Origin of the sequence: Variovorax raffinosi, from assembly GCF_051216615.1 — a bacterium.
In the GTDB taxonomy this organism is placed as follows: domain Bacteria; phylum Pseudomonadota; class Gammaproteobacteria; order Burkholderiales; family Burkholderiaceae_C; genus Variovorax.
Genome location: NZ_JBPJZR010000001.1, coordinates 225,358 through 278,766 on the forward strand (window position 1 = coordinate 225,358; position 53,409 = coordinate 278,766).

Here is a 53,409-nt window from a genome sequence, read left to right on the forward strand (position 1 = left end):
TTGCGCTTGGCGCCGTCGTCCATTTCGGCCTGTACCGTGGCGCCATCGGCGTCGAATGCCACGTCGCGCACCTTGCAGCCTTCGATGGCCTGCGCGCCGCGCGTGGCGGCATTGCGGAACAGCATCTCGTCGAGTTCGGAACGGCGCACCTGCCAGGCGGAGTCGAGCGACTTGTCCCAGCCTTCGGCAAATTCCACATAGCTGCGGTGCTCGTGCTCGGGCGAGACGAACTCGATGCCGAACTTGGGCATGCCGATCTTCTCGACCTGGTCGCGCACGCCGAGCTTTTCAAACAACTCGACGTTCGCGGGCAGCAGTGATTCGCCGATGTGAAAGCGCGGGTGGTGCGCCTTTTCGAGCAAGACCACGCTACGGCCCTGTTGCGCCAGCAGCGCCGCCACCGTGGAGCCGGCGGGGCCGCCACCGATCACGAGCACATCGCAGGATGCATCGGCACTGGCGGGAACGGGGGAATCTTCGATCGGGGGCATTCGTGTGAGGCTCGTGATGGACGGTGCCGCACAGCATAACGCGGCAAGAAAAGCGCTCTGGCGCCGCCGCGGCACACCGGCCAGACCGGTGCATTTGCGCAAAGTCTGCTAAGTACGCGGCGGCCCGGATCGGCACACTGCCCGCCATGACAGCCCGTGCCGTTGCGGCCGGCAGACGCGCCACGCCCGCCACGCGATCCGGCCTTTGCTTCGATCCTCTCTTGCCAGGACCCGCCATGCCCCTTCTTCGCCTGCTCTTGCTCACGCTCTGCTGCCTCGCGGCGCCCTTCGCCCAGGCCGCCGGCTTCACCACCATCGAAGTGCCCGCCGATGCACAAGGCCCGGCGCTGCGCGGCGCCGTGTGGACGCCCTGCGCCACGCCCGACACCAAGGACTGCCCGGTGGCCGGTGCGCAATTGCCGTTGGTCGTGGTGTCGCACGGCTACGGCGGCTCCTTCCGCGGCCACCAGGACACGGCGCAAGCCCTGGCCGATGCGGGCTTCGTGGTCGCGGCCATCAGCCATTCGAGCGACAACTTCCAGATTCGCGGTGGTCCGAACGACAGGATTTCAGCGCTCGCGACGCGCACCACCGACATCAAGCGGCTGATCGACTACATGCTGCAGCAGTGGCCGTCGCGCAGCGCGCTGGCGGCCGACCGGATCGGCTTCTTCGGTTTTTCCAGGGGCGGCTACACCGGCCTCGTGCTCGGCGGCGCCGTGCCCGATTTCGAACGGCTCCCGCTCCCGCCTTCGGCCAACTGCGCATCGGCACCCGCGAGCCCGCTGTGCACGCTGATGCAGGAGCGCTTCAAAGAGCTCCTGGCCACGCCGTTGACGCATGACGCGCGCATCAAGGCGGCGGTGATCGCTGACCCGTTCAGCCCCGTCTTCGACGCCCAGGGCCTGAAGAACGTGACCCTTCCGATCCAGCTTTGGGCCTCCGCCTACGGCGGTGACGGCGTCACGCCGGAGAGCGTGGCCGCGGTTCGCCGCAACCTGCCCGCACCGCCCGAATGGCATGTGGCGGACAAGGCCGCGCACTTCGGCTTTCTGCCGCCCTGCTCCGCCACGCAGCTCGCGGCCAAACTGGAAATCTGCAACGACGAACCGGGCTTCGACCGCGCGGCCTTTCATGCCACCTTCAACGCCAAGGTGGTGGAATTCCTCAAGCGGCATCTTCTGCACGCGGCCAACTCCTGAGGCCTGAGCACCGCAGGCAGGCGCGGCCCTGGCGCCATTGCGCAAGAACGGCTAAGTACGCCGCGCCTGAAAGCGGCACACTCGCCCTCATGAGAACCCCGCGCGCCGAAGAGAACTACCGGGCCCGCGTGGCCCGTGTGGTCGCGGCCATCGTGGCAGACCCGATGGCGGAGCACCGCCTCGAAGACTTGGCGCGGCTGGCGCATTTTTCGCCATTTCACTTCCACCGCGTCTACAGCAGCATCGCCGGCGAAACGGTGGCCGCCACGGTGCGTCGCGTGCGGCTGGCGCGCGCGACGCAGTTGCTCGAAGAAGGCCACCAGAGCGTCACGCAGGTGGCCATGGAGGTCGGCTACGACAGCCCGCAGGCCTTCTCGCGGGCCTTCGGCCATTTCACCGGACAGTCGCCGCGCGAATTCCAGCAGCACATGCAGCGCATGGCGCCCGAGGCCGGTGCCGCCCAGGCCCTGGTGCGGATCGTCGAGCGGCCCGCGCAGCAGGTGCAGGCCCTGCGCCACCAGGGGCCGCTGTCGACCATTCCGCACACGCATCGCCGGCTGCGCGCCTACGCCGGCGACCGGGTCATGTCGGCCTGGCTGGGTGTTTCCTGCGGCGAGGGGGCCGATCCCGGCGATTACCGGTACTACGCCGCGGCGGCATCGCCCGAGCCCTGGCCCGCCCATGTGAAGCTCGAAACGCTGGACTTGCCGGGTGGCCGCTACGCGCTGCATTGCCTGGCCGGCCCCTATGCCCGCATCAACGCCGCCATCAACGCGCTATATGCCCGCTGGCTGCCGGGCAGCGGCTATGAGCCGGACGACCGACCCATGCTGGAGCACTACCTGAACTCACCCCGGCAGGTGTCGCAGGCCGAGCTGCGCACGGACCTGCTCATTCCCATTCGCTCTGCCGGCGTGCCTTGAGTTGGCGCGGCCCGACGCGGATCGGCGACGGGCCTTTGACAGCTATCGGAGGCGGACGGGTCGCCCCTAACCCGCGCGGCGCTGGCCAGCCAGCCGGCGCACCACGGCCACGAGCCGGTCGATTTCGTCGAAGGTGTTGTAGAACGCCAGCGACGGCCGCACCGTGGTCTCGACACCGAAACGCCGCAGGATCGGCTGCGCGCAGTGGTGCCCCGTGCGCACCGCGATGCCTTCTTCGTTCAGCGCCTGGCCCACCTCTTCGGTGCTGTAGCCATCGAGCACGAAGGACATCACGCTGGCCTTGTCTGCTGCCGTGCCGATCAGGCGCACGCCCGGAATCGTGCCGAGCTGCTGCATGCCGTACACCAGCAGTTCATGCTCGTAGCGCGCGATGTTCTCGATGCCGACCTTGTTGACGTAGTCGATGGCGGCACCCAGGCCCACGGCGTCGGCGATGTTGCCGGTGCCGGCCTCGAACTTGTTCGGGATCGGCTGGAACACCGTCTTCTCGAAGGTCACGTCGGCAATCATGTTGCCGCCGCCCTGCCAGGGTGGCATGTCTTCCAGCACCTCGCGCTTGCCCCAGACCACACCGATGCCCGTCGGGCCGAACACCTTGTGGCCGGAGAACACGAAGAAGTCCGCGCCGATGTCCTGCACGTCGACCCGCATGTGCGAGACCGATTGCGCACCGTCGACCAGCGCCTTCGCGCCCGCGCGATGCGCCAACTCGACGATCTCCTTCACCGGCACCACCGTGCCCAGCGCATTCGAGACCTGCGTGACAGCCACAATCTTCGTGCGGTCGTTGAGCAGCTTGCGGTATTCGTCGAGCAGCACCTGCCCCGAATCGTCCACCGGAATCACGCGCAGCTTTGCGCCCTTGGCGGCAGCGAGCTGCTGCCACGGCACGATGTTGGCGTGATGTTCGAGGTTGGAAACGATGATCTCGTCGCCCTCGCCCACGTGTTGGCCGCCCCAGCTCTTGGCCACGAGGTTGATGGCCTCGGTGGTGCCGCGAACGAAGATCACTTCTTCGACTTCAGGCGCGTTGATGAACTTGCGCACGCGTTCCCGCGCACCTTCGTAGGCGTCGGTGGCGCGTGCCGCGAGTTCATGCGCGGCGCGGTGGATGTTCGAGTTTTCGTGTGCGTAGAAGTACGCGATGCGGTCGATCACCGATTGCGGCTTGTGCGTGGTGGCCGCGTTGTCGAACCACACGAGCTGCTTGCCGTTGACGCGTTCCTGCAGGATCGGAAAGTCGCGCCGCACGGCATTGACGTCGAACGGCGGATGCTGGCCGTTGCCGGCCAGCGGCACCGCTTCCGGGCCACGCGGATCCGGCTTGGCCGGCGTGACGAAACCATTGGGCAAACGCACTGCATCGACAAAGTAGAACTGCGCGTCGCGACCGGCTGGCGCCGAAGGCGGGCTCGGCGGCAATGCCGGCTGGGCCACAGGTGCGGCAAGGCCGGCGAACGGGTCATGAATCGCAACGCCATGACTGGCACTCGCCGACGGATGACCGTAGCTGTTGTTCAAGAAGTAGAACGGCGACGCGGCTGCTTGCGGTGCAGCAGGTGCATTGACCTGCTGCGGCACACCCAGCACCGTGCCACCCAGGCGCGGCTCGAAAGCCGGCGCCACGGACAGCACGTTGTCCGGCACGCCATTGCCCGCCACCGCATGCGGCAGCAAGGCGGGCGCACGGTTCGCGAGCGATGGCAACTGCGTCGGCGACGCGGGCAGCACATTCGCGCCCGGAATCTGCCCTTGCGGGATCGGCGTGCCCGGCACGCTCGGCCCGAAGCCGGCCGGGCTCACCAGTGGCGAGCCCGGCGGCGCGATGTTGGCGGGGAACTGCGCGCCCGGCACCAGCCCGCTCGCCACACCCGGCAGTGATGCCGGCGGCGTGCCCGGCAGCGCGGAGAACATGGCACTGGCCATGCGCGCGAGGATGGCCGGATCGAACGGCGCCTCGCCCGGAATCGAAGGGGTACTCACCGCGGCTTACTTGTAGGTGTCGGGATAGTCGTGGTACTTGCCGATCTCGACATCGTCGAGCACCGCCAGCGCGTCGGTGGTCAGCACCGCGAGCGAGCAGTACAGCGAGATCAGGTACGACGCGATCGCGTGGTTGTTGATGCCCATGAAGCGCACCGACAGGCCCGGGCTCTGCTCGCCCGACAGGCCCGGCTGGAACAGGCCCACCACGCCCTGGCGCTTGTCGCCCACGCGCAGCAGCAGGATCTTGCTCTTGCCGTCGGCCACCGGCACCTTGTTCGACGGAATCAGCGGAATGCCGCGCCAGGTGATGAACTGCGAGCCGAACAGGCTCACGGTCGGCGGCGGCGTGCCGCGGCGCGTGGCTTCACGGCCGAAGGCGGCAATGGCCAGCGGGTGCGTGAGGAAGAAGGCGGGCTCTTTCCAGACCTTGGTCAGCAGCTCGTCGAGGTCGTCGGGCGTGGGCGCGCCAGTCAGCGGGAAGATGCGCTGCTCGTCGGTCACCTGGGCCAGCAGGCCGTAGTCGGGGTTGTTGATGAGCTCGCTCTCCTGGTTCTCCTTGATCGTTTCGATCGTCAGGCGCAGCTGCTCCTTGATCTGGTCGTGCGGGCTGCTGTACAGGTCGGAGATGCGGGTGTGCACGTCGAGCACGGTGCTCACGGCATTGAGGTAGTGCTCGCGCGGGTTTTCTTCGTAGTCGACGAAGGTGCGCGGCAGCTGGTTTTCTTCTTCGCGCGAGGTGCAGGTGACCTTGATCGATTCGGGGTTCTTGACCTTGTTGACGCGGTAGATACCCGCTTCCACCGGCACCCATTGCAGCAAGTGCGTCAGCCAGCGCGGGCTGATCGTCTCAAGCTGGGGAACTGTCTTGGTGGCATTGGCTAGCTGGCGTGCGGCGTTGTCGCCAAGGGCGGTGGTACCACCGACTGTTGCGCTCATGGATCAAGGCTCCTGTTGGAAAGAAAGTGGCCGCCAGTGTCTGGCGACCACGGGTTTCCCCTCAACAGGCTATAGCCGCCAAGTTGATCCTTCGCGCAAGGCGCGATTGCTCCAGTTGCTCGCAACGCATGAGCAGGCCCACCATGTTGATGCCCAGCGCCGTGGCGAGCTTCTGTGCAGTGACGATCGAGGGAATCACGCGGCCGCGCTCCACCTCGCCCACGTAGGAGCGGTTGAGATCGGAACGCTCCGCCAGCTCTTCCTGCGACCAGCCCTTGCCTTCGCGCAACTGGCGCACCGTCACGCCGAAGTCTTCGACGAATGCTTTCATGCGCCACCTGCCTTCGGTGCGTTCTGCAGGCTGGCCTGCGTGACGCTCGCGCCCGGCGGCACGTCGTCGGTGATCCACACATTGCCGCCGATGACCGCGCCCTTGCCCAGCGTCACGCGGCCGAGGATGGTGGCGCCGGCGTAGATCACCACATCGTCTTCCACCACCGGATGCCGCGGCAGGCCCTTCTGCAGGTTGCCTTCGGTGTCGGTCGGAAAGCGCTTGGCACCGAGTGTGACCGCCTGGTAGAGCCGCACGCGCTTGCCGATGACCGCCGTCTCGCCGATCACGACGCCCGTGCCGTGGTCGATGAAAAAACCCGCATCGATCTGCGCGCCGGGGTGGATGTCGATGCCGGTCTGCCCGTGCGCCAGCTCGGCCACGATGCGTGCCAGCAGCGGCAGATCGAGCTCGTACAGCCGGTGCGCCAGCCGGTGATGAATCATCGCGAGCACGCCGGGGTAGCACAGCAGCACTTCGTCCACGCTGCGCGCGGCCGGGTCGCCCTGGTAGGCCGCGAGCACATCGCTGTCGAGCAGGCGGCGCAGGGCCGGCAACGCGTTCGCGAACTGCCGCACCGCCTCGGTGGCGGCCTCGTCGATCTCGCTGGCCGAGCGTGGCTGATGGCGGGCGTTGAAGTTCAGCTCCAACCGCGCCTGACCCAGCAGCCCTTGCAGCGCGGCATCAAGCGTGTGGCCGACGTAGAAGTCTTCGCTCTCGTGGCGCAGATCGGGCGGCCCGAGCCGCATGGGAAAGAGCGCGCCCTTCAGCGACTCCACGATCTGCGCGAGCGCATCGCGCGACGGAAACTCGCGCGCACCGGGTTCACGCGAGCGGCGCTGCGAATCGCGCCACTCGTCGCGCACGCCGTGCAGCGCGCGCACGATGTCGTTCACCTCGAAATGGGCCATGTGTTTTTTTCTCCCTGGAAATTCGATTTGTCGTGCTCAGTCCTGCACCCACGGCAGCGCATGAAAGCGCCAGCCATCGGCGCCGCCGCGGTGCTGCTGCTCGTCGATCTCGCCCTCGAAACCTTCGAGCACGTTGAAGACGTTGGTGAAGCCCGCCTTGGCAGCGGCCTCCGCAGCCAGCGCGGAACGCTTGCCACTGCGGCACAGCAGCAGCGCCACCGCGTCCTTGCCGCCCTCTTTCGCGAGCTTGGCTTCGAGTTCGCGCACAAAGCGCGGGTTGCGCGTGAGCGCGGTGCCGGTGGCCCAGGCCACATGCAGGCTGTCAGGCACATGGCCGACGAACTTGCGCTCCTCGCCCGAGCGCACATCGATCAACACGGCCTGGCCCTTGCGGACGAGATCCCAGGCCACCGGTGGCGTCACGCCACCGGCATAGGGCCAGTTGTTTTCGGCGGCCTTGGCGCGCGCCTGTTCCAGTGCTTCGGGCAAGACGAGGTCTTCAACTTCCACTGACATGCTGTGCGGCTCCTGTTGTGCGTTGGAATTCGCCTTGATGGCGATAACCACCACTGTAGGAGTGCTGTCGCAAAGCTCCAACGACTGAAAAGTCGATTCTTAACAACCAGACGTTGTATAGCAGCGCCTCAGGCGGCAGCCACTTCTGCCGCCTCAGCCGCGCGCACCGCAGGCGCCGTGCGGTCCACGCTCCTGGCGCCATCCACGCCATACGGCACGTCGCCCGCGATCGTGACCCGCCGCACCACCCGGTGCTGATCGCCGTAGTCGTTGATCGCGTAGTGCTGCGTGGCCCGGTTGTCCCAGATGGCCACGTCGCCCTGCGTCCAACGCCAGCGCACCGTGTTCTCCAGGCGGTGCACGTGGCTCTGCAGCACGCTCAGCAGATGGCCGGAGTCATGCGTCGAATGGCCGGCGAGCCGCTTCACGAAATGGCCCAGCACCAGGCTGCGCTCACCGGTCTCGGGGTGCACGCGCACCACCGGGTGTTCGGCTTCGAGCAGGCGGCGCGTGAACACCTCCTTGTAGCGCTTGGCGCCCTCGTCATTCAGGTCGGCGGGCAGACGGGCCGCCGCGTAGTCGTAGTCGTTGCCATGCACCGCGCGCAGCCGGTCGGCTAGCGCCTTCAGGTCTTCGGGCAGGCTTTCGTAGGCGGCCACCGTGTTGGCCCAGACGGTGTCGCCGCCATAGGCCGGGATCACGACGGCACGCAGGATCGACACCTGCGGATAGGCGACCTCGAAAGTCACATCGGTGTGCCACGAATTGGCGCGACCGCCGTGGCGCGAGTCGAGTTCCAGCAACCTGGTGCCATCCTTCGAGGGCACGGTCGGGTGCGGCACCAGCTCGCCCCACAGGCGGCCGAAGGCCTCCTGCTGTGCATCGTCCAGATGCTGCTGGCCGCGGAAGAACAGCACCTTGTGCTTCAGCAGCGCAGCCTTGATGGCCCCGAACACCTCCGGCTGCAGCGCGCCGGAGAGCCGCAGGCCGCGCACCTCGGCGCCGATGTGGCCGGCCTGCCGGACGATGTCGAGTTCGTTGTCCTGTGCGGCGACGGGAGAAGAAAGAATGGCGCTCATCGAAGGTCCTCTTTGGGGTTGGTGGGGAGAAGAACGAAAGGCTCAGTAGGCAAAGCGAAGTCCGGCGGGCAACCCGCCTGTCGTGTCCGGCGGCAATTGCAAAGGTGCTTCATCAAGCGCAGGCGCTCCCGCGAACTCGCGCAGCACCTCTTCCTTGACCTGGGTGAAGGCCAGGTCCACCCGGTTGCGCGGATGCGCGAGCGCCACCGGCACGATGCGGCGGATGCGCCCCGGGCGCGGCTCCATCACCACCACCTTGTCGCCGAGGAACACGGCCTCTTCGACGTCGTGGGTAACCAGGATCATCGTGATCCCCTCAGCCTGCCAGATGCGGTGCAGCTCCTGCTGCAGATGCGCGCGTGTCATCGCGTCGAGCGCGCCGAAAGGCTCGTCGAGCAACAAGATCTCGGGCCTGTTGACCAGCGCCCGCGCGATCGCCACGCGCTGCGACATGCCACCCGACAACTGGTGCGGGTACGCGCTCTCGAAGCCCTTGAGCCCGACCAGCTCGATGTGCGCCTGCACCTCGCTGCGCTTTTGCGCCGCACCGAGCCCGGCATTCAGCAGCCCGAGCGCAATGTTCTGCTGCACCGTGAGCCACGGAAAAAGCCGATGCTCCTGGAACACGATGCCGCGGTCCAGGCTGGTGCCGACGATGCGGTTGCCGTCGATCAGCACCTCGCCGCGGTAGTCGGCCTCCAGGCCCACGATCAGCCGCAGCAGCGTCGACTTGCCGCAACCGCTGGAGCCCACGATGCTCACGAACTCGCCGGGCGTGATGGTCAGACTGATGTCGTCGAGCACCTTCAGCGGTGCGCCCTCGACCTCGTACTGCTTGCTCAGTTGTCGTATTTCGAGTGTGGCTGCGTGTGCCATGTCTTTGTTCTTTCTTCAGAAGCCGGCCACGGAACGCCCGCGCCAGGCCAGCAGGCGGTTCTCGATGCGCGTGGCAATCCAGTTGAGCGTGAAGCCCACAAGCCCGACCACGATCACGCCGAAGATCACGAGGTCCATCCAGAAGTGGTCGCGCCCGTCGATCATGGTGTTGCCGATGCCCTTGCCCGAGACCAGCAGGTACTCCGCGCCCAGCGTGGCCAGCCACGCATAGATCAGCGCCAGGTGCACGCCCGCGAAGATCGAAGGCGATGCGCTCGGCAGCACCACGCGCGTGAAAAGCTGCCAGCGGCTGAAGCGCAGCACGCGCGCCACCTCGACCAGATCGCCCGGCACGCTGCGGATGCCCTCGAAGGTGTTGAGCACCACAGGGAAAAAAGCCGCGAGCGACAAAAACGCCACCTTGGCCGCATCGCCCAGTCCGAACCACACGGACAGCAGCGGAATCCACGCGAACAGCGAGATCTGCTTGAGCGTGTGAAAGCTCGGGCCCACGAGGTTCTCGAACAGGCGGGACAAACCAAGCGCCGCGCCGAACAGCAGCCCGGCACTCGCGCCGATGGCAAAGCCCGCCAGGTCGCGCCACAGGCTGGCCGAGAGTCCGTCCCACAGCGCACCGCTGGTGGCCTGCTCCACCGCCCGCTGCCAGACGCTGCCGATCGACACCAGAAACGGCGAACTCGACCAGCCGAAGCGGACCGCTGCCCACCAGAGCACGACCAGCAACACAGGCAACACCCAGCCGCGCAAGGGCTTGGGCACGCGGCGAAAGAGATTCCGGTCCACGGAAGTGTTGCCGCTCATCAGAACCCCGCACGCCGCCAGCGCAGCAACCGTGTCTCGATCAGCGCGAGCAGCTTGTCGAGCACGAAGCCGACCGCGCCCACCATCACCACCGCCGCCAGCACCACGTCGAGCTGGAACAGTTGCCGCCCGAACACGATCATGTAGCCCAGCCCTTCGCTGGACGCCAGCAGCTCGACCACCACCAGCGCGAGCCAGGCGTGCGTGAAGCCGTAGCGCACGCCGTTCCAGATGGGCGCAAGCGCCGCGGGAAACACCACCTTCGACAGCAACTGCCAGCGGCTGAACCGGAACACCCGCGCCACCTCGATGTAGCGCGTCGGCACGTTCTGGATGCCCTTGTAGGTGTTCAGCGCAATGGGCACCAGCGAGGCCTTGGCGATCAGGATGATCTTGAGCGCCTCGTCGATGCCCACCAGCAGCATCAGCAACGGCAGCCAGCCCAGCACGGGCACCTGCGCGAAAGCCTTGAACAGCGGATAGGTGTAGTCCTTGAAGGTCGGCGACAACCCCATCGCCACGCCAAGCAGCAAGCCCCCCACCAGCCCGACACCGAAGCCCGCGAACACGCGCCACAGGCTGATGCGCAGGTTCTCAAGAAGCTCACCGCTTTGCAGCGCATCGACGAAAGTGGCGGCCACCGTCTCGGGCGAAGGCAGCACCTGCGGCGCGATCCATTCGTTGCGCGCGGCAATGTGCCACAGCAGCAGCACCGCCAGCGGCACCGGCCAGGCAAGCAGCAACCGCCCGATGCCCGACAGCCGGGCGCGCCAGTTGCGCAAAACGGCAGGCGGCGACGAGCGCCCGGCCGCAGGGAGTGGCAATGACTCCGGGGGCAATACCGCACTCATGCGGCGACCTCGAATGCGCCTGCCGGCAGATGGCGACTCATCGCGCCACCGCCACCTGCTTGCCGCTGACTTCGCCATTGGCCTCGTACACCGGCCAGTAGTTCTCCAGCTTGAGTTCGCGCAGGGAAACATCGAGAAAGCTGCGGTCGAACCAGTTGTCGATCTCGGCCTTGCCGCGCACCAGCTTGAGCGCCAATGCCTGCTCGGCGGAATCCTTGTAGCGCTGCACCAGGAACGGGTCGAGCAACGGCGACAGGCGCGTGCGCAGCGGCTGGCCGATGAAGTCCTCGCGCCAGTATTTCTCGGCCACCTCGGCCTTGCCCCATTCCTGGAACACCTCGTCGCGGCGCGACTCGTCCGAATAGCGCCGCGCCACCTTCACCAGCGTGTTCACGATGCGCTGCGTGGCCTTGGGCTGGTTGCGCGCGAAATCGTCCGAGGCCAGCAGCACGGTCTGCCGCGTGTACTTGAACGAGTCTTCCGAGGCCGAATAGATGACCTTCGCCACGCCCTTGTCGCGCAACACGAACAGCTCGACATAGCCGAATGCACCGTCGATGTCCTTGGTGGCCAGCGCCGCCTGCGCGCCGGGCAGATCGAGGTTGATGAGGCGAACGTCGCTTTCCTTCAGCCCATGCGCCGCCAGCGCACGCACCGCCGCCAGATGCAGGTTGGTTCCCTTGTAGAGCGCGATGCGCTTGCCGCGCAGGTCTTCGATGCGCTTGACTGTCGAGTCCGGCGGCACCGCCAGGTACAGGCCGTTGCGCACGCCGGAGCCCGCGATGATGCGGGTCTTGACGCCGCCCGCGCGGTGCACGATGGAAGGCAGGTCACCCTGCCAGGCCAGGTCGAGCTGCTTGTTGACCAGGGCTTCGTTGACGGCCGGGCCCGCGCCCTTGAAGAACACCCATTCGATCTTCGTGCCGTCGGCCTTGAACTCTTCTTCGAGCGCGCCCGTCGAATGCACCAGCGCCGCCGACGAGCCGCCGAAGCGCACCGGGTTGCCCACGCCACCGGTCGCCACGCCGATGCGAATGACCGCAGGCGCATCGCTGCCGGCAGCCAGCAGGCGCGGCGCCACGGCCATCAATGGCCACGCGGCGGCATGGCGGAGAAACGAACGTTTGAGCATGAACGGCAACCTTGGCTTCGATGAATCCAAAAGATTCTGCGAGGCGGCTGCTGGCGCCGGAAGGAAGCTGTTCGCAGTTCCTAATGCCCTGCCCGACTAAGCCATGTTCGATATATGGACCTGCACGAAACGATCCGACGCGGGGCGAAGCACGGGCGTAGAAAAACCCGGCGCCAGAACGGCGCCGGGTTGTTCGCAATCGCCCGAGGGTCCGTCAGAGCTTCGCGATCGAAACTTCCGTCGACTTCACGAGCGCGACCACGTCGGAGCCGATCTTCAGTTGCAGCTCGTCGACCGAGCGCGTGGTGATGACCGAGGTCACGATGCCCCAGGCGGTTTCGACATCGACTTCGGAGACGACGTCGCCGCGGATGATCTCGCGGACCTTGCCCCGGAACTGGTTACGTACGTTGATGGCTTGGATGGACATGATGGTTTCTCTTTCAGTGTGAAGGAATGACTGGGATGGATAGATGGGAATGGCGCAGCGGCGGATCAGACGATCTGCGCCACTTCGTCGAACGCCAGCCGGGGGCCGCGCTCGAAAGTTGCGGCGTGGTCAGCCACGCCGAGGTTGACGAGGAAGTTGGCGCGATAGCGGCCATCGGGGAAGAAGGCCTTGTCGATCAGGTCGGCGTTGAAGCCCGATTGCGGCCCTGCGTCGAGCCCAAGGGAGCGGGCCGCCAGGATCAGGTAGGCGCCCTGCAGGCTGCTGTTGCGAAAGGCCGTGGCCTGCGCTGCCTCGGCGCTCTTCTCGAAGATTGGCTTGGCGTCGTAGGCCGGGAACTGCGCGGGCAGGTGTTCGTAGAAGCGCGTGTCGTGCGCCACGATCACTGTCACGCCGGCCTGCAGCGTCTGCGCGGTGTTGCCCGCCGACACCGCCGGCTTGAGCTTTTCCTTGGCCTCTTCGCTGCGCACGAACACGAAGCGCGCCGGCTGGGCGTTGAAGGCGGTCGGGCCCCACTTCACGAGGTCGTAGAGCTTGTGAATCAGCTCGTCGGTCACGGGCACCGGCTTGAAGGCATGCACGGTGCGCGCCTTGCGAAACAGTTGGTCGAGCGCTGCGTCGGGGATGGTGTTGAGCGTGGTCATGGTTCTTCCTTGCGGCGTTCAGGACGCTGCCGCCAGTGCGACGTCGAGGTCGGCCAGCAGGTCGTCGATGTGTTCGATGCCGACCGACAGGCGCACCGTGTCTTCGGTCACGCCCGCCTTGGCCAGTTCTTCGGGCGACAGTTGCCGGTGCGTGGTCGAGGCTGGGTGCGTGGCGAGCGAGCGCACGTCACCTATGTTCACCAGGCGCGTGAAGAGCTTCAACGCATCGAGGAACTTCGCCCCGCCTTCGCGGCCACTGCCGATGCCGAAGGTCAGCACGCCGCTGGAGCGACCGCCGAAGTACTTCTGCGCCAGCGCGTGGTCGGGGTGGTCTTCGAGCGCGGCGTAGTTGACCCAGTTCACGGCCTTGTGCGTCTTCAGGTGTTGCGCCACCCGCAGCGCATTGCTGCTGATGCGGTCCATGCGCAACGCCAGCGTCTCGATGCCCTGCAGGATCAGGAAGGCGTTGAACGGCGAGATGGCGGCGCCGGTATTGCGCAGCGGCACCACGCGCGCACGCCCGATGTAGGCGGCCGGACCCAGCGCCTCGGTGTAGACCACGCCGTGGTAGCTCACATCGGGTTCGTTCAGGCGCTTGAAGCGCTGCTTGTGCTCGGCCCAGGGGAACTTGCCCGAATCGACGATGGCGCCGCCGATGCTGGTGCCGTGGCCGCCCAGGTACTTGGTGAGCGAGTGCACCACGATGTCGGCGCCATGCTCGATGGGCCGGCTCAGGTAAGGCGAAGGCACGGTGTTGTCGACGATCAGCGGCACGCCGTGGCGGTGTGCAATTTCAGCGATGGCCGCGATGTCGGTCACGTTGCCGGCCGGGTTGCCGAGCGACTCGACGAACACCGCCTTGGTCTTCTCGTCGAACAGCTTCTCGAAGCTGGTTGGATCGCGGTGGTCGGCAAAGCGCGTCGTGATGCCGAACTGCGGCAGCGTGTGCGCGAACAGGTTGTAGGTGCCGCCATACAGCGCGGTGCTGCTGATGATGTTGTCGCCCGCCTCGGCGATGGTCTGGATCGCATAGGTCACTGCCGCTTGCCCCGAGGCCAGCGCCAGCGCCGCGATGCCGCCTTCGAGCGCGGCCACGCGCTGCTCCAGCACGTCCTGCGTCGGGTTGTTGATGCGGGTGTAGATGTTGCCCGGCACCTTCAGGTCGAACAGGTCGGCGCCGTGCTGCGCGCTGTCGAAGGCGTAGGCCACCGTCTGGTAGATCGGCGGCGCCACGGCGCGCGTGGTGGGTTCGGGCGAGTAGCCGGCATGCACCGACAGGGTTTCGAATTTCCAGTTCTGCGACATACAACTGCCTTTCAGGATTGGCGGATGGGAAGAAGAGAAATCTCAGATGGCCCAGCGCAGCGCGTGCGCGGGCGCGCCGAGCCAACCGGTGTTGGCGCTTTCGGGTTCGGGCTCGGACTCGCCGGGCTTTTGCAGCACGCGGTCGAGGATGCGTTTCTCGATGGCCGCAAAGGCCGGATCGCCCTGCGAGCGCGGGCGGGCCAGCGCAATGTTCTCGTCGAGCGCGATGCGGCCGTCCTCAATCAGGATCACGCGGTCGGCCAGCGCCACGGCTTCCTGCACGTCGTGCGTCACCAGCAGCGCGGTGAACCGGTGGCGCTGCCACAAGTTCTCGATGAGGCGGTGCATCTCGATGCGCGTGAGTGCATCGAGCGCACCCAGCGGCTCGTCGAGCAGCAGCAGGCGCGGGTGATGCACAAGAGCCCGTGCCAACGCCACGCGCTGGCGCTGCCCGCCCGACAGGCGCGCCGGCCATTCGTTCTCGCGGTCGGCCAGGCCGACTTGCGCGAGCACTTCCTTGCCGCGCGCCTTGGCGTCGCTGGGCAGGCCCAGCGTCACGTTGTCGAGCACGCGGCGCCAGGGCAACAGGCGCGCCTCCTGGAACATGATGCGCGTGTCGTCGTGCAGGCCGTGCACGGCCCTGCCATCGGTGTAGAGCCCACCGGCGCTTGCTTCTTCAAGCCCCGCGATGAGCCGCAGCAGCGTGCTCTTGCCGCAACCGCTGCGCCCGACGATGGCCAGGAACTGGCCCGGCTCGATGGTGAGCTGCGTGTTGCGCAGCACTTCGCGTGCGCCGTAGCGCTTGTGCAGGCCCCGCGCTTCGAGGCGCACGCCACCGGCGATGGCCTGGGGTTGGATGTCTTTCAGAACGGCACTCATGATTTCAGGCTCCGGGCTTGAACAGCGCCACGTCGAGCGCATTGATTTTTCTGGGCAGCAGCTTCTCGGAGAAGAAGGCATCGGCAATGCGTTGCTGCTCGGTGAGGCCTTCGGCCACCACCGGCCGCACCGCGTAGCTGCGGCGGCTGTTGGCCTGCTCGATGGTCGCGGCGTCCAGACCCCACACGGGCGACAGCAGCGCGGCCGCTTCCTTCGGGTTCTGCTTGACCCACTTGCCGGTCTTTTCCAGCTCGGCATAGACCACGTGCAACACGTCGGGCCGGGCCTTGGCGAACTTGCTGCGGGCCAGGTAGTAGCGCTGGTACGAGGCGATGCCCGCACCGTCGGCCAGCACGCGCACCTTCGACTGGCGCTGCGCGGCGGAAAGGAACGGGTCCCACACCACCCAGGCGTCGATCGCGCCCTTCTCGAAGGCGGCGCGGCCATCGGCGGGCGTGAGGTACGCCGGTTCGATGTCCTTGAACGACAGGCCGGCCTTGTCGAGCGCGGCGATCAGCAGATAGTGCACGCCGGCCGCCTTGGCAAAGCCGATCTTCTTGCCCTTGAGATCGGCCACCGCGCGGATCGGCGAGTCTTCGCGCACCACGATGGCTTGCGCGGCAGGCGACGGCGCCTCTTGCGCAAGAAAGGTCAGGTCGGCGCCGGCGGCCTGTGCGAACACCGGCACGGTATCGGCCACGTCGGCGCTGATGTCGAGGTTGTCGAGATTCAGCGCTTCGAGCAACGGCAGGCCGCTGGTGAACTCGTGCCAGCTCAGCGTGGCGTTCAGCGGCGCGAGTTGCCTTTCGAGCGTGCCCTGTGCCTTGAGCACGGCAATCAGCGTCGAGGACTTCTGGTAGCCGAGCCGCACGGTAACGGGCCGGGTGGCCGTGCCCTGCGCCAGCGTCGCGCCCGAGGCTAATGCAGCAACAGCGCCCAGCGTGGCGATGGCCGTGCGGCGGGAGATCATGGATTTCGTCGTCATGCCCTGCCCTCAGCTCGCCTTCTTCTGGTAGCCGGGGTGCCAGCGCAGCCACCATTGCTCCAGTCCGCGTGCGAACAGATCGGCCAGCTTGCCGAGCAGCGCGTACAGCAGGATGCCCACCAGCACGATGTCGGTCTGCAGGAACTCGCGGGCGTTCATCGTCAGGTAGCCGATGCCGGCCTGCGCTGAAATGGTCTCGGCCACGATCAGGATCACCCACATCAGGCCCAGCGAGAAACGCAGGCCCACCAGGATCGACGACAGCGCGCCCGGCAGGATCACCTCGCGGTAGAGCTGCCAGCGCGACAGGCCATAGGTGCGCCCCATCTCGATGAGCTGCGGATCGACGTTGCGGATGCCGTGGAAGGTGTTCAGGTAGATCGGAAAGAACACCGACACCGAGATCAGGAACAGCTTGGCCGACTCGTCGATGCCGAACCACAGAATCACCAGCGGAATCAGCGCCAGCGCGGGGATGTTGCGCACCATCTGGATGGTCGAGTCGAGCAGCGTTTCGGCGAACTTCACCGAGCCGGTCAGCAGGCCGAGCGCCAGCCCTGCCCCGCCGCCGATGGCCAGGCCCGCGAGCGCACGGCCCGCGCTGACCTTGACGTGCGTCCAGAGCTCGCCCGACGCGGTGAGCGTCCACGCGGCCTTGACCACATCGACCGGTGCCGGCAGCACGCGGGTGGAGATCCAGCCGAGCGATGACGCGATCTGCCAGAACACGATCAGCCCGACGGGCACCAGCCACGGAACGAGCCGCTTCGCGACGTTGACGACGAAGGCCTTCAACACCTTGCCTGTGCCTGCATCGTTGGTGGCCACCGGAAGCTCCTGCACTTGTTCGGTCATGGGAGTCCTTCAGCTTTGGGAGACGAGCCGCGACGGCGCATCGAGGTTGGCGACGACCTCGCCGAACGGTCCGCTGAGCGAGCCGCCCGCCAGACGCGTCTGCGCCTTGCGCGACAGCAGCGGGAACACCAGCTCGGCGAAGCGGTAGGCCTCTTCCAGGTGCGGGTAGCCCGAGAGAATGAATTTGTCGAGGCCGAGTGCCGCGTACTCGTCGATGCGTGCCGCGACGGTCTTTGCATCGCCCACCAATGCAGTGCCGGCACCACCGCGCACGAGGCCCACGCCGGCCCACAGGTTCGGCGAGATTTCCAGTTCGGCGCGCGAACGCTTGGCACCGCCCGCATGCAGTGCGGCCATGCGGCGCTGGCCTTCTGAATCCATGCGGGAAAAGGCGGCCTGGGCGCGGATGACGGTCTCGTCGTCCACGCGGCTGATCAGTTCTTCGGCGGCCTTCCAGGCGGCGTCTTCGGTCTCGCGCACGATCACGTGCAGGCGGATGCCGAACTCGACCTTGCGGCCCTGGCGTTCGGCACGGGCGCGCACGTCGGCGATCTTCTTGGCCACTTCGGCGGGCGGCTCACCCCAGGTGAGGTACGCATCGACCTGCTCGGCCGCGAGGTCATGCGCCGCGGCCGACGAGCCGCCGAACCACACGGGCGGGTATGGCTTTTGCACCGGTGGATACAGCAGCTTGGCGCCCTTCACGCTCAGGTGCTTGCCTTCGAAGTCGAAGGCCTGTCCGTCATGGCTGCGCGCGATGATCTCGCGCCAGATGCGGATGAATTCGGCGGACTGCTCGTAGCGCGACGCATGGTCGAGGTACACGCCATCGCCTTCGAGTTCGGCCTGGTCGCCGCCGGTCACAAGGTTCACCAGCAGACGCCCGCCCGAGAGCCGGTCGAACGTGGCGGCCATGCGCGCGGCCAGGCTGGGCTGGTGCAGGCCGGGCCGCACCGCGACCAGGAACTTGAGCTTCTTCGTCGAGCCGATCAGGCTCGACGCGATGACCCACGGGTCTTCGCACGAACGGCCCGTGGGAATCAACACGCCTTCGTAGCCCAGGTTGTCGGCCGCGCCCGCGATCTGCTGCAGGTAGGCCAGGTCGATGGGGCGCGCGCCTTCGCTCGTGCCGAGGTAGCGGCTGTCGCCGTGCGTGGGGAGAAACCAGAAGATCTGCATCACGCAATCCCTGCGCCGGCGGCTTCGAGCACGTTGATCTTTTTCGGGATCAGCTTCAGCTCGAAGAAGGTGTCGGCAATCTTCTGCTGCTCGGCCAGGATGGCTTTGGTGATCGAGCCGGTGCCGTAGCCCACGCGGCCCACCGTCAGGTCGGCCACCGGCTTGGGCAGGCCCCAGAGCTTGGCCAGTTCGCCCGCGTATTCGCTCTTGTTGGCTTCGCCCCAGACGTCGATCTTGTTGATCTCTTCGACAGCGATGGCGAGCACGTCGGCATTCTTTGCCACGTAGTCGAGCGACGAGAAGTAGTAGGCGCGGTTGTCCACGACGCCGGTGGCGTCGGCCAGCACGCGTGCTTCCAGCGCTTTTTCGGCTGCGGCCAGGAACGGGTCCCAGATCACCCAGGCGTCGACCGAACCTTTCTCGAAGGCGGCGCGCGCATCGGCGGGCGGCAGGTAGACCAGGTTCAGGTCGCTGTAGGAAAGGCCGTGCTTCTCGAACAACTTGACGATGAAGTAATGAACGTTCGAGCCCTTGTTGAGTGCGATCTTCTTGCCCTTCAGTTCGGCCACGGTCTTGATGGCCGAGCCCTTGGGCACCAGCACCGCTTCAGATTGAGGACGCGTCACCGTGGCCGCCACATAGGCCAGCGGCGCACCGGCAGCCTGCGCAAAGATGGGCGGCGCTTCGCCCACATCGCCGAAGTCGATGGAGCCGACGTTGAGGGCTTCGAGCTGCACGGGGCCGGCGGTGAACTCGGTCCACTTGAGCGTCACGCCGAGCGGCGCGAGCCGCTTTTCCAGCGTTCCACGGCCCTTGAGGATGCTGAGCGGCCCCTTCTGGTTGCCGATGCGAAGCTGTCGCCCGGGTGCCTGCGCCAATGCGGCGAACGAGGAAGGAAGCGCGATGGCGGCGGCAACGCCCTGGATCAGGCGGCGGCGGGAAGCGGAAATCAGTGTCATGGCAATCGGTGTTCGTATGTGGAAGCGCCGCGCGGATCAGACGGCGGAAATGAAGCTCACGATCAGCGCGATCGCGCTGACGACGATGGCGCTCACGGCGAGGTCGCCCAGCGCATGCCAGAAGGAGCGCGGCGTCGTGTCGAGCACGGAGTCTTCGGTGGCAACGGGGGTCATGCGTGGATTCCTTGGTGTTGCAAAAACTTCAGGCAAAGGCTGTCCCCGGCCGCGCGCAGGCGGCTTCAAGAATCGGGAACAGGGATGGGTCTGAGTGGGGCTGGTTCGATGAAGAACCCGGCCGTCAGACGCTACATCGCACGCGGGAGAACGGCACCGGCTCGAAGCCGTGGGTTGCCGGCAGCTTCAGGCCTTCGGTAGCGAGCACCTCGACGGCCTCGTTGAGTCGCTCGGCCAGGTCGTTGTGCACCTGATAGGCGTTCTCGGGCGTCAGCGCAATCTGCGAATCGCTGGCGTAGACGCCCGGCAGGATGTGGCGCGCCGACAGCGACTGCAGCACGGGCCGCAGTGCGTAGTCGAGCGCGAGCATGTGATGCGGGCTGCCGCCGGTGGCCAATGGCAGCACCGTCTTGCCCTTGAGCGCGTTCTGCGCGAGCAGGTCCAGAAAGACTTTCAGCACGCCGCTGTAGGCCGCCTTGTAGACCGGCGTGGCCACCACGATCACGCGGGCTGACGCCACCTGGGCGATGGCGCGCTCGATGGCCGGATGGGTCCACTCGGCCAGCAGCAGCGCCTGCGCCGGCAGGTCGCGGATCGAGAGCCGCTCGATGCGGGCATTGCGTTTGGCCAGCCGCTCGCCCACGGCCTCTAGCAAGGCGGTGGATCGGGACGGGGCCGAGGGGCTGCCGGCAATCAGGAGAACGGACACGGGAGGCTTTCGTTTTTCTTCAGGAATTCAGAGCGAAACAATCCATGGCGCCCGTTCGACGGGCGCCATGCACTACCAGTTCGGTAGCGGATTGGGTTACTTCTGCTTGGTCGTGTAGATCTGGTCGAAGGAGCCGCCATCGGCGAAATGCTCCTTGTCGGCCTTCGCCCAGCCGCCGAAGGCCTGGTCGATGGTCACCAGCGTCAGCTTGGGGAACTGCTTGTCGTACTTGGCCTTCGCCTTGTCGGACGTCGGGCGGTAGAAGTTGCGGCCAGCGATGTCCTGGCCTTCGTCCGAGTACAGGTACTTCAGGTATTCCTCGGCCACGGCACGCGTGCCCTTCTTGTCGACGACCTTGTCGACCACCGCCACGCTGGGCTCGGCCAGGATGGAGATGGAAGGCACGACGATCTCGAACTTCTCGGGGCCGAATTCCTTCAGCGCCAGGAAGGCTTCGTTTTCCCAGGCCAGCAGAACGTCGCCCACGCCGCGCTGCACGAAGGTGATGGTCGAGCCGCGCGCGCCGGTGTCGAGCACGGGCACGTTCTTGAACAGGTTGCCGATGTATTCCTTGGCCTTGGCATCGCCGCCGTACTTGCGCTTGGCGAATTCCCATGCGGCCAGGTAGTTCCAGCGGGCGCCGCCCGAGGTCTTGGGGTTGGGGGTGATCACCTGCACGCCGGGCTTGATGAGGTCGTCCCAGTCCTTCAGGCCTTTGGGGTTGCCTTTTTTCACCAGGAACACGATGGTCGAGGTGTAGGGGGCGGAGTTGTGCGGCAGGCGCTTTTGCCAGTCGGCCTTGACGAGGCCGCCGTGCGTGACGAGCGCGTCGACGTCGCCGCCCAGGGCCAGCGTGGCCACGTCGGCGTCGATGCCGTCGATGATCGAGCGGGCCTGCTTGCCCGAGCCGCCGTGCGATTGCTTGACCGTCACGTCCTGGCCGGTCTTGGCCTTCCAGTACTTGGCGAAGGCCTGGTTGTAGTCCACGTACAGCTCGCGCGTCGGGTCGTACGACACGTTCAGCAGCGTCACGGGAGCCGCGCCGCCTTGGGCAAACGTCGGCAATGCCGACAGGGCCAAGGCACCGGCCACGCCGGCGCCCAGGGAAAGCTTGATAAAGTCGCGGCGAAGGCTCATGGTTCTTGCTCTAAAAAGGCATATCAATGAAGCTGCGTATTCTCAATACGACATATAGAAACTGGAACGACCAAGTTTTCAGTTCTAAATAGCAAAATCAACTAAGCAACCGCTTTCCCCCACTTTTCCCGTTCAAAGGCAATAGCAATGGCACGCATGGTTCAGTGCATCAAACTCGGCAAAGAGGCCGAAGGGCTCGATTTCCCGCCCTACCCAGGCGATCTGGGCAAGCGCCTGTGGGAAAACGTCAGCAAGGAAGCCTGGGCCGCCTGGCTCAAGCAGCAAACGATGCTGGTCAATGAAAACCGGCTGAATCTGGCCGATCTGCGCGCCCGCCAATACCTGGCCCGCCAGATGGAAAAGCACTTCTTCGGCGAAGGCGCCGACGTGGCGCAAGGCTACGTCCCTCCCCCGGCCGCCTGAGCGCAGCCACCCCGTCGTGACCGCCGAGCCCGTGGCCTGGCGCGCTGACGGCGTCCCCCGCAGCGAACGCTTCGACGACATCTATCACACCGAAACCGGGGCACTGGCGCAGTCGCGCCATGTGTTCCTGGGCGGCTGCGGCCTGCCCGCGGCCTGGGCCGGACGCCCGCAATGGCGGATTCTCGAAACCGGCTTCGGCCTGGGCCTCAATTTCCTGACAACCTGGCAGGCCTGGCGTGCGGACGCCGAGCGGCCACGGATGCTGCATTTCGTCTCGGTCGAGGCGCACCCGGTCGCGCCTGAAGACCTGCTGCGCGCCGCCGAGGCCTACGCCGAGCTGAAGCCACTGGCCGGGGAACTGGTCGCGCAGTGGCATGGGCTGCTGCCGGGCTTTCATCGGCTGGCCTTCGACGAAGGCCGCGTGCTGCTCACGCTGTGCATCGGCGATGTGCAGGCGATGCTGCGCGCGCAGCGTTTCGAGGCGGACAGCATCTTCCTGGATGGCTTCAGCCCGCAGCAGAACCCTGCCATGTGGTCGCCCGACACGCTGAAGGCGGTGTCGCGCTTCGCCCGCCAGGGCACCGGCCTGGCCACCTGGACCTTTGCGCGGGCGGTGCGTGATGCGCTGTCGCAGAACGGCTTCCAGCTTGAAAGGCGCGAGGGCTTGGCGCCCAAGCGCGACTGCCTGGGTGGCGTGTTCGCGCCTGCCTGGACTGTGCGGCGACGCGGACCCGCGCCTAAACACGTCGAGACACCGGGGCGCTGCGCCGTGATCGGTGCCGGGCTTGCGGGCGCCGCCGTTGCGGCCAGCCTCGCGCGGCGCGGATGGCAGGTCACCGTGCTCGATGCAGCCGACCAACCGGCCTCGGGCGCTTCGGGCCTGCCGGTGGGCATGCTGGCGCCGCATGTCTCGCCGGACGATGCACTGCTGTCGCGGCTGACACGCGCCGGCATCCGCGCGACATGGCAAGAGCTGGAGCGACTGCTGGAAGAAGGTCGCGACTGGCTCGCCAGCGGCGTGCTGGAGCGCCGCCCCGACGGCGATGCGCGCGTACCGGCCGGCTGGAGTGACAACGGCCCCAATGAATCGTGGCCTGCGAACGCAACGCAACTGGCGGCTGTCGATCTGCCAGTCGATGCACCAGCGCTCTGGCACAGGCGCGCTGCATGGGTGAAGCCCCATCGCCTGATCCACGCATGGCTGCGCGAGGCCGGCATCGAATTCCGTGGCAACACCTCCGTGGCCCGCCTGACGCGCGGTGCCGAAGGCTGGCAACTCTTCGATGCATCCGATCGGCTGCTGATCGAAGCCGACCGCGTTGTCATCGCCGCCGGCTTCGAGTCCGTCCGCTTCGCGCCTTCGCTCCCGTTGCAACCCGTGCGTGGACAGGTCGCATGGGGTCGCATGACCGCGGAAGCCGCGCTGCCCGCCACGCCACTCAACGGCGACGGCCACCTGATCGCTCACGTCCCCAATACCGAAGGCGCCCAGCTCTGGCTGGCCGGCGCCACCTTCGATCGCGACAGCACGGACCTCGCGCCGAACGCCGAAGACGCCGCGTCAAACCGCGAACGCCTCGCCCGGCTCCACCCCGCCGCAGCCGCGTCACTGGCCCCGGCCTTCGAGCGCGGCGAAGTCAACGCCTGGGTCGGCGTGCGATGCGCTTCGGGCGACCGCCGGCCGCTGGTCGGTCCACTGGGTGAAGATGCAAACGGCCTCTGGGCCTGCACCGCACTGGGCTCGCGCGGCCTGAGCTTTGCCGCCCTCTGCGCAGAACTGCTGGCGGCGCAATGGCATGGCGAACCGTTGCCTTTGCCCGCAACGCTCGCCAAGGCGCTCGGCACACAGCGGCTCTGATCGATCCCTTCAGGCCGAGCCCGCAGCCCGGTAGGCCATCAGCAGCGCCATGCACACCACCAGCACCAGGAAGTACTTGCGCAGCGCACGCTCTTCCAGCCGCGTGGCTAGCCGGGCTCCCAGCGCCGTACCGATCCACAGCCCCACCACGACAAACCCCAGCAGCACCCACGGCAGGCCGTTCGCCGCGCTGACATAGACGAACACCGCCGGCAACGCCAGCGGCAAGGCGTTGATCGCCAAGCTGACCGCCTGCGCCCGGTGCTGCGAGTAGTGCAGCGCCACCGTCAGCAGCGCCGTGATGGCCAGCCCACCGCCAATGCCGAGCAGGCCCGACGAAGCCCCCGCCACCACGCCCACCATCAGCAATGCAGGCACTGCCCCGCGCGGCTCGTCCGGCAGTGCGATACCCGCGCCGACCGCGCGCGAAGACGGCGACTTCAGCACAACGAGCGCGGCCAGCACCAGCAGGTAGCCGACGAACATCCACCGCAAGGCCGCATCGCCCACGCCATGCGCACCGCGCGCCCCCAGATAGGCCCCGCCCAGAAAACCCAACGATATCCAGGCCACAGTGCGCCACGAAGCCCCGTGCCCCGACACCCGATAACGCAGAAACCCCGCAAGGCTGGTCGGCACGAGCTGCGCCGCGAGCGAAATGGCCTGTGCGTCGTGCTGCCCAAGACCGGGCATGAGCGCCAGCGCAGGCACCAGCACGCCACCGGGACTCACGCCGAGCAGGCCGGCCACCACGCCCGAGAAAACACCGATCGCCAGGCCACCCAGCACCTGGACGTAGCCGAGCGATTCGATCATTCGCCGCCTACGCCTCGGCCTGGCCCGAAGGCGCCAGCATGTGATCGATGCGGCTGTCTCCATACGTGCGCAGCACCTCGGAGATCACCACCTTGTACCCATCGAGCCAGTTCGCCTGCGCGGCCTTGGCCTGCTGGTGCACCGGGTGCCGGATCAGCGCCTGCAGGCTGTCGAGCGAATCCCAGTAGTACACGTTCGACACCAGCCCGTTGCCGGTGTTCTCCCACGTCTCTTCGCCCAGGTAGCCGGGCAGCGACTTCGCGGCCGTGGCGATGGTCTGGTCGAGGCGATGGAACTCGTCGTCGAACTGCTTCGTGGCGAAGATGAAAGTGGCGGAGTACATGGCGTCTGGAATCTCCTTGAAAAAGGCATGAAAGATCGAGCGGGCGCCGATTCTGCGGCATTGAGCCGCCACAAGCCACCACTTGTCTTGTGAAGGCGTGAGAATGCACCGCATGGCCATCCAGTACGACATCACGCACACCACCGTCTACCGCTACACGAAGCCGGTCACCTTCGGCTTGCACCGCGTGATGTTCCGTCCGCGCGACAGCCACGACCTGCGCGTGCTGGCCACCGACCTGCAGGTGAGCCCGCAGGCCTTCACGCGGCTCATTCAAGATCCGCACTCGAACTCGGTTGCGCTGGTGCAGCCGATGGGCGAAGCGACCGAGCTGCGCATCGTGTGCTCTTTCACCATCGAGCATGTGCCCGCGCAGCAGGATCAGCTCGCGCTCGACCCCGCCGCTGAATTCTTGCCCTTTGCCTATTCGGTGCAGGAGCGCCTCGACCTCGAGCACTACCTGCGCCCGCACCACGAAGACGACAACCAGGGCACGCTGATCCGCTGGGCCCACCAGTTCCTGCACACCGACAAGCCGAACAGCACGCGCGACGTGCTCGCGCGCATGAACGCGCACATCGGCCAGAGCCTCGAATACAAGGCGCGCGACGAAGAAGGCACGCAGACGCCGCTTGCCACGCTGGCCCTGGGCAGCGGCAGTTGCCGCGACTACGCACTGCTGATGATGGAAGCCGCGCGCCGCCTGGGCATTGCAACGCGCTTCGTCTCCGGCTACCTGTACGACGCCGCGCTCGACCGCGCGAACCAGGAAGCCGGTGAATCGATGACCGGCGCCGGCACCACGCACGCGTGGCTGCAGGCCTACCTGCCGGGCATCGGCTGGCTGGCGTTCGACCCGACCAACAACCTGATGGGCAGCGGCCAGTTGATCCGCGTCGGCGTCACGCGCGACCCGGCGCAGGCGGCACCGATCTCGGGCAGTTGGTATGGCGATGCTGAAGCCTACGAAGGCCTCGAAGCCACGGTGGTCGTCACCCGTCGAGGCGGCGGAACGACCGGGCCATGACGACACCGCAGCAAACGCTCGAGCAAATGCCTTCGTTGAGACCGGCCCGCCCCGAGGAGGCCGCGCTGCTGAGCAGCATTGCCCTGGCTTCCAAAGCCCACTGGCCCTATCCCGCCGCACAGCTCGAACGCTGGCGCGTCGACCTGACGGTCGAACCCGCACAGCTCGATGAACGGTATGCACGCGTGGCCGAGGTCGGCGGTGACGTGGCGGGCTTCGTCATCATCATGCCGCCGCAGGCCGACGCGAACACCGGATGGCTGCTCGACCACCTGTGGGTCGTTTCGGCCCACATGGGCCGTGGCATCGGCCGCGCGCTGTTGATGGCCGCCCGGCAACTTGCGGCCACGCAGGGCGCGAGCACCTTGCACATCGACGCCGACCCGTACGCCGAAGCCTTCTACCAGGCCTTCGGCGCGCAGCGCATCGGCGCCATCGCGGCGCCCATCGAAGGCCAGCCCGAGCGCGAGCGACCGCAGATGCTGCTCAAGACGAACTGACCGGCACGGCCGCCCGCGCCGCCGCGAGCTTCGCTTCGAGTTCCACGACGAGCGCCCTTGCCTCGTCGCCTTCAGGAATATTGCGGCCGCTGTCACGCCACGCGACGGCGCTCTTGAAACCCTCGGCCTCCGCCTGCCGCCGGAACCACATGCCTTCCGGGTTGTGGCGCGTGATGCCGTCGAACACGGTGGCGAACATCTGGCTTTGCTCCAGCCCCATCGAATGCCACACCTGGTTGACGACGAGCTTGTGCATCATCAGATGCGAACGCGGCACGCCCGCGATGCGTTGCGCCAGCTTCAACGTGGCATCGTCGAGCTGTTCGGCCGGCACCGAGAAATTGGCCAGTCCCCATTCGGCCGCCTGCGTGCCGGCGATGGTGTCGCCCGTGAACATGAGCTGCTTGGCGCGCAGGGCGCCCAGCCGATAGGTCCACATCGCAGTGGTCGGGCAGCCCCACACGCGCGTGGGCATGTAGCCGATGCGCGCGTCGTCGGCCATGGTCAGCAGGTCGCAGCACAGCGCGATGTCGCTGCCGCCGGCCACCGCATAACCGTGCACCTTGGCGATGGTCGGCTTGTTGCAGCGCCACAGGGCCATGAAGTCTTCGGTGTTGCGCTTCATGGCAGCGTAGTCGAGCATCGGGTCCCAGGGCGTCTTCTCCTGCCGGCAGGGATGGTCGCCCTTTCCCTCGCGGCCGTGGCCTTCGGCGTAGTCTCCCAGGTCGTAGCCGGCGCAGAAGGCACGGCCCGCGCCTTCGACCACGATCACATGCACTTCGTCATCGGCCTCCGCCCACTCGACGGCGCGGCGGATCTCGGAAGGCGTGGTCTCGCCGATGGCGTTGAGCTTTTCGGGCCGGTTGAGCACGAGGCGCGCGATGCGTGGATGTTGCGGGTCCTTGTCGATCAGGACGGTGTCGAAAACGGGCATGTCTCTTGTCTCCTGTGGTTGGGTCGCGCCGCTCTTGTAGCATCGACCGTCGCCCGCAGGCAAACCCACCACAGCAGCCCATGATCGCGAAATTCAGGATCTCCGAAGACGACTACGCCACCGCGATGAAGACCTTCGCGCGGATGACCCGGACGCGCTGGGCGCTGCTGGCCGGCCTGGCGGTGCTGGTGGTGGTGGGCGCGTTGCTCAGCGGTCCCGCGATGTGGCCCATTGCACTGGGCGGACTGGGCGGTGGCCTCGGCGTGATCCTGATTGCCCTTGTTGTTGCGCCAATCATGGCCCGCCGCCACTATCGCAAGTACAAGGCCATGCATTCGGAATTCGGTGCCGAGCTGCTCGACAACGGTCTGCGCCTGAGCTCCCCGCACGGCGAAGGCATCCTCGTCTGGGAGAACATCCTGAAGTGGCGGCAGAACGACCGCTTCGTGCTGATCTACCCGATGCCCCGGATCTTTCACATCCTGCCCAAGTCGGTGGCCGAACAGGGCTTCGATCTGCAGGGGCTCATTGCGCAACTGAAGCAGCGTGTCGGCCCCGAGGCCTGAATCGAACGAACGCAGCGGCTCAGCCGCCCGCAACACCGCCAAGCTGAAAGCGGAACACCGCCCCCTTGTCAGGCTGCTGCACCAGCCGGATGTCGCTGCCGTGCAGTTGCAGGATGCGCTTGACGATCACCAGCCCAAGGCCGCCGCTGCTGGAGCCGTCGCTGCGCGCACCGCTCATGAACACCGGCCGCATGAACAGGCCCTTCTGCAGCTCGCCCGGAATGCCCGGCCCCGTGTCGCTCACCTGCACCGCAACGCCTGAGTTCTCGGCGCGCAACTGCACCTCGATCCGGCCGCCCGCCGGCGTGTGACGGATCGCGTTGTCCAGCAGGTTGGTCAGCACGCGCTCGATCATCCCGAGGTCGGCCGACACCACCGGCAAGCCCGGCGCGATGTCGGGCTTGAGCTGCTGGTGGCGCGCCTCGGCCGCCAGCTCGAATTTCTGGAACACGTCCTGCACGAGGTCGGCCAGCGCAAAGCTTTCCTTCTCGGGCTTGACCACGCCGTATTCGAGCCGCGCCAGCTCGAACACCTCTTGCGCGAGGCGCCCGACCTTGCGGCTCTGGCCGAGCGCGATCTCCAGGTAGCGGCGCCGCTCTTCTTCGCTGAGCGTGCCAGCCTTGAGCAGCAGCGTTTCAAGATAGCCATGCAGCGAAGTGAGCGGCGTGCGCAGGTCGTGCGAGATGTTGGCGAACAGCTCGCGGCGCTGCTGGTCCTGCAGCGTGAGTTCGCGCCATTGCTCGGCGATGCGGCGCGTCATCTGCGTGAAGGCTTCGCCCAGTTGCGCGATCTCGTCATTGCCGCGCGACAGCCGCTCCAGCCGGGGCGTTTCGCTTTCCAGCGATGCGATGCCTTCGGTCTCGAAGCGCTTGACCGCCGCCGTCAGCTCGCGCAGCGGCCGGGTGATGAGCCGGAAGGCGGCAAGGCCAGCCAGCAGCCCCAGCAACGCCACCAGCCCCATCGACCAGAGCGTGGTGCGCAGCACGTTGTCGGCCGCGACGTTGGCGGCCAGCGCGTCGTGGTCTTCGCCCTGCAGCACCACGTAGACAAAACCGGCATCGCGCCCATCGACGCGCAGGGGCGCCACGCTGAACACCTTGCCGGCGCCGCCCTCGCCGCGCGGATCGTCGCCCAGCACCGGCAGCGGCGCGCCCGCGAGCAAGCGGCGGATCGGCGCAAGGTCTACCTTGTCGTGCTTCAAATGGCCGGGCGGCGCGGCCTGCGCCGCGATGCGGCCCTCGGGGTCGAGCAGATAGACCTCGACGCTCGGGTTCACGGCCATCAGCTTGTCGAACAGGTCCTTCACCGCCTCCTGGTTCAGGCCACCGGGCTTCATCAGCTCGGAGTTGCCCGCAATGTGCGCTGCAAGGCCGCTCGACAGCCGCTGGATCACTTCCTGCTCATGCTGCCCGTTGGAGCGCATCTGCAACCAGGCCGATGCGCCGCAGCAGGCCAGCAGCAGCACCGCGAACACGGCGGACAACCGCCGCGACAGCGTGGCCCACGCCATCATGCGGCGCCCTCCTCGCCAGCACCCGTTGGCGACAGCTTGTAGCCCCGCCCCCAGACCGTCAGGATGCGGCGCGGCTCGGCCGGGTCGGCTTCGACCTTGGTGCGCAGCCGGTTGATGTGCGTGTTGACCGTGTGCTCGTAGCCGTCGTGCTGGTAGCCCCAGACCTGGTTGAGCAGGTCGAGCCGCGAGAACACCTTGCCCGGATGCCGCGCGAAGAAGTACAGCAGGTCGAACTCGCGCGGCGTGAGTTCGATGAGCTTGCCGTCGACGCGCACCTCGCGCGCCAGCGGCTCGATGTCCAGGTTGCCCAGCGTGAGGCTGCCCGACTCCATGCGCGCATTGCGCGCAAGCGCGTCGGTGCGCCGCAGCAGCGCCTTGACGCGCGCCACCAGTTCCAGCACCGAGAAAGGCTTGGCAAGGTAGTCGTCGGCGCCCAGCTCCAGCCCGAGGATGCGGTGCACTTCGCTCGATCGCGCGCTGATGATGATGATCGGCGTGTAGCGCGCCATGGCACGGGCGCGGCGGCAGATTTCAAGGCCGTCGATGCCGGGCAGCATCAGGTCAAGCACCAGCGCGTCCCAGTTGCCGCGCTCCAGTTCACGCAGGCCGGCGTGGCCGTCGGCGGCGTGCTCCACCCCATAGCCTTCGTCGCGCAGGTGCATGCGCAGCAGTTCGGCAATGTGGGCGTCGTCCTCGACGATCAGCACGCGCTTGGGGGTGTCCATGGCGCCGATTGTCCCGCGATACGGGTTTTGGAGTTATCACGATTAATTGAACTTTGCGTGATGAATCGGTCATGGGGTGCGCCCAACAATCCGCCCCATGAACAGCACAGCCATCGCAAGCACCGCACCCGATGCCCGTCCCATCCACCCGCTGTGGATGCGCATCACGCACTGGCTCAACGCCGTGGCGGTGCTGATCCTGGTCACGAGCGGCTGGCGCATCTATGACGCGGCGCCCTTCTTCCCGTTCACCATTCCGACCGTGATCACGCTCGGCGGCTGGCTCGGCGGTGCGCTGCAGTGGCACTTTGCGGCGATGTGGCTGCTGGTCTTCAACGGCCTCGTGTACCTGGCCGTCAACATCGCCAGCGGCCGGTTCGCGGCCAAGTTCTTCCCGGTCACGCCGGCCGGCATCTGGCATGACGCGCTGTCCGCGCTCAAGGGCCAGCTCTCGCATGCCGACCCGCGCCGCTACAACAGCGTGCAGCGCCTGGCCTACCTGTTCGTGATGCTCGACCTGATCGTGATCGTGTTGTCGGGCCTGGTGCTGTGGAAGTCGGTGCAGTTCGCCACGCTGCGCGACCTGATGGGCGGCTACGACTTTGCGCGCCGCATCCACTTCTTTGCGATGGCCGCCATCGTTGCCTTCGTGGCGCTGCACCTCGTGATGGTGGCGCTGGTTCCCCGCACCCTGCTGACCATGATCCGCGGCCGCGCGCCCAAAGCCTGATGAAAATCTTCAAAGCCCCCACCCTGACCGGCATCGACGGCGACGCCGTGGTGCGCGAAGCCCGCACGCTGATCGCAAAGAAGCTCGACCAGCCCGCGCGCCGCGCCTTCCTGCAGCGCTCGCTCACGTTGGGCGGCCTGTCGCTGCTCACCGGCTGCAGCATCAGCGACGAAAGCCATGTCGAAGCGGCACTGACGAAGATCTCGCGCTTCAACGACAAGGTGCAGGGCCTGATCTTCAGCCCCACGCAGCTTGCGCCGACCTACTCCGAAGCGGAGATCACGCGCCCCTTTCCGTTCAACGCCTACTACGGCGAGGACGAAATCCGTGAAGTGGACGAAGCCAGCTACAAGCTCGAAGTGACCGGCATGGTCGCCGACAAGCGAAGCTGGACGCTGCCCGAGCTGCGCGCCATGCCGCAGCACGACCAGATCACTCGGCACATCTGCGTGGAAGGCTGGAGCGCCATCGGCAAATGGGGCGGCGTGCGCTTTGCCGACTTCCTGCGCCACATCGGCGCCGACACCACCGCCAAGTACGTCGGCTTCAAGTGCGCCGACGACTACTACACCAGCATCGACATGCCCACCGCGCTGCACCCGCAGACGCTGCTGACGCTGACCTACGACGGCCAGCCACTGCCGCCCAAGTACGGCTTTCCGATGAAGCTGCGCATGCCCACCAAGCTTGGCTACAAGAACCCCAAGCACATCAAGGCGATGTTCGTCACCAACACCTACACAGGTGGCTACTGGGAAGACCAGGGCTACAACTGGTTCGGAGGGAGCTGAACGGCTGCCACAGCCGCTCGACTGCCGATGAAAGTGCGAGGCCGTGTTCCCTGGGACCGTGCCATTTTTTTGAAAACGAAACCTCAACTCGACTGGAAGATTCCAAATGAACAAGCTCACCGCAACCCTGCTCGCAACCTGCATGGCCTTCGCCGGCGCCTCGGCCTTTGCTGCCGATGAAATGGCCAAAGATGGCATGGCCAAGGACTCGATGGCCAAGGACGGCATGAAGAAAGATTCGATGGCGAAAGACAGCATGTCCAAGGACGGCATGAAGAAGGACTCGATGGCCAAGGATTCCATGTCGAAGGACGGCATGAAGAAAGATTCCATGGCCAAGGACAGCATGGGCAAGGACGAGATGAAGAAGTAAGCGACGCGCTTCGCTTTCTTCTTTTCTTCTTTCTTGCGAACCATGCGCCGCCCGGGTCGACCTGCACCGAAGGAGCCTTCGTGATCCTGTTCGTGCTGTCGTACCTGAGCGGCGCGCTCACCATTCTTGCGCCCTGCATCCTGCCGGTCGTGCCCTTCGTGTTCGCACGCGTCGATCAACCCTTCGCGCGCAGCGGCCTGCCGCTGCTGGCGGGCATGGCGCTCACCTTTGCGGCGGTGGCCAGCCTCGCGGCGGTCGGTGGCGCATGGGCCGCGCATGCCAATGAGTTCGGCCGCTATCTCGCGATGGCGATGCTGACGCTGCTGGGCTTCACGCTGCTCGCGCCGCGTCTTTCCGCGCGCCTTGCGCAACCGCTGGTGGCGCTGGGGTCGCGGCTGTCCGATGCCGCCCGGCGCAAGGCGCAGCACGCGCCGACGTCCATCCTTCCTTCTTTCGTGCTCGGCATTGCCACCGGCCTGCTGTGGGCGCCCTGCGCCGGACCGGTGCTGGGCCTCGTGCTGACTGGTGCGGCGATTCACGGCGCCAATGTGCAGACCTCGCTGCTGTTGCTGGCCTATGCGGCCGGCGCCGCCAGTTCCCTCGCCCTGGCGCTGTGGACCGGCGGGCGGCTGTTCGCGGCCATGAAGCGCTCGCTGGGCATCGGCGAATGGGTCCGCAAGGGCCTGGGCGTGGCGGTGCTCGCGGGCGTGAGCGCCGTCGCACTCGGGCTCGACACGGGCCTGCTGGCGCAATGGTCGTCCGGCGACGGCGGCACCGGCCTGGAGCAACGCTTGCTCGAACGATTTCACCCGCAGCAGCCGCCATTGACGCCCGGCGGATTCGGCGTCAATGTCTCATCCACCGGTTTCGCCAACGAAACCTCTTTCAAGGAAACCCCATGAAATCCTTCGCACTCACCGCAGGCACGCTCGCGGCCGCGCTCCTGGTCTGGCATGCCGTTCCCTCGTTCGCCGAAACGGCCCGCCGCGTGCCCGCGCCCACCGCCGACCTGACGGCGCCTCCGACCGCGAAGACCGAAACCGCCGTGTTCGCCGGCGGCTGCTTCTGGGGCGTGCAGGGCGTGTTCCAGCGCGTCAAGGGCGTGAGCAACGCGGTGTCGGGCTATGCCGGCGGCGATGCCAAGACGGCGCGCTATGACGAAGTCGGCTCGGGCCGCACCGGCCATGCCGAATCGGTGCGCATCACCTACGACCCGCAGCAGGTCAGCTACGGCAAGCTGCTGCAGATTTACTTCTCGGTGGCACACGATCCGACCGAACTCAACCGGCAGGGGCCGGACTCCGGCACGCAATACCGCTCCACGGTGTTCGCCGAAAACGCCGACCAGGCCCGCGTTGCCAAGGACTACATCGCGCAGTTGAACCAGGCCAAGACCTTCGGCAAGCCGCTCGCAACCACTGTCGAGATGTCCAAGCCCTTCTACGCAGCCGAGGACTACCACCAGGACTACCTGACGCTGCACCCCAACCAGCCCTACATCGCAATCAACGACCTGCCGAAGATCGACGATCTGAAGAAGCTGTTCCCGGAGAACTACAAGGCCACGCCGTCACTGGTGCGCGCGGCGAAGGCCGGCTGAACCGGCTGACTCAGAGCAACTTCGCGCGCTTCGCCTGCTCGGTGAGTTCCGCGCGAAAGTTCGGGTGCGCAATCGCGATCAGCTCCTGCGCCCGCTGCTTGGCCGATTTGCCGCGCAACTGCGCCACACCGTATTCGGTGACCACGTAGTTGATGTCGTTCTTGCTCGTGCTCACATGCGTGCCGGGCGAGAGCGACGGCACGATACGCGAGATGGTGTCGCCCTTGGCGGTCGATGGCAGCACGATGAAGGCCTTGCCGCCGCGCGAGCGATTGGCCGCGCGCACGAAGTCCGACTGCCCGCCCGTGCCCGAATACGGCGCATGCCCCAGGCTCTCGGAGCCGCACTGGCCCAGCAGGTCGATCTGCATGGTTGCGTTGATGGCAATGAGGTTGTCGTTCAGCCCCGCCAGCGCCGGGTCGTTGGTGAAGTTCACCGGATGCATCTCCAGCCCCGGATTGCGGTCCATGAAGCGGTACAGCTTGCCCGAGCCGAGCGCGAAGGTGGCGACCGACTTGCCCGGCAGGTAGTTCTTGCGGCGGTTGGTGACGGCGCCGCTTTCCACCAGCGTGAGGATGCCGTCGCCGATCATCTCGGTGTGAATGCCCAGGTCGTGCTTGCCGGTGAGCTGCATGACCACCGCGTCGGGAATGCCGCCGTAGCCGATCTGCAGCGTCGAGCCGTCGTCGATCAGTTCGGCCACATGCTTGCCGATGGCCTCCTGCACGGGACCGATCTTCGGCAGGCCCACTTCGAGCACCGGTGCATCGCTTTCGACCAGCGCTGCAACCTGCGAGATGTGCACATGGCAATTGCCGCATGCGAAGGGCACGTTCGGGTTGACCTCCAGCACCACCGCGCGCGCCTTGGCGATGGCGGCCATCGTGTAGTCGGCGCCCAGGCTCACGGCAAAGTAGCCGTGCGCGTCCATCGGCGACGCCATGCTGAACACCACTTCGGCGGCGATCTGCCCGCGCTCGATCTGCGCCGGGATCTCCGAGAAGTAGTTGGGGATGAAGTCGATCCAGCCTTCCTGCCCGCCCGCGCGGGTGGCACCGCCGAAGAACAGCGCGACGTGGCGCACATGGTCGAGCGTCTCGGGGTCGATGTAGGCGTACTTGCGCATCGCAAGAATCTGCGCCACCTTGACGTCGCGAAAATCGCGACGCTGCTCCGACAGCGCGGTCAGCAGCGAGGGCGGCTCGCCGACGCCGGTCGGCACGATGATCATGTCGCCGTTGCGCACCTGGCGCACGGCATCGGCAGCGGAAACGCGCTTTTGCGCGTACAGGTCTTGCATCGTCATGAAGCGGGTCTTGTCTCTCGTTGTTTGTTGGTTTGTTGATCGATTACTTGCTTGATTGAGCGACTGCTTGCTTGATTGGTCGATCGCTCAGCGGGGTGCGTCCTTCTGCGCGTCGTACTCCCCACGGCGCGCTGCCCGGTTGCAGCGGGTGCGGAACACCAGCGCCTGCTGGGCCACCGCGACGTTGGCCGCATCGCCCTTCCATGCGTCGAGCGCCGGCTGCTGCACCGCGCGAGAAAAGGAGAAGGTCAGCGCCCACGGCATGCGCGACTTGAACTTCGTGTTCATCACGCTCAGGCGGGCCGAAGCCAGTTGGGCGGACTGCCCGCCCGACAGGAACGCGACACCGGCGACGGCCGCCGGCACGGTGCGCAGCAAGCAGGCAACGGTGGCATCGGCCACTGCATCGACGGAATCCTGCATCTTGCTGCCCTGCCCCGGCAGCACCATGTTCGGCTTGAGCAGCATGCCTTCCAGCAGTACGCTTTGGGCGTTCAGTTGGGTGAACACTTCGCGCAGAACCTCTTCGGTCACCTGTGCGCATCGCGCGAGCGAATGGTCGCCGTCCATCACCACTTCAGGCTCGACGATGGGGACCACGCCGGCTTCCTGGCACAGCGCCGCATAGCGCGCGAGCGCATGGGCGTTGACATCGATGCAGGCACGGCTGGGCAAGCCGTCGCCGATGGCAATCACGCCGCGCCACTTGGCAAAGCGCGCGCCCATGCCGACGTACTCGGCCAGCCGTTCGCGCAGCCCGTCGAGGCCTTCGGTGACCGTCTCGCCCGGATGGCCGGCCAGCGCCTTCGCGCCCATGTCGACCTTGATGCCGGGGATGATGCCGACGTCGGCCAGCGCCTTGGCGAACGAGGTGCCAGCATTCGTCTTCTGCCGGATGGTTTCGTCGAACAGGATGGCGCCGCTGATGCTGTCACTGAGTCCGGGCGCGGTGACGATCAGCTCGCGCCAGTCGCGCCGCGCACCTTCGGTCTGCGGAATGCCCAGCGCCGCGAAGCGCTTGTTGCAGGTGGCGTTGCTCTCGTCCATCGCGAGCAGGCCCTTGTCACCGGCGACCAGCGCCTGCGCGGTATCGATCAATGTCTGTGCAGTCATGTCGTGGCACCTCTCTGGCGGCGATCCTACGCCCTCCCCGCGACCGCGTTAACACTGTGAACCTGAGCGCTGGCCGACTTGGCGCCCCAGCCAATGCGGGCACACAGGTCTTTGCCCACCCGGCGCCAACGGGATGTAATCTCCGCGCGTCGGCACGTCAAAGGAAAACTGCATGAAGAGCGGGTCACAAAAATGTCATGCGCATCGTGCCCAAAGGGCCGCCCTGCTGGGTGGCCTCGCGCTTGCGCTCGCCGTGGCCGGCATGCCCTCGGCATTTGCCGAACTGGGGGGCGCCCCCACGCTGAGTGCCGCCAGCGCGCCTTCGGTTCAGCGCCTTGCCACTGGGGCGAACAAGGCCGCCAGCACCGAGCCGGCAACGGGCGGCAGCGCAACGGCAGGAACAACGCCAAGCTGGACCACGCGCGAAACCACGCTGCCCGACGGCCTGATCGAGCGCGAATACCTGACAGCGGACGGCGTCGTGTTCGCGGTGGCGTGGCGCGGCTCGCACCGGCCCGAACTCTCGGTGCTGCTGGGCACCCAGTACGCCACGCAGATGTCCCAGAACGCTCGCGCGCTGCGCCTGCAAGGCAAGGGTTCGCACGGCACGACTTCGCAGAATGACGACACATTCGCGGTGCAGGCCTCCACGCACCAGCGCTCTTCGACGGGCGTTGCCTGGCTGCCGAAATTGCTGCCTGCCGGCGTCAGTCCGGATGCGCTGTCGATCCCGCCAGGTTCCTGAGCCTCCCAACCCTTTATTCAGTCACCAGCCAACATGCCCATGGAATCACAGCAGGCAAGCAACGAACGCATGACCGGCGCCAGAGCCTGGCTTCTCAGGGCTGCGGCCATGGCCGTATGCGTGGCGGGCCTCGCAAGCCTCGCTGCCTGCGGTGGGGGTGGCGGCGGAGGCGGCGGCGGCCTGCCGATCGGGTTGCCACCTGTTGCGACCCCGGCCCCGGCGCCGGTGGCAAGCGCGCAGAACGCGATGACCGTCACGGTGGGCCGTGGAACGGGTTCGAGCGGGGTCAACCTTCCACAGGTCAGCGTGCAGCTCTGCGCACCAGGAACGAGCAACTGCCAGACGATCAACAACGTGCTGATCGACACTGGTTCCACGGGCCTGCGGATCACCGCCGCCGCCATCAGTCCTTCGCTGCTCGCGGCCCTTCCGCGCGAAACGGTGAACAGCGCGCCGCTGAATGCATGCGAGCAGTTCCTCGATGGCTACACCTGGGGAACGATGCGCGTGGCCGACGTCACGCTGGGGCCGAAGTCGGCGGCGGCGCAACCGCTGCAGATCGTGGGCGACACGGCGGCGGGCGGCGCCCCGGCCACCTGTTCGGACAACGGCACGCTGGCGGCTGAAAACACCCCCGCCGACCTTGGCACGAACGGCATCATCGGCATGGCCGCCTTCCTGCACGATTGCGGTTCGGCCTGCGCGCAGCAGGTCGTTGCGGCCACCTACTACACCTGCCCCTCGGGAGGGGCGTGCCAGGGAAGCACGGTGCCCCTCGCCATGCAGGCCCAGAACCTCGTGGCCGCTTTCGCGCAGGACAACAACGGGGTCGTGCTCAGCCTGCCCGCGATCTCGGCGGCGGGCCAGGGCACGACGCTCGGAACGCTCTACTTCGGCGTCGCCACGCAATCCAACAACGCCATGAGCGGCGCGACGGTGCTGCGAACCAATCCGCAGACGCTCGCCGTCTCGGCGACCTACAAGGGCACGAGCTTTCCCGACAGCTTTCTGGACAGCGGCTCGAACTTCTTCTTTTTGAACGATTCCGCGATTGCCCGATGCCCGAGCGGTTCGTTTTCCGGCTTCTATTGCCCCGCGAGTTCATTGGCCCTGTCCACCAGTTTCACTGCGGCAGCGGGCTCTTCCTTCAGCCAGAACTTCTCGATCGTGAATGCGCAGTCGCTGTTCACGAGCAACCCGGGTGCGGTGGCGGTCAACGATGTGGCCGGCACCGGCATCAACGGCGCCATCGATTTCGGCCTGCCGTTTTTCTACGGCAGGCTGGTGGCTGTGCTGAACGAGGGGCAGACTGCCCTGGGCCAGCCGGGGCCGTTCACGGCGCTGGCGTCCCCCTAGATCACGTTCTTTTCGAGCAGCGGCCGGTTCTTGAGGATGCGGTCGAACGAGACCGCGGAAAGATCGAGGCTGCGGTATTCGCCGAAGCGGATCAGCTCCGCCACGCCGCGCCCCGCCGCCGGGCACTGCTGCAGCCCGTGGCCCGAAAAGCCGTTCGCAAAGAACAGGTTGTCGCAGTCGGGATGCAGGCCGAGGATGGCGTTGTGGTCGAACACGTTCATCTCGTAGTAGCCGGCCCAGGCGCCTGTCATGCGGATCGCCTCGAAGGCCGGCACGCGTTCTGCCAGCGCGGGCCAGATGAAGTTGTCGAAAGCGTCGTACTCGACGTCGAGCGGCATGTCGTCGTGGTCTTGCGCTTCGGGCGGCGCGAAGCCGCAGATGAACTGCCGGCCCTCGGGGCGCAGCCAGATGCCGGAGGTGTCGATCACCAGCGGGCAGCCCGGCAGCGTGTCGGGGCATGAAAAGCTGAACACGCTGCGCCGTCGCCCGCGCACCGGCAGCGCAATGCCCGCCCATTCGGCGACCTTCGCAGCCCAGGCGCCCCCCGCGTTGACGACCACGTCGGCATCGAGCACCTGGCCGCTGTCGAGTTCGACGCCGGTCAGCGTGCGCCCGTTGCGCCGCAAGCCGGTGGCATGCGCCTGCACATAGCGCACGCCTTGCGACACGGCCTTCTTGCGGAAGGCCTGCAGCAGGCTGTAGCCGTCGTACCAGCCTTCGCCCGAGAGGCCGAGCGATGCGAGCGCTATGCCTTCGGTCGATATCCACGGAAAGCGCGCCTTCAGTTCGTCGGGCGTCATCAGCGCCACGTCGACCGCATGCGCCTTCTGCATCGCATGGTTCTCGCGCAGCACATCGACGCCGGCCGGCGAAGCCAGGTACAGGTAGCCGGGCTCGACCAGCCCGATGTCGGGCACGTCGTCGCCCACGCGCAGGGTCTCGCCGAGCTTGCGGAAGAAGTCGATGCCGTAGAGCGACATCTCGATGTTGATGGCGGTCGAGAACTGCTGGCGGATCGAGCTGGCCGACAGCGCCGACGACGCCTGCTTGTAAGAAAAATCGCGCTCGACCACCGTGACCTCGAAGGGCTCGCCTTCAGAGTCCCGGGTCAGGAAGTAGGCGATGGCGGAGCCGATGGCACCGCCGCCGATGATCACCACACGACGCATGAATTTCTTTCCTTGCTTCTGTCCAGCATCACTGCTGATTCTTGTACGCCAGTTGCGCCGCCGCCAGGTCCCACAGCGCATGGCCCACGGTCTTGACCAGCACGGGCCGGTCGGTCGCCACAGGCGATGCGCTGGCAAAGGCCTGCACGGCGGACCAGTCGACGTCCGCCTGGATCAGGTCACCCGCTTCGGCGCGCGCGCCCTCCAGCGTATCCACAAACACGGCGCAGCGCCGCACCACGTCGGGCGGTACTTCGGCCATGTCGGCGCGGTAGGCGCCGACGGCGATCACGGTGGCGTCCGACCGCAGTTGCAACGGCACCACGGGATCGCATGAATTGGTCGTGGCGACGATCACGTCGGCTTCTGCCGCTGCTGCGGCCAGATCAGTGACTGCGCTGGCATCGACACCGCGTGCCCGCATGTGCTGCGCCAATGCATCCGAATGCGCCGGCGAACGGGCGTGAACATGCAGGCGCTGGACGCCCCACACCTCGGCGAAAGCCTCGGCATGCGCGTGTGCCTGAACGCCCGCGCCGATCAGCAGCATGCGTGCTCCACCCTTGCGCCCTGCCCGCATTGCACCCGCCAGCGACAGTGCCGCCGTGCGCCGCGCCGTCAACACATTGCCATCCATGCCAAGCAGCCGGTTGCCATTGGCCGCGTCCATCAGGGTCACATCGCCCTGCACCACCGGCAGGCCTTGCGCGGCGTTTCCGGCGTGCACGGTCACGGTCTTCAGCACCGCGAAGCGCAGGTCGGCCGCAGGCATCAGCAGCATCACGCCGCCGGCCGCGAGCGGCACGCAGGTGCGGGGCGCGGCGTGCGCCTCGCCCCGGCGCTCGCGCTCGAACATCTGCAGCAGCGCGTCGACCAGCGCACCGTAGGGAAGTGCTGCGGCGGTTTCCGCCGCGTTCAGGGTTCGCATGCGGGCGCTGGCGTCAGGAGCCCGCCACGCGGACGCGCTTGCCGTCCTTGTAGGTGAAGACGGTGAAGTCGGGCTTTTGCAGGTTGCCCTTGGCATCGAAGTCGATGGTGCCGGTCACGCCGTCGAACTTCACCTTGCGCATGGCCGGCAGGTAGGCCTCGGGCTCGACCGAGTTGGCCGCGCGCATGCCGGCGGCCAGCGCCATCATGGCGTCGTAGAGATACGGCGCATAGGTCAGCACATCGACGCCGTAGCGGGCCTTGTAGCGTTGCTCGAACTCGGCACCCTTGGGAGTCTTCTCCAGTTCCTTGCCGCCGCGCGTGCAGTACAGCAGGCCATCGACGGCGCCCGCGCTGATCTTGGCGACTTCGTTGGTGCACAGCCCGTCGGTGCCAAGCAGCTTGGCGGTGATGCCCAGTTGCTTCATCTGCCGCGCGATCAGGCCGCCCTGCGCGTCCATGCCGCCGTAGAACACCACGTCGGGCTGCCTGGCCTTGATGGTGGTCAGGATGGCCATGAAGTCGGTGGCCTTGTCGCTGCCGTACTCCTGCGCCACGATGTTGCCGCCCAGTGCCTTCACGGCCCGCGTGAACACCTCGGCGGCGCCTTGCCCGTAGGCGGTGCGGTCGTCGATCACCGCGATGTTCTTTGCCTTCAGGTCCTTCACGGTGAAGTTGGCGATGGCGACGCCCACGTCGTCGTCGCTGGCCAGGATGCGAAAGACGTTGCCGTAGCCCTGCTTGGTGAAGGTGGGGTTGGTCGCAGTGGACACATCGGGCAAACCCGCGCGGCTGTAGACGGCCGACGCCGGAATGGCCGCGCCCGAATTGAAGTGGCCCAGCACGCCCTTCACGCCCGTGTCGACCAGCTTGTTGGCGACCACCATCGCCTGCTTGGGATCGGCCTGGTCGTCTTCGGACTGGAGCACGAACTTGATCTTCTTGCCGCCGATCACAAGGCCCTGCTTGTTCAGGTCTTCGACCGCGAGCCGCGCGCCGTTGTCGTTGTCCTTGCCCCAGTGGGCGGCGCCACCGGTCAGCGGGCCAGCGTGGCCGATGGTGACGGTCTGCTCGGCCTGCGCCCACACGGCGGCAGGCAGGCTCAGGACCGAAGCGAGCGCAATGCCCAGGGCAGTGCGACGGGTGCACGAAACAATCATCGGAAGTCTCCTCGTATCGTTGGCAGGGGTCGGCACGCAGAATAGAGTCGTGACCGCATGCGGAACAAACGCTAAATACTCACAACGTTGTGCGGGTGCGGAAGGAAGCCGGTGCCCGGACACGGCTCTTTGGCAGCAGGCACGGCAGGTGCTTTGACAAGAAGACTGAGACAACAGGCAGTGAATCGATGAGAAAAGACATTCCCAACCTCGGCGCGCTCCAGGCCTTCGAGGCTTCGGCGCGGCTGGGGAGCTTCACGCGCGCGGCCACCGAGCTGGCGCTGACGCAAAGCGCGGTCGGGCGGCAGGTGGCAATGCTGGAGCAGCGGCTCGGCGTGCCGCTGTTCTCGCGCGTGCGGCGGCGGCTGACGCTCACCGAGGTGGGGCGCGAGTACGCCGCGCGCATCCGCCGCCACCTCGACCAGATCCGTCGCGACACGCTGGAGATCAGCGCGGGCCACGAGATGGGCTTCGTGCTGGAGCTGGCCGTGGTGCCGACCTTCGCCACGCAATGGCTGATCCCCCGGCTGCCCGAGTTCAGCCGGCTGCATCCGAACATCACCGTCAACCTGTCGGCGCGTTCGCAGCCCTTCTCCTTTCAGGAAAACGCCTACGACGCGGCCATCTACTTCGGCGACCAGTTCTGGCCCGACACGCGCGGCGGGCTGATCTTTGCCGAGGGCGAGATGGTGCCGGTATGCAGCCCCGCATTTCGCGATGCCAACGGGCCGTGGGACGAAGCCGGCTTCGAGCGCTGCCGCCATCTGCACCTGAGCACGCGCGCCCACGCATGGCGCGACTGGTATGCGCAGCAAGGGTGGGACTACACGGTGCACGCCTCGCGCGGGCCGCGCTACGAGCTGTTCACGATGGTGGTGGCCGCAACGGCGGCCGGCATGGGCATCGGGCTGGCGCCGCGCATCCTGATCGAACACGAGCTGCGCGCCGGGGAGCTGGTGATCCCGGTTGACCGGCACCTGGACGTGCGCCAGGGCTACTACTTCGCGTACCCCGAAGGCCGGCCGGCCTCCGGGGCGCTGGAGCACTTCAAGACATGGGTGCTCGGGTTGACGCCTGCTTAATCAAACAGGGTTCGGGTTCCGCTCGAGAAAGCCCTGCTGGTGCCAGTACGGATAGGCCCGTGTGGTGGTGCTGGCCGCATCGAGTTCGGCGACCTGCGCAGACGTCAGGTTCCAGCCGACAGCACCAAGGTTCTGGCGCAGTTGCGCCTCGTCGCGCGCACCGACCACCACCGTTGACACGGTCGGGCGCTGCAGCAGCCAGTTGAGCGCGACCTGCGGCACGGTCTTGCCGGTTTCGGCGCCGATCTTTTCCAGCGCATCGACCACGCGGAACAGCAACTCATCGGCCACCGGCGGGCCCATGTCGGCCGTCACGTGCAGGCGGCTGTTGGCGGGCAGCGGTTGGCCGCGGCGGATCTTGCCCGTGAGCCGGCCCCAGCCCAGCGGGCTCCAGACCACGGCGCCCACGCCCTGGTCTTGGGCCAGCGGCATCAGCTCCCACTCGTAGTCGCGGCCGACCAGCGAGTAGTAGGCCTGGTGCGCCACATAGCGCGCGTAGCCGTAGCGCTCGGCCACCGCCAGCGACTTCATCAGGTGCCAGCCCGAGAAGTTCGACGCGCCCACATAACGCAGCTTGCCCGCGCGCACGAGGTCGTCGAGCGTGGACACGGTTTCCTCGACCGGCGTGCTTGCGTCGAAGCCGTGAAGCTGGAACAGGTCGATGTAGTCCGTGCCCAGCCGCTTGAGCGCGGCATCGACCGCCTGCACGAGGTGGTGGCGCGACGAGCCCACGTCGTTCGCCCCTTCGCCGCTGCGGAAGGTGGCCTTGGTCGAGATGATGAGCCGGTCGCGCGGCCGGCCCTTGATGGCTTCGCCGAGCACTGACTCGGCCGCGCCGGCCGAGTAGATGTCAGCGCTGTCGAACATGTTGACGCCGGCATCGATGCAGATGTCGATGAGCTTGCGCGCCTCGGCCACATCGGTGCTGCCCCAGGCGCTGAAGAACTCGCCCTTGCCGCCGAACGTGCCGGTGCCAAAACTCAACACGGGGACCTTGAGGCCCGATTTACCCAGGTGACGGTATTCCAAAGTGCTACTCCTTCGAAGAATGAAGCGGCGAGCCGATCGGCCCGCCGTTGACCCATTGTTGGCCGTGACACTGAACCCCTTCACGAGTCGGGCTTTGTCAGGCCGCTGGGTAATATCGACCGGATGCAGATCGCCATTGAAAACCCCAACCAACCCGACGTCATCCAGCTCATCGACGACCTCGATGCCTACCAGAAGCCGCTGTATCCGCCGGAGTGCCACTACGGCATCGACATCGCGGCGCTGTCTGCGCCCAATGTGCTGTTCGCGGTGGCACGCGACGAGGCCGGCACGGCAATCGGCTGCGGGGCCATCGTCATGGAGCCCGGCTACGGCGAACTCAAGCGCATGTACGTTCGACCGCAAGACCGGGGGCAAGGCGTCGCCGCGAAGGTGCTGGCTTTTGTCGAAGGCGAAGCGATGGCCCGGGGCTGCGCCATGTTCAGGCTGGAGACCGGTGTGAGCCAGCCCGAGGCGCTGTCGTTCTATGCGCGTGCGGGCTACGCGCGGCGCGGCCGGTTCGGGGCCTACCCGGAGGATCCGCTGAGCGTGTTCATGCAGAAAGACGCGGGCTGATCCGCCCACCATGTAACTCGACTGAAAACACCCATGACTCCTGCGAACCTCGACGGCCGGGTCGCCGTCATCACTGGCGCCACCGGTGGCATCGGCCAGGCCGTGGCAAGAGAACTCCACGCCCTTGGCGCGAAGCTCGTTCTGACGGCGCGCTCCCATGAACAACTGTCGCACCTGCAACGCGAACTCGGTGCGCCGTTCATCGCAGCGGACATCACCGAGCCCGACCTGCCGCAGCGACTGCTCCAGTTGGCGCTGTCGAACCACGGGCGCTGCGATGTCGTGCTGAACAACGCGGGCGTGATCGAAACGGGTGCCATCGACAGCATCGACATCGACAAGGTCTGCCACATGGCGCGGGTGAATGTCGAATCCACCTTTCGCGTCGCGTACACCTTCGTGCGCCACTTCCTGGCACAGCGCGAAGGGCACCTGGTCAACATCTCGAGTGTTCTGGGCACCAAGGTCCGCCCCACCGCGGGTGCCTATGCCGGAACCAAGTTCGCCATCGAGGCCCTGTCGGAAGCGCTTCGCATGGAGCTGGCGGGCACACCCGTGGCAGTGACCTGCATCGAGCCCGGCCTGGTGATGACGGGGCTGCATCGGGACTGGAAAGTCCATCCGAGCGAAAGCATGAACATCCAGCATCCCCTGCAGCCGGAAGATGTCGCGCGATGCGTGAGCTTTGCGCTCTCCCAGCCGGGCCACGTGAGAATTCCCAAGCTCATGGTCTTGCCCGGCGAGCACCAGATCTAGCGGGGGCGGCAGCGCAAACGCCGGCCTTCGTTCATTGGCATGGCGATGGCCGGTTCAGGGCAGCCGTACGCCTGGCAAGCTGTGGCCCTCGCCTTTTTGCAGATGCTCGATGACCACCCGCACACGCCGGGGTATCGACCGCCCTGCCGCGTAGACAAAAGACGCGAGCTTGGCTGGCGGGTCCATGTCGGCCAGCACCCTGGCAAGCTCGCCCCGGGCAAGCGCCTGCGCAACCAGGAACATCGGCAGTTGGGCCACACCCGCTCCAGCGACAGCCATCGACGCCAGGTGATGCATGTCGTCCGAGCGAGCGGCTGCGTTCACTTCAAGTGTTTGCGCTTCGCCATCGCGCAGGAAATTCCAGGCGTCCTGGCGGCCATCGGCACGCAGGAACGCCAGGCACCGATGCATTGCCAGGTCTGCGCATTCGACGAGCCTTGGGGCCCCCGCAAGGTATGCGGGCGACGCCACCGTCACGAACTGCCCGTAGCCCAGGGGGCGCGCCACGAGACTTGAATCCGCCAGCGGCCCGACGACGATCATGAAGTCGAGACCGCGCTCCACGATGTCGGCGGGCCGCATCGTCGTGACGACATCCACGCGCAACCTGGGGTGCCTCTGGAGCAGTTCCAGCAGCGCCGGCCCCACCAGGTAAGTGGCAAAGAGCGACGGGAGCCCGATGCGCACGACGCCCGACACCTCGCTTGCGCCTTGCGCCGCTTCCTCGGCCGCTTCGGCCAGAAGCTGGAAGGCCTGGGCGCAGCGCGCATGAAATGCGGCGCCCTCCTCCGTGAGATGAAGCGCCCGGGTCGTTCTGGCCAGCAGCCGGACCCCGAGTGCGGACTCCAGCCGGGTCACGGCCTTGCTCACCGCCGACGGCGTGAGGTCGTAGAGCGCTGCGGCGGCCGTGAAGCTGCCGGTGTCGGCCACGCTGATGAAGATGCGCGCGTCGCCCTCGGCGAGCGGCAATTCGTGAACGCGAGTCACCAATGTTGTGCCCCCGGTTGTCTTACTCATTCATGCCCTCCTGAGCACCATCGGCGCTGTCGATCGCGACAGAACGCATCCCGAAAAACGCAACGCATCAGGACCTTTTCATGAAACTCTTCTACAGCCCCGGCGCCACCTCATTTTCCGTCCGTATCGTCCTGCACGAACTCCAGCTCGAAAGCGGGTTCGTGCGGGTCGACCTCGAGAACCAGACGATCCCGTCGACCGCGCAGCCCTACGGCGACATCAACCCCATGGGCAAGGTGCCCGCGCTCGAACTGGACGATGGCACCGTGCTGACGGAAGGCGCTGCGATCCTTCAATACCTTGCCGACCTCGTGCCCGGCTCGCAACTCGCGCCCGCTCCCGGCACGATGGCCAGATACCGGCTGATGGAGACACTCAACTTCCTGGCCACGGAGATCCACAAGGGCTACGCATCGATCTTCGATGAGCGGGTGCCTGCGGCCTATCGCGCGCAGTTGATGCAGGACACGCGGGCGATCCGGCACATGGCTTCGCTTCTGTCGCCGGGCCCGTATCTGCAGGGCCAGACATTCACGGTTGCCGATGCCTACCTGTACGCATTGCTGCGCCTGGCCGTCCAGGCAGGCATGGACTTCACGCCGTTCCCCGCCATCGCGGCATTCATCGGGCGGGTTGCATCGAGGCCGTCGGTTCGCGAAAGTGCCGAGGCGGAAGGGCTTGGCAAGGTTTAGCCCGTCACGGACCTTTTCCTGTTCGCCTTCCCGCTTTCATGAAGGCCGCGGCATCGCCTTCTTGCGCGGCACGCCAATCGCGCCGGAAGCAGCCGCCTTCACGATGCGGCGGAACTTGGGGCATTCCATGTGGCTCGGCTCGGGGCAGACGGCGGCGTGCCGCAGCCCGTCGCGCATGGCGCTCAGGTTGCGGATCGTCCGGTCCAACTCATCGGCCTTGTCCGCCAGCATCTGCCGGTCGATGCGCGGCCGCCCGTCCGACGCGAACATCAGCGCGATCTCGTCCAGCGAAAAACCGGCGGCGCGCCCCAGCGCGATCAACGCCAGCCGCTCCAGCACGCCGGGGTCGAACAGGCGGCGCAGGCCCTGCCTGCCGATCGAGGTGATCAGCCCTTTTTCGTCATAGAACCGCAGCGTCGAGGCAGGAACGCCGGACCGCTGCGACACCTCTGCGATGTCCATGTCTATCACCCCTTGACCTCAAGTCGACTTGAAGTTGCACAGTCTAGCTTCCGCCTCTTGAGGGCATGCAATGGAAAACGATCATGACCATCACACAACCGCCCGGCGACGAGCAGGCGAAGCTCTGGAACGGCTCTGCTGGCCGCGCCTGGGTCGACACGCAAGCATCGCTCGACCATCTCTTTCAACCGCTCGAAGACCTGCTGGTCGAAGCGGTTTCCGCCGGAGCCGGAGGCCGGGTGCTCGACGTCGGTTGCGGCACGGGCGCCACCACGCTCGCGGTCGCGCGGCTTCAGGGTGCCGGGGGTCGATGCGTCGGCGTCGACATTTCGGAACCGATGATCGCCGCCGCCAGAAAACGCGCCGATCGCGAGGGCTCACCAGCCAGCTTCATCTGCGCCAACGCACAGACCCACGCGTTCGAGCCTGCGAGCTTCGACATGGTCATTTCGCGCCTGGGCGTGATGTTCTTCGACGACCCGGTCCGCGCCTTCGCAAACCTGCGAAGCGCGGCGCGGGACGATGCCGAACTCCGCTTCATCGCCTGGCGCAGCGCCGCGGAAAACCCGTTCATGACCACAGCCGAGCGCGCCGCGGCCCCGCTGCTGCCGAACCTTCCCGCACGCAAGCCGGGCGCACCGGGCCAGTTCGCCTTTGCCGACCGGGATCGCGTTCAGGCCGTGCTGGAAGAAAGCGGCTGGGCCGATATCAACATCCAGCCGATCGATGTGAACTGCACTCTGCCCGAAAAGGATTTGCTCGCCTACCTGAGCCGGCTCGGCCCCGTCGGACTGGCCCTGCAAGCGGTGGACGAGCAGACGCGCACACAGGTCATCGACACGGTTCGCGCCGCCTTCGCCCCCTATGTGCATGGCGATGAAGTCCGCCTGACTGCGGCGTGCTGGATGGTCGGCGCACGGGCTCGCAACAGGGCTGCGAATGTCTGAGGCAGCGGACTACCTCGCATACGCGCTCTTGATCGGAGCGGGTGCAACAGCGGTGTTGGACCTCTGGGCCATCGTCCGCAAGCGGCTGTTCGGTCTTCCGTCGTTGGACTACGCGCTGGTCGGCCGCTGGCTCGTCTACATGACGCGTGGGCGCTTTCGTCACACGCCCATCGCCGCGTCGGCGCCAGTAAATGGCGAGCGCGTGATCGGATGGGTTGCGCACTATGCAATCGGCATTGCGTTCGCGGCCGTGCTGCTTGTGGTCTGGGGACTCGACTGGGTCCAACGCCCCACGCTCGGCCCCGCGCTGATCGTCGGCATCGGCAGCGTGGCTGCGCCCTTCCTCGTGATGCAGCCGGGCATGGGGGCGGGCATCGCCGCCAGCCGCACGCCGCGTCCCAACGTCGCGCGTTTCCACAGCTTCGTTACGCACTGCGTTTTCGGGCTTGGCCTTTATGCGGCTGGATGGGCTTCGAGCTTGTTGCTGGGCTCGCTTCACTAGCGCGAGAGCTTGTGCGGGCTCGGTGATTCAGGGCGACGCTCCCGCCGACACGGTGCTCTTTTTCGCGAATGTCCCCCGCTTCGCTCCTCCTTTATTTCGCGAAAAAGAGCCCCGTATCGACGTGAGCGCTCAGAGCACTGGTTGATCGGCTGCAAACGCACAACGTGTCCATGTGCGAATGACACCAGATGCTCCCCGCAGCGAAATAAAGGAGGAGGGGCGCGCAGCGCCCCGGAGGACATTCGCGGAGGGGAGCACCTGGTGTCATTCGCACCTGCCCTGAATGAACCCGCCCCCAGAACAACACAACAAACAAAACATCAAAGAGCCGCCCGCCCTCGCAGCAAGAAAGCCCTCAACCTCGCATTCATCGGTTCCGAATAAAACCGCGCGATGCCCCATGCCACGAGCACCGAGGCCGCGACAAAAAAGCCCATCGCAGGCAGCTTCCACACAGCAGGCATCGCCCCACGCGGCACAAAGCTGCGCATCCCCCCCAGCACGATGATGTGAAACAGGTACAGCTCATAGCTGTGCCGCCCCAACCAGCGCAGGCCCGCCAGCGCCCTGCTGCGCAGCGCCCAGCCCGGCACGCGCTCGTTGTGCGCGCCGATCAACAGCACGGCGGTGCCGGCTGCGATGGTGGTGAAGCCGAAGACCTCGTTGCCCTGAATACCGCGCAGATACGTCACGGCCACAAGGCAGGCCGCTGCAAGCTGCAGTTGGCGTCCGCCCCAACTGCCAAGGCTGAAGCGCTGCGCCAGCAACGCGGCGCAACAGCCGAAGGCCACCGCATCGAAACACGCGAGATAGCCGTACATGAAGTAGATCTCGTCGTCCGCGTGAAAGCTGCGATAGACCGGCCCCACGACGATTGCCAGCATCCACACGGCCACGATGGCCCACTGCCGCTTCAGCCCGAAGCACAGCTGCGGAAACGCGAGATAGAACACCTCCTCCACCGACAGCGACCAATAAATGTTCATCGCGTAGTTGAAGTACCACGCGTGCTGCATCAGCACGTTGTGCCAGAAGCTCAACACCGACAGCACCGCGACCGGATAACCGACCTGCGGCCAACCGGGCTTGGCGACGTTCATGAATGCGGGCTGCTTCAACAGCCCGAGCACCACGATCACCGCCAGCGCAACGACAAGGCACGGCACGATCCGCGCGAAGCGAAAGGCATAGAAGCTGCGCAAGTCCACGTTGCCCAGGTGGCCGTAGCGCCGCAGCGTGGTCGAGGTGATGAGGTAGCCCGAGACCACGAAGAACATCGTCACGCCGTAGTTGCCATTGCGCGCAACGGCCTTGATGAATTCCGCCGGCAAGACAGCCGCCAACGGACTGTCGAGCAGCGAATACGACAGGTGGAAGTGCAGCAGCAACACCAGCGAAATCGCGATCCCGCGAAGGATGTCGATCCTGAAATTCCGGGCCTGCAAAGGCTGAGCAGATGCACCGGCAGCACCGGAGTCGGCAGCCGCGGACGGCGAAGGAAGCAAGGACATCGGGAAAACACCTAGAGGGCGAACTGCGTCGAGCTTAAACGAGCGCCCCACGAGGGAAACGGCGTGCATGCCGCGTCTGCACCGCGCACGAAAAGCCCCCTCGCCGCTGGCCCGTTACTTGCAACTTCGTCTCAAAATGACAGAAAATTTTCTTATCTGACTTATATTTGTAAACTCATTTTCATAAATCGCACCCTTTCGGGCGCCCCATTCCCCGCATGAGCACCAACGTCGACACCCCAGGCACCACCGTGGCCCAGCGCATTGCGCAGGCGCTGCCGCGGCTGTCGCGTTCGCATCGGCAGGTGGCCGACTACGTGCTGGAGCACCCGTTGCAGGTCGCCACGTTGCCCATCGACGAACTCGCCACCGCTGCGGGCGTGTCCGTCGCCACGGCCAACCGCTTCGCCCGCGCGCTGGACTTCGACGGCTACGCCACCTTCCGTGCCGAGCTCGTGCGCGGTTTCGAATCACTGGTGGCACCGGTGGAGCGCCTGCGCGGCAACCTGGAGCATCCGACCACGGTGGCCGAGGTGTTCGCCACCGCGCTCGACGAGAGCCGCCGCAACATCGAGGCGACGCGCCAGACGCTGGACTACGCCGCCTGCGAGGCCGCAGTGGAGCGCATCGGCAAGGCGCGCTCGATCTACATCGCGGGCTTCGGCGCGAGCGGCTGGCTCGCAGGCCTCTTGCAGCACGGGCTGGACAGCAGCTGCCACGACGTGCGCCTGCTGCCCGGCGTGAGCGGCGTCACGCATGCCGCCCGCGCGCTGATGCATGCGGGTCCGAAGGACGTGTTCATCGGCCTGACCTTTCCGCGCTACCTGACCGACACCGTGATGCTCGCGCAGATCGCGCGCGAACAAGGCTGCGGCGTGATCGCGCTCACCGACCGCCCGACCTCGCCCATGGCGCCGCTGGCCGACGTGGCGCTGTATTGCCAGACCGAAACCAACTACCGCCCGAATTGCGAGACCAGCGTGCTTGCGCTGGTCGAGGCACTGACCAGCGCCGTGGCGCTGCGGGCACCCGACCCGGTGCAGTCGGCCCGCCGCACGCTGCAGGTGCTGCGGCCCTGGCTGCACGGCGCGAACGGGCTGCCGCGCATCGACGGCATTGCCGCGCGCACCACCCGCATCTCCGATGACGCCGCCCCGAACGGCGCCGCCAAGAAGAAAAAGAAAGCTTCCCGATGAAGAACACCACGCCCGTCATCGCCATCCATGGCGGCGCCGGCACCATCAGCGCCGCAGCGACCAGCCCCGAGCAGGCGCAGGCCTACCACGACGCTCTGCATGCCATCGTGCTCGCCGCACAAGCCATGCTGCTCAAGGGCGCCAGCGCGCTCGACGCCGCATGCCTGGCCGTCGAAATGCTCGAAGACTGCCCGCTCTTCAACGCGGGCCACGGCGCGGTCTTCACGCACGACGAAACCCATGAGCTCGACGCCGCCGTGATGGACGGCGCCACGCTCGCCGCCGGTGCCATCGCCGGCGTGTGCCACGTTCGCCGCCCGGTGCGCGCCGCGCGCGCCGTGCTCGAAGACGGCGCGCATGTGCTGCTGGCCGGCGTGGGCGCCGAGGCTTTTGCGCGCGAGCGTGGGCTGGAGATGGTCGAGCCCTTCTTCTTCTCCACCGAGGCGCGCCGCCAGCAGCTCTACCGCGTGCGCGACACCGGCCGCGTGGTCACCGACCACGAAGGCGCCGCCATGACGCCGCCGCTGGACGAAGACAAGAAGTTCGGCACCGTCGGCGCCGTGGCGCTCGACATGCACGGCCACCTTGCCGCAGCCACATCGACCGGCGGCATGACCAACAAGCGCGTCGGCCGCATCGGCGACACGCCCCTCATCGGCTCCGGCACTTACGCCGACGACCGCACCGCCGCCGTGTCTTGTACCGGCAGCGGCGAAATGTTCATCCGCGTTGCCGCGGCTTACGACGTCTGCGCCCGCATGGCGTATGGCGGCGCCACGCTCGAAGCGGCCACGCACGCGGTGGTGCAGCAGTCGCTGCCCGCCATCGGCGGCACCGGCGGGCTGATCGCCATCGACCGCGACGGCAACATGAGCCTCGCCTTCAACACCGAAGGCATGTACCGCGGCCACGCGCGCGGCGACGAAGCGCCGCAAACGGCCATCTTCGCCTGACGCTGCACGTCCCCTCTTTCTCTCGCACTCCCATGTCCACCCCTGCCCTCGCCCTGCCGGACGGCCGCGTTCTCGCCGTCGATGACCTCACCGTTCGCTTCTCGACTTCCGAGCGCACGGTCGATGCCGTCAAGAAACTGTCCTTTCACGTCGACCATGGCGAAACGCTCGCGGTGGTGGGCGAATCGGGCTCGGGCAAGTCGGTGACTTCGCTCGCGCTGATGCGGCTGGTGGAGCACGGCGGCGGCCGCATCCTCGGCGGCAGCATGGCGTTTCGCCGCCGCAATGGCGAAGTGCTCGACCTGGCGCAGGCGCGCGACAGCACGATGCGCGGCATTCGCGGTGCCGACATCGCGATGATCTTCCAGGAGCCGATGACATCGTTGAACCCGGTGTTCACCGCCGGCGACCAGATCGCCGAGGCCATCCGGATCCACCAGGGCAAGAACAATGCAGCCGCACGCGCCGAGGCGCTGCGCATGCTGGAGCTGGTGCGCATTCCTGAAGCGCGCAACGTGCTCGACCGCTTTCCGCACCAGCTGTCGGGCGGCATGCGCCAGCGCGTGATGATCGCGATGGCGCTGTCGTGCAAGCCGCAACTGCTGATTGCCGACGAGCCCACCACGGCGCTCGACGTGACGATCCAGGCGCAAATTCTCCAGCTCATCCGCGAGCTGCAGAAAGAGATGCGCATGGGCGTGCTCTTCATCACGCACGACATGGGCGTGGTGGCCGAGATTGCCGACCGCGTGCTGGTCATGTATCGCGGCGACAAGGTCGAAGCCGGCACGTCGGATGCCGTGTTCGCCGCGCCGCAGCACCCCTACACGAAGGCACTGCTGTCGGCGGTGCCCAAGCTGGGCGCGATGCAGGGCACCGACCTGCCGGCCAAGTTCGAACTGCTGCGCACGGAAGCCAGCGCCGAGATGGCGCCGTGCGAGCACACCACGCCGCAAGACACGGTGCGCGAAGAAGGCGGCCCCATTCTTCGGGTGCGCGACCTCGTCACGCGCTTCGACGTGCGCAGCGGCATCTTCGGCCGCGTCAAGCGCCGCGTGCATGCGGTGGAAAAGATCAGCTTCGACCTGTACCCCGGCGAAACGCTGGCGCTGGTCGGCGAGTCGGGTTGCGGCAAGTCGACCACTGGCCGCTCGCTGCTGCGACTGGTCGAAAGCCAGAGCGGCGCCATCGAGTTCGGCGGCAAGAACATCCGCGAGCTGCCCACGCGCGAGCTGCAAGCGCTGCGTCGCAACATCCAGTTCATCTTCCAGGACCCGTTCGCGTCGCTCGATCCGCGCGTGACGGTGGGCTTCTCGATCATGGAGCCGCTGCTGATCCACGGCATCGCCAAGGGCGCCGA

Annotated in this window: 58 protein-coding genes and 1 pseudogene (2 of these 59 cut by a window edge); 23 read left to right on the plus strand and 36 right to left on the minus strand. The window is 66.6% G+C overall.

Going from position 1 to position 53,409, the window contains the following annotated elements; all coding sequences use genetic code 11:
• Window positions 1–491, minus strand: the 5' portion of a protein-coding gene (locus ACSFB7_RS00990) for an NAD(P)/FAD-dependent oxidoreductase (protein ID WP_435466217.1). It extends 865 nt beyond the left edge of the window; only the first 491 of its 1,356 coding nucleotides appear in the window; it begins with the start codon at window positions 489–491; the stop codon falls past the left edge of the window.
• A gap of 236 nt (window positions 492–727) precedes the next feature.
• Here ACSFB7_RS00990 and ACSFB7_RS00995 point away from each other — a divergent pair, with 236 nt between their 5' ends.
• Both ACSFB7_RS00995 and ACSFB7_RS01000 read left to right on the plus strand, forming a co-directional pair.
• Complete coding sequence (locus ACSFB7_RS00995) at window positions 728–1,693, plus strand: alpha/beta hydrolase family protein (protein WP_435466219.1); 966 nt, start codon at window positions 728–730, stop codon at window positions 1,691–1,693.
• A gap of 89 nt (window positions 1,694–1,782) precedes the next feature.
• On the plus strand, window positions 1,783–2,616 hold the full coding sequence (locus ACSFB7_RS01000; RefSeq protein WP_435466221.1) for an AraC family transcriptional regulator: 834 nt from the start codon (window positions 1,783–1,785) through the stop codon (window positions 2,614–2,616).
• A gap of 66 nt (window positions 2,617–2,682) precedes the next feature.
• Here ACSFB7_RS01000 and ACSFB7_RS01005 read toward each other — a convergent pair whose 3' ends face one another.
• The 21 genes from ACSFB7_RS01005 to ACSFB7_RS01105 all read right to left on the minus strand — a co-directional run bounded on the left by ACSFB7_RS01005 (window position 2,683) and on the right by ACSFB7_RS01105 (window position 21,351).
• Window positions 2,683–4,563, minus strand: coding sequence for a family 2A encapsulin nanocompartment cargo protein cysteine desulfurase (locus tag ACSFB7_RS01005; protein ID WP_435468042.1), 1,881 nt, complete (start codon window positions 4,561–4,563; stop codon window positions 2,683–2,685).
• 63 nt (window positions 4,564–4,626) lie between these two features.
• Window positions 4,627–5,559 carry a family 2A encapsulin nanocompartment shell protein gene (locus ACSFB7_RS01010; RefSeq protein WP_013541112.1) on the minus strand — a complete coding sequence of 311 codons (933 nt, stop codon included), beginning with the start codon at window positions 5,557–5,559 and terminating at the stop codon, window positions 4,627–4,629.
• Between the two features lie 61 nt (window positions 5,560–5,620).
• A complete protein-coding gene (locus tag ACSFB7_RS01015) occupies window positions 5,621–5,890 on the minus strand; it encodes a helix-turn-helix domain-containing protein (protein ID WP_187110265.1) in 270 nt (89 codons plus the stop codon).
• The gene (gene epsC, locus ACSFB7_RS01020; protein ID WP_435466224.1) at window positions 5,887–6,801 is read right to left on the minus strand and encodes a serine O-acetyltransferase EpsC; all 915 of its coding nucleotides are present in this window, start codon (window positions 6,799–6,801) and stop codon (window positions 5,887–5,889) included. The genes ACSFB7_RS01015 and epsC overlap by 4 nt, the downstream gene beginning before the upstream one ends.
• A gap of 36 nt (window positions 6,802–6,837) precedes the next feature.
• The gene (locus tag ACSFB7_RS01025; RefSeq protein WP_435466226.1) at window positions 6,838–7,317 is read right to left on the minus strand and encodes a rhodanese-like domain-containing protein; all 480 of its coding nucleotides are present in this window, start codon (window positions 7,315–7,317) and stop codon (window positions 6,838–6,840) included.
• Between the two features lie 128 nt (window positions 7,318–7,445).
• A complete protein-coding gene (locus tag ACSFB7_RS01030) occupies window positions 7,446–8,396 on the minus strand; it encodes a TauD/TfdA dioxygenase family protein (protein WP_435466228.1) in 951 nt (316 codons plus the stop codon).
• 42 nt (window positions 8,397–8,438) lie between these two features.
• Entirely contained in the window at window positions 8,439–9,272 is an 834-nt protein-coding gene (locus tag ACSFB7_RS01035; protein ID WP_435466230.1) for an ABC transporter ATP-binding protein, read from the minus strand.
• A gap of 15 nt (window positions 9,273–9,287) precedes the next feature.
• Window positions 9,288–10,094: an ABC transporter permease gene (locus ACSFB7_RS01040; RefSeq protein WP_435466232.1), complete on the minus strand. Its 807-nt coding sequence runs from the start codon at window positions 10,092–10,094 to the stop codon at window positions 9,288–9,290.
• Window positions 10,094–10,945: an ABC transporter permease gene (locus ACSFB7_RS01045; protein ID WP_435466234.1), complete on the minus strand. Its 852-nt coding sequence runs from the start codon at window positions 10,943–10,945 to the stop codon at window positions 10,094–10,096. The genes ACSFB7_RS01040 and ACSFB7_RS01045 overlap by 1 nt, the downstream gene beginning before the upstream one ends.
• 37 nt (window positions 10,946–10,982) lie before the next feature.
• Complete coding sequence (locus tag ACSFB7_RS01050) at window positions 10,983–12,077, minus strand: ABC transporter substrate-binding protein (protein ID WP_435466235.1); 1,095 nt, start codon at window positions 12,075–12,077, stop codon at window positions 10,983–10,985.
• Window positions 12,078–12,291: 214 nt separating this feature from the next.
• Window positions 12,292–12,507 carry a TOBE domain-containing protein gene (locus ACSFB7_RS01055; RefSeq protein ID WP_187110274.1) on the minus strand — a complete coding sequence of 72 codons (216 nt, stop codon included), beginning with the start codon at window positions 12,505–12,507 and terminating at the stop codon, window positions 12,292–12,294.
• Window positions 12,508–12,572: 65 nt separating this feature from the next.
• Window positions 12,573–13,169 (minus strand): malonic semialdehyde reductase, encoded by a 597-nt coding sequence (locus ACSFB7_RS01060; RefSeq protein ID WP_435466236.1) that lies wholly within the window; start codon window positions 13,167–13,169, stop codon window positions 12,573–12,575.
• 18 nt (window positions 13,170–13,187) lie between these two features.
• A complete protein-coding gene (locus ACSFB7_RS01065; RefSeq protein ID WP_435466237.1) occupies window positions 13,188–14,474 on the minus strand; it encodes an O-acetylhomoserine aminocarboxypropyltransferase/cysteine synthase family protein in 1,287 nt (428 codons plus the stop codon).
• A gap of 42 nt (window positions 14,475–14,516) precedes the next feature.
• Entirely contained in the window at window positions 14,517–15,353 is an 837-nt protein-coding gene (locus tag ACSFB7_RS01070; RefSeq protein WP_435466239.1) for an ATP-binding cassette domain-containing protein, read from the minus strand.
• A 4-nt stretch (window positions 15,354–15,357) separates the two neighbouring features.
• Window positions 15,358–16,338: an aliphatic sulfonate ABC transporter substrate-binding protein gene (locus tag ACSFB7_RS01075; RefSeq protein WP_435466241.1), complete on the minus strand. Its 981-nt coding sequence runs from the start codon at window positions 16,336–16,338 to the stop codon at window positions 15,358–15,360.
• A gap of 9 nt (window positions 16,339–16,347) precedes the next feature.
• Window positions 16,348–17,193 (minus strand): aliphatic sulfonate ABC transporter permease SsuC, encoded by an 846-nt coding sequence (gene ssuC / locus ACSFB7_RS01080; protein WP_435466243.1) that lies wholly within the window; start codon window positions 17,191–17,193, stop codon window positions 16,348–16,350.
• Window positions 17,194–17,202: 9 nt separating this feature from the next.
• Window positions 17,203–18,372, minus strand: coding sequence for an FMNH2-dependent alkanesulfonate monooxygenase (gene ssuD, locus ACSFB7_RS01085; protein WP_435466245.1), 1,170 nt, complete (start codon window positions 18,370–18,372; stop codon window positions 17,203–17,205).
• Window positions 18,372–19,331, minus strand: coding sequence for an aliphatic sulfonate ABC transporter substrate-binding protein (locus ACSFB7_RS01090; protein ID WP_435466247.1), 960 nt, complete (start codon window positions 19,329–19,331; stop codon window positions 18,372–18,374). The genes ssuD and ACSFB7_RS01090 overlap by 1 nt, the downstream gene beginning before the upstream one ends.
• Before the next feature lie 36 nt (window positions 19,332–19,367).
• Complete coding sequence (locus ACSFB7_RS01095; protein WP_435466249.1) at window positions 19,368–19,505, minus strand: hypothetical protein; 138 nt, start codon at window positions 19,503–19,505, stop codon at window positions 19,368–19,370.
• A 124-nt stretch (window positions 19,506–19,629) separates the two neighbouring features.
• Window positions 19,630–20,214, minus strand: a complete 585-nt coding sequence (gene ssuE / locus ACSFB7_RS01100) for an NADPH-dependent FMN reductase (protein ID WP_435466250.1) — start codon at window positions 20,212–20,214, stop codon at window positions 19,630–19,632.
• A gap of 96 nt (window positions 20,215–20,310) precedes the next feature.
• On the minus strand, window positions 20,311–21,351 hold the full coding sequence (locus ACSFB7_RS01105; protein ID WP_435466252.1) for a sulfate ABC transporter substrate-binding protein: 1,041 nt from the start codon (window positions 21,349–21,351) through the stop codon (window positions 20,311–20,313).
• A gap of 147 nt (window positions 21,352–21,498) precedes the next feature.
• Between ACSFB7_RS01105 and ACSFB7_RS01110 the strand changes: the two genes are divergently transcribed.
• Both ACSFB7_RS01110 and mnmC read left to right on the plus strand, forming a co-directional pair.
• Window positions 21,499–21,774 carry an oxidative damage protection protein gene (locus ACSFB7_RS01110; RefSeq protein ID WP_013541095.1) on the plus strand — a complete coding sequence of 92 codons (276 nt, stop codon included), beginning with the start codon at window positions 21,499–21,501 and terminating at the stop codon, window positions 21,772–21,774.
• 16 nt (window positions 21,775–21,790) lie between these two features.
• Window positions 21,791–23,632: a bifunctional tRNA (5-methylaminomethyl-2-thiouridine)(34)-methyltransferase MnmC2/FAD-dependent 5-carboxymethylaminomethyl-2-thiouridine(34) oxidoreductase MnmC1 gene (gene mnmC, locus ACSFB7_RS01115; RefSeq protein WP_435466255.1), complete on the plus strand. Its 1,842-nt coding sequence runs from the start codon at window positions 21,791–21,793 to the stop codon at window positions 23,630–23,632.
• A gap of 9 nt (window positions 23,633–23,641) precedes the next feature.
• Here the strand turns inward: mnmC and ACSFB7_RS01120 are convergent, their stop codons facing one another.
• Together ACSFB7_RS01120 and ACSFB7_RS01125 are read right to left on the minus strand one after the other, a co-directional pair.
• Window positions 23,642–24,448 (minus strand): sulfite exporter TauE/SafE family protein, encoded by an 807-nt coding sequence (locus ACSFB7_RS01120; protein ID WP_435466257.1) that lies wholly within the window; start codon window positions 24,446–24,448, stop codon window positions 23,642–23,644.
• A gap of 7 nt (window positions 24,449–24,455) precedes the next feature.
• Complete coding sequence (locus tag ACSFB7_RS01125) at window positions 24,456–24,791, minus strand: antibiotic biosynthesis monooxygenase family protein (protein ID WP_435466259.1); 336 nt, start codon at window positions 24,789–24,791, stop codon at window positions 24,456–24,458.
• Between the two features lie 103 nt (window positions 24,792–24,894).
• Here ACSFB7_RS01125 and ACSFB7_RS01130 point away from each other — a divergent pair, with 103 nt between their 5' ends.
• Both ACSFB7_RS01130 and ACSFB7_RS01135 read left to right on the plus strand, forming a co-directional pair.
• Window positions 24,895–25,818 (plus strand): transglutaminase family protein, encoded by a 924-nt coding sequence (locus ACSFB7_RS01130; RefSeq protein ID WP_435466261.1) that lies wholly within the window; start codon window positions 24,895–24,897, stop codon window positions 25,816–25,818.
• On the plus strand, window positions 25,815–26,318 hold the full coding sequence (locus tag ACSFB7_RS01135; RefSeq protein ID WP_435466263.1) for a GNAT family N-acetyltransferase: 504 nt from the start codon (window positions 25,815–25,817) through the stop codon (window positions 26,316–26,318). Before ACSFB7_RS01130 ends, ACSFB7_RS01135 begins: the two co-directional genes overlap by 4 nt.
• On the opposite strand, the gene ACSFB7_RS01140 is transcribed toward ACSFB7_RS01135, so the two are convergent.
• Entirely contained in the window at window positions 26,305–27,252 is a 948-nt protein-coding gene (locus ACSFB7_RS01140; protein WP_435466265.1) for a crotonase/enoyl-CoA hydratase family protein, read from the minus strand. The genes ACSFB7_RS01135 and ACSFB7_RS01140 overlap by 14 nt on opposite strands.
• Window positions 27,253–27,332: 80 nt before the next feature.
• Between ACSFB7_RS01140 and ACSFB7_RS01145 the strand changes: the two genes are divergently transcribed.
• Window positions 27,333–27,818, plus strand: a complete 486-nt coding sequence (locus tag ACSFB7_RS01145; protein WP_435466267.1) for a YcxB family protein — start codon at window positions 27,333–27,335, stop codon at window positions 27,816–27,818.
• Window positions 27,819–27,837: 19 nt separating this feature from the next.
• Here ACSFB7_RS01145 and ACSFB7_RS01150 read toward each other — a convergent pair whose 3' ends face one another.
• Window positions 27,838–29,331, minus strand: a complete 1,494-nt coding sequence (locus ACSFB7_RS01150) for a sensor histidine kinase (RefSeq protein WP_435466269.1) — start codon at window positions 29,329–29,331, stop codon at window positions 27,838–27,840.
• The gene (locus ACSFB7_RS01155; protein ID WP_435466270.1) at window positions 29,328–30,056 is read right to left on the minus strand and encodes a response regulator transcription factor; all 729 of its coding nucleotides are present in this window, start codon (window positions 30,054–30,056) and stop codon (window positions 29,328–29,330) included. The genes ACSFB7_RS01150 and ACSFB7_RS01155 overlap by 4 nt, the downstream gene beginning before the upstream one ends.
• Window positions 30,057–30,153: 97 nt before the next feature.
• Here ACSFB7_RS01155 and ACSFB7_RS01160 point away from each other — a divergent pair, with 97 nt between their 5' ends.
• From ACSFB7_RS01160 to msrA, 5 genes and pseudogenes are all read left to right on the plus strand, one after another.
• Entirely contained in the window at window positions 30,154–30,786 is a 633-nt protein-coding gene (locus ACSFB7_RS01160; RefSeq protein ID WP_435466272.1) for a cytochrome b/b6 domain-containing protein, read from the plus strand.
• Window positions 30,786–31,577: a molybdopterin-binding protein gene (locus ACSFB7_RS01165; RefSeq protein WP_435466274.1), complete on the plus strand. Its 792-nt coding sequence runs from the start codon at window positions 30,786–30,788 to the stop codon at window positions 31,575–31,577. The genes ACSFB7_RS01160 and ACSFB7_RS01165 overlap by 1 nt, the downstream gene beginning before the upstream one ends.
• A gap of 106 nt (window positions 31,578–31,683) precedes the next feature.
• On the plus strand, window positions 31,684–31,950 hold the full coding sequence (locus tag ACSFB7_RS01170) for a pentapeptide MXKDX repeat protein (protein ID WP_435466276.1): 267 nt from the start codon (window positions 31,684–31,686) through the stop codon (window positions 31,948–31,950).
• Between the two features lie 80 nt (window positions 31,951–32,030).
• Window positions 32,031–32,762 (plus strand): annotated as a pseudogene (locus tag ACSFB7_RS01175) (cytochrome c biogenesis CcdA family protein); the annotation flags it as partial.
• A gap of 86 nt (window positions 32,763–32,848) precedes the next feature.
• Window positions 32,849–33,550, plus strand: a complete 702-nt coding sequence (gene msrA, locus ACSFB7_RS01180) for a peptide-methionine (S)-S-oxide reductase MsrA (protein ID WP_435466278.1) — start codon at window positions 32,849–32,851, stop codon at window positions 33,548–33,550.
• A gap of 10 nt (window positions 33,551–33,560) precedes the next feature.
• On the opposite strand, the gene ACSFB7_RS01185 is transcribed toward msrA, so the two are convergent.
• Together ACSFB7_RS01185 and ACSFB7_RS01190 are read right to left on the minus strand one after the other, a co-directional pair.
• Entirely contained in the window at window positions 33,561–34,856 is a 1,296-nt protein-coding gene (locus ACSFB7_RS01185; protein WP_435466280.1) for an acetyl-CoA hydrolase/transferase family protein, read from the minus strand.
• A gap of 87 nt (window positions 34,857–34,943) precedes the next feature.
• On the minus strand, window positions 34,944–35,969 hold the full coding sequence (locus ACSFB7_RS01190; RefSeq protein WP_435466282.1) for a class I fructose-bisphosphate aldolase: 1,026 nt from the start codon (window positions 35,967–35,969) through the stop codon (window positions 34,944–34,946).
• A gap of 172 nt (window positions 35,970–36,141) precedes the next feature.
• On the opposite strand from ACSFB7_RS01190, the gene ACSFB7_RS01195 reads away from it, so the two are divergent.
• Window positions 36,142–36,714: a DUF2844 domain-containing protein gene (locus ACSFB7_RS01195; protein ID WP_435466284.1), complete on the plus strand. Its 573-nt coding sequence runs from the start codon at window positions 36,142–36,144 to the stop codon at window positions 36,712–36,714.
• Window positions 36,715–36,783: 69 nt separating this feature from the next.
• A complete protein-coding gene (locus ACSFB7_RS01200; protein WP_435466286.1) occupies window positions 36,784–38,070 on the plus strand; it encodes a DUF3443 family protein in 1,287 nt (428 codons plus the stop codon).
• On the opposite strand, the gene ACSFB7_RS01205 is transcribed toward ACSFB7_RS01200, so the two are convergent.
• The 3 genes from ACSFB7_RS01205 to ACSFB7_RS01215 are packed head-to-tail and all read right to left on the minus strand — an operon-like array spanning window position 38,067 to window position 41,326.
• On the minus strand, window positions 38,067–39,239 hold the full coding sequence (locus ACSFB7_RS01205) for an NAD(P)/FAD-dependent oxidoreductase (protein ID WP_435466288.1): 1,173 nt from the start codon (window positions 39,237–39,239) through the stop codon (window positions 38,067–38,069). The two genes, ACSFB7_RS01200 and ACSFB7_RS01205, sit on opposite strands and share 4 nt — an antisense overlap.
• 28 nt (window positions 39,240–39,267) lie before the next feature.
• The gene (locus ACSFB7_RS01210; RefSeq protein ID WP_435466290.1) at window positions 39,268–40,167 is read right to left on the minus strand and encodes a delta(1)-pyrroline-2-carboxylate reductase family protein; all 900 of its coding nucleotides are present in this window, start codon (window positions 40,165–40,167) and stop codon (window positions 39,268–39,270) included.
• Window positions 40,168–40,180: 13 nt separating this feature from the next.
• Window positions 40,181–41,326 (minus strand): branched-chain amino acid ABC transporter substrate-binding protein, encoded by a 1,146-nt coding sequence (locus ACSFB7_RS01215; RefSeq protein WP_435466292.1) that lies wholly within the window; start codon window positions 41,324–41,326, stop codon window positions 40,181–40,183.
• A gap of 188 nt (window positions 41,327–41,514) precedes the next feature.
• Between ACSFB7_RS01215 and ACSFB7_RS01220 the strand changes: the two genes are divergently transcribed.
• Entirely contained in the window at window positions 41,515–42,408 is an 894-nt protein-coding gene (locus ACSFB7_RS01220) for a LysR substrate-binding domain-containing protein (RefSeq protein ID WP_435466294.1), read from the plus strand.
• Here the strand turns inward: ACSFB7_RS01220 and ACSFB7_RS01225 are convergent, their stop codons facing one another.
• A complete protein-coding gene (locus ACSFB7_RS01225) occupies window positions 42,409–43,437 on the minus strand; it encodes an aldo/keto reductase (RefSeq protein ID WP_435466296.1) in 1,029 nt (342 codons plus the stop codon).
• Window positions 43,438–43,560: 123 nt separating this feature from the next.
• Here ACSFB7_RS01225 and ACSFB7_RS01230 point away from each other — a divergent pair, with 123 nt between their 5' ends.
• Window positions 43,561–44,013: a GNAT family N-acetyltransferase gene (locus ACSFB7_RS01230; RefSeq protein WP_435466298.1), complete on the plus strand. Its 453-nt coding sequence runs from the start codon at window positions 43,561–43,563 to the stop codon at window positions 44,011–44,013.
• Between the two features lie 33 nt (window positions 44,014–44,046).
• On the plus strand, window positions 44,047–44,769 hold the full coding sequence (locus ACSFB7_RS01235) for an SDR family oxidoreductase (protein ID WP_435466300.1): 723 nt from the start codon (window positions 44,047–44,049) through the stop codon (window positions 44,767–44,769).
• 54 nt (window positions 44,770–44,823) lie between these two features.
• Here ACSFB7_RS01235 and ACSFB7_RS01240 read toward each other — a convergent pair whose 3' ends face one another.
• Window positions 44,824–45,786: a LysR family transcriptional regulator gene (locus ACSFB7_RS01240; RefSeq protein ID WP_435466302.1), complete on the minus strand. Its 963-nt coding sequence runs from the start codon at window positions 45,784–45,786 to the stop codon at window positions 44,824–44,826.
• A gap of 80 nt (window positions 45,787–45,866) precedes the next feature.
• Here ACSFB7_RS01240 and ACSFB7_RS01245 point away from each other — a divergent pair, with 80 nt between their 5' ends.
• Window positions 45,867–46,478, plus strand: coding sequence for a glutathione S-transferase N-terminal domain-containing protein (locus ACSFB7_RS01245; protein ID WP_435466304.1), 612 nt, complete (start codon window positions 45,867–45,869; stop codon window positions 46,476–46,478).
• 36 nt (window positions 46,479–46,514) lie between these two features.
• On the opposite strand, the gene ACSFB7_RS01250 is transcribed toward ACSFB7_RS01245, so the two are convergent.
• Window positions 46,515–46,949, minus strand: coding sequence for a helix-turn-helix domain-containing protein (locus tag ACSFB7_RS01250; protein WP_435466306.1), 435 nt, complete (start codon window positions 46,947–46,949; stop codon window positions 46,515–46,517).
• Between the two features lie 74 nt (window positions 46,950–47,023).
• Here ACSFB7_RS01250 and ACSFB7_RS01255 point away from each other — a divergent pair, with 74 nt between their 5' ends.
• Both ACSFB7_RS01255 and ACSFB7_RS01260 read left to right on the plus strand, forming a co-directional pair.
• Window positions 47,024–47,887, plus strand: a complete 864-nt coding sequence (locus ACSFB7_RS01255) for a class I SAM-dependent methyltransferase (RefSeq protein ID WP_435466308.1) — start codon at window positions 47,024–47,026, stop codon at window positions 47,885–47,887.
• Window positions 47,880–48,389, plus strand: a complete 510-nt coding sequence (locus tag ACSFB7_RS01260) for a DUF2938 domain-containing protein (protein WP_435466310.1) — start codon at window positions 47,880–47,882, stop codon at window positions 48,387–48,389. Before ACSFB7_RS01255 ends, ACSFB7_RS01260 begins: the two co-directional genes overlap by 8 nt.
• A gap of 320 nt (window positions 48,390–48,709) precedes the next feature.
• On the opposite strand, the gene ACSFB7_RS01265 is transcribed toward ACSFB7_RS01260, so the two are convergent.
• Window positions 48,710–49,900, minus strand: coding sequence for an acyltransferase family protein (locus ACSFB7_RS01265; RefSeq protein WP_435466312.1), 1,191 nt, complete (start codon window positions 49,898–49,900; stop codon window positions 48,710–48,712).
• A 218-nt stretch (window positions 49,901–50,118) separates the two neighbouring features.
• Between ACSFB7_RS01265 and ACSFB7_RS01270 the strand changes: the two genes are divergently transcribed.
• The 3 genes in view from ACSFB7_RS01270 to ACSFB7_RS01280 are tightly spaced (at most 32 nt apart) and all read left to right on the plus strand, a layout consistent with a single transcriptional unit that may run on beyond the window.
• Window positions 50,119–51,096 (plus strand): MurR/RpiR family transcriptional regulator, encoded by a 978-nt coding sequence (locus ACSFB7_RS01270; RefSeq protein ID WP_435466314.1) that lies wholly within the window; start codon window positions 50,119–50,121, stop codon window positions 51,094–51,096.
• Window positions 51,093–52,049 (plus strand): isoaspartyl peptidase/L-asparaginase family protein, encoded by a 957-nt coding sequence (locus tag ACSFB7_RS01275; RefSeq protein WP_435466316.1) that lies wholly within the window; start codon window positions 51,093–51,095, stop codon window positions 52,047–52,049. The genes ACSFB7_RS01270 and ACSFB7_RS01275 overlap by 4 nt, the downstream gene beginning before the upstream one ends.
• Before the next feature lie 32 nt (window positions 52,050–52,081).
• A protein-coding gene (locus ACSFB7_RS01280; protein WP_435466318.1) for a dipeptide ABC transporter ATP-binding protein crosses the window boundary here: on the plus strand, window positions 52,082–53,409 show its 5' portion. It continues 550 nt past the right edge of the window; 1,328 of the gene's 1,878 nt are visible here — the first part of the coding sequence; its start codon is at window positions 52,082–52,084; the stop codon falls past the right edge of the window.

Excerpts from the sequence above, each read along its gene's own strand:
- ACSFB7_RS00995 (WP_435466219.1), top strand. The coding sequence starts at position 728 with ATGCCCCTTCTTCGCCTGCTCTTGCTCACGCTCTGCTGCCTCGCGGCG.
- ACSFB7_RS01000 (WP_435466221.1), top strand. The coding sequence starts at position 1,783 with ATGAGAACCCCGCGCGCCGAAGAGAACTACCGGGCCCGCGTGGCCCGT.
- ACSFB7_RS01005 (WP_435468042.1), bottom strand. The coding sequence starts at position 4,563 with ATGGCCAGTGCCATGTTCTCCGCGCTGCCGGGCACGCCGCCGGCATCA.
- ACSFB7_RS01010 (WP_013541112.1), bottom strand. The coding sequence starts at position 5,559 with ATGAGCGCAACAGTCGGTGGTACCACCGCCCTTGGCGACAACGCCGCA.
- ACSFB7_RS01015 (WP_187110265.1), bottom strand. The coding sequence starts at position 5,890 with ATGAAAGCATTCGTCGAAGACTTCGGCGTGACGGTGCGCCAGTTGCGC.
- epsC (WP_435466224.1), bottom strand. The coding sequence starts at position 6,801 with ATGGCCCATTTCGAGGTGAACGACATCGTGCGCGCGCTGCACGGCGTG.
- ACSFB7_RS01025 (WP_435466226.1), bottom strand. The coding sequence starts at position 7,317 with ATGTCAGTGGAAGTTGAAGACCTCGTCTTGCCCGAAGCACTGGAACAG.
- ACSFB7_RS01030 (WP_435466228.1), bottom strand. The coding sequence starts at position 8,396 with ATGAGCGCCATTCTTTCTTCTCCCGTCGCCGCACAGGACAACGAACTC.
- ACSFB7_RS01035 (WP_435466230.1), bottom strand. The coding sequence starts at position 9,272 with ATGGCACACGCAGCCACACTCGAAATACGACAACTGAGCAAGCAGTAC.
- ACSFB7_RS01040 (WP_435466232.1), bottom strand. The coding sequence starts at position 10,094 with ATGAGCGGCAACACTTCCGTGGACCGGAATCTCTTTCGCCGCGTGCCC.
- ACSFB7_RS01045 (WP_435466234.1), bottom strand. The coding sequence starts at position 10,945 with ATGAGTGCGGTATTGCCCCCGGAGTCATTGCCACTCCCTGCGGCCGGG.
- ACSFB7_RS01050 (WP_435466235.1), bottom strand. The coding sequence starts at position 12,077 with ATGCTCAAACGTTCGTTTCTCCGCCATGCCGCCGCGTGGCCATTGATG.
- ACSFB7_RS01055 (WP_187110274.1), bottom strand. The coding sequence starts at position 12,507 with ATGTCCATCCAAGCCATCAACGTACGTAACCAGTTCCGGGGCAAGGTC.
- ACSFB7_RS01060 (WP_435466236.1), bottom strand. The coding sequence starts at position 13,169 with ATGACCACGCTCAACACCATCCCCGACGCAGCGCTCGACCAACTGTTT.
- ACSFB7_RS01065 (WP_435466237.1), bottom strand. The coding sequence starts at position 14,474 with ATGTCGCAGAACTGGAAATTCGAAACCCTGTCGGTGCATGCCGGCTAC.
- ACSFB7_RS01070 (WP_435466239.1), bottom strand. The coding sequence starts at position 15,353 with ATGAGTGCCGTTCTGAAAGACATCCAACCCCAGGCCATCGCCGGTGGC.
- ACSFB7_RS01075 (WP_435466241.1), bottom strand. The coding sequence starts at position 16,338 with ATGACGACGAAATCCATGATCTCCCGCCGCACGGCCATCGCCACGCTG.
- ssuC (WP_435466243.1), bottom strand. The coding sequence starts at position 17,193 with ATGACCGAACAAGTGCAGGAGCTTCCGGTGGCCACCAACGATGCAGGC.
- ssuD (WP_435466245.1), bottom strand. The coding sequence starts at position 18,372 with ATGCAGATCTTCTGGTTTCTCCCCACGCACGGCGACAGCCGCTACCTC.
- ACSFB7_RS01090 (WP_435466247.1), bottom strand. The coding sequence starts at position 19,331 with ATGACACTGATTTCCGCTTCCCGCCGCCGCCTGATCCAGGGCGTTGCC.
- ACSFB7_RS01095 (WP_435466249.1), bottom strand. The coding sequence starts at position 19,505 with ATGACCCCCGTTGCCACCGAAGACTCCGTGCTCGACACGACGCCGCGC.
- ACSFB7_RS01105 (WP_435466252.1), bottom strand. The coding sequence starts at position 21,351 with ATGAGCCTTCGCCGCGACTTTATCAAGCTTTCCCTGGGCGCCGGCGTG.
- ACSFB7_RS01110 (WP_013541095.1), top strand. The coding sequence starts at position 21,499 with ATGGCACGCATGGTTCAGTGCATCAAACTCGGCAAAGAGGCCGAAGGG.
- ACSFB7_RS01120 (WP_435466257.1), bottom strand. The coding sequence starts at position 24,448 with ATGATCGAATCGCTCGGCTACGTCCAGGTGCTGGGTGGCCTGGCGATC.
- ACSFB7_RS01125 (WP_435466259.1), bottom strand. The coding sequence starts at position 24,791 with ATGTACTCCGCCACTTTCATCTTCGCCACGAAGCAGTTCGACGACGAG.
- ACSFB7_RS01130 (WP_435466261.1), top strand. The coding sequence starts at position 24,895 with ATGCACCGCATGGCCATCCAGTACGACATCACGCACACCACCGTCTAC.
- ACSFB7_RS01135 (WP_435466263.1), top strand. The coding sequence starts at position 25,815 with ATGACGACACCGCAGCAAACGCTCGAGCAAATGCCTTCGTTGAGACCG.
- ACSFB7_RS01140 (WP_435466265.1), bottom strand. The coding sequence starts at position 27,252 with ATGCCCGTTTTCGACACCGTCCTGATCGACAAGGACCCGCAACATCCA.
- ACSFB7_RS01145 (WP_435466267.1), top strand. The coding sequence starts at position 27,333 with ATGATCGCGAAATTCAGGATCTCCGAAGACGACTACGCCACCGCGATG.
- ACSFB7_RS01150 (WP_435466269.1), bottom strand. The coding sequence starts at position 29,331 with ATGATGGCGTGGGCCACGCTGTCGCGGCGGTTGTCCGCCGTGTTCGCG.
- ACSFB7_RS01155 (WP_435466270.1), bottom strand. The coding sequence starts at position 30,056 with ATGGACACCCCCAAGCGCGTGCTGATCGTCGAGGACGACGCCCACATT.
- ACSFB7_RS01160 (WP_435466272.1), top strand. The coding sequence starts at position 30,154 with ATGAACAGCACAGCCATCGCAAGCACCGCACCCGATGCCCGTCCCATC.
- ACSFB7_RS01165 (WP_435466274.1), top strand. The coding sequence starts at position 30,786 with ATGAAAATCTTCAAAGCCCCCACCCTGACCGGCATCGACGGCGACGCC.
- ACSFB7_RS01170 (WP_435466276.1), top strand. The coding sequence starts at position 31,684 with ATGAACAAGCTCACCGCAACCCTGCTCGCAACCTGCATGGCCTTCGCC.
- msrA (WP_435466278.1), top strand. The coding sequence starts at position 32,849 with ATGAAATCCTTCGCACTCACCGCAGGCACGCTCGCGGCCGCGCTCCTG.
- ACSFB7_RS01185 (WP_435466280.1), bottom strand. The coding sequence starts at position 34,856 with ATGACGATGCAAGACCTGTACGCGCAAAAGCGCGTTTCCGCTGCCGAT.
- ACSFB7_RS01190 (WP_435466282.1), bottom strand. The coding sequence starts at position 35,969 with ATGACTGCACAGACATTGATCGATACCGCGCAGGCGCTGGTCGCCGGT.
- ACSFB7_RS01195 (WP_435466284.1), top strand. The coding sequence starts at position 36,142 with ATGAAGAGCGGGTCACAAAAATGTCATGCGCATCGTGCCCAAAGGGCC.
- ACSFB7_RS01200 (WP_435466286.1), top strand. The coding sequence starts at position 36,784 with ATGACCGGCGCCAGAGCCTGGCTTCTCAGGGCTGCGGCCATGGCCGTA.
- ACSFB7_RS01205 (WP_435466288.1), bottom strand. The coding sequence starts at position 39,239 with ATGCGTCGTGTGGTGATCATCGGCGGCGGTGCCATCGGCTCCGCCATC.
- ACSFB7_RS01210 (WP_435466290.1), bottom strand. The coding sequence starts at position 40,167 with ATGCGAACCCTGAACGCGGCGGAAACCGCCGCAGCACTTCCCTACGGT.
- ACSFB7_RS01215 (WP_435466292.1), bottom strand. The coding sequence starts at position 41,326 with ATGATTGTTTCGTGCACCCGTCGCACTGCCCTGGGCATTGCGCTCGCT.
- ACSFB7_RS01220 (WP_435466294.1), top strand. The coding sequence starts at position 41,515 with ATGAGAAAAGACATTCCCAACCTCGGCGCGCTCCAGGCCTTCGAGGCT.
- ACSFB7_RS01230 (WP_435466298.1), top strand. The coding sequence starts at position 43,561 with ATGCAGATCGCCATTGAAAACCCCAACCAACCCGACGTCATCCAGCTC.
- ACSFB7_RS01235 (WP_435466300.1), top strand. The coding sequence starts at position 44,047 with ATGACTCCTGCGAACCTCGACGGCCGGGTCGCCGTCATCACTGGCGCC.
- ACSFB7_RS01240 (WP_435466302.1), bottom strand. The coding sequence starts at position 45,786 with ATGAGTAAGACAACCGGGGGCACAACATTGGTGACTCGCGTTCACGAA.
- ACSFB7_RS01245 (WP_435466304.1), top strand. The coding sequence starts at position 45,867 with ATGAAACTCTTCTACAGCCCCGGCGCCACCTCATTTTCCGTCCGTATC.
- ACSFB7_RS01255 (WP_435466308.1), top strand. The coding sequence starts at position 47,024 with ATGACCATCACACAACCGCCCGGCGACGAGCAGGCGAAGCTCTGGAAC.
- ACSFB7_RS01260 (WP_435466310.1), top strand. The coding sequence starts at position 47,880 with ATGTCTGAGGCAGCGGACTACCTCGCATACGCGCTCTTGATCGGAGCG.
- ACSFB7_RS01265 (WP_435466312.1), bottom strand. The coding sequence starts at position 49,900 with ATGTCCTTGCTTCCTTCGCCGTCCGCGGCTGCCGACTCCGGTGCTGCC.
- ACSFB7_RS01270 (WP_435466314.1), top strand. The coding sequence starts at position 50,119 with ATGAGCACCAACGTCGACACCCCAGGCACCACCGTGGCCCAGCGCATT.
- ACSFB7_RS01275 (WP_435466316.1), top strand. The coding sequence starts at position 51,093 with ATGAAGAACACCACGCCCGTCATCGCCATCCATGGCGGCGCCGGCACC.